The organism is Oceanobacillus sp. B139/18 (genome assembly GCF_055524595.1).
Genome location: NZ_JBVFXI010000002.1, coordinates 403,699 through 461,369, shown reverse-complemented (window position 1 = coordinate 461,369; position 57,671 = coordinate 403,699). Strand labels below are relative to the sequence as shown.

Here is a 57,671-nt window from a genome sequence, read left to right as displayed (position 1 = left end):
AAAATAAAAAGAGGTGAAAGAAAAAAGCTTTACCTTCTTTAACTAAAAATAAAATGAAAAGGCAAAAGGTAAATATTAACTTAACTTGATTGTCATGTTTTCATACTTGCGAGCAATCCCTTCTCTGCAAAATAGGGATTGCAATTCAACGATGATACCATTATTAAAAAGTTATCTATCATTTAAAAAATCTAAGTAGTAGAGAAAGTAACTTGCAGACATACAAAAAGGGTAATGAATACACTACCCCAAAAGTATGGCGTATGAAGTTGGCGAAAAAAAGTATCTAATTGGAATGATTGGAATGTTTGCACCTCCATCATTAATAATTTCTATCCGATTAAGATATGATCCTCTGGATAACCAATTTTAGAGTTTCTTTTTTTCTTTGCTAATGCATACGCTAAAGTCAGTGGACCTAACCGCCCAGCGAACATTGTTATGGTGACAATTATTTTTCCGATTGGTGATAATTCGCTTGTTAATCCCATCGAAAGGCCAGTAGTACTAAATGCTGAAGTAGCTTCAAATAATACCTCTAAAAAATGTTCTTCTAGCATTCCTTCTGTGATGGTTAATAATAAAGCTACAATGAGGACACAGGCAAGCGAACTCACGACAACAGCTAATGCTCGCATGACAGTATCTATCGCAATTCGGCGCTGGAATACATGGATTTGTCCGCCACCACGAAAAGTATTGATAGTAGCTAATATTAGAACGACAAAGGTATTTGTCTTTATACCTCCGCCTGTCCCCCCAGATGATGCTCCTATGAACATGAGTATAATAAGAAGCAGTTGGGAAGAGGATAACATGCTTCCAATATCAATCGTATTAAAGCCGGCACTTCTTGGTGTCGCACTTTGGAAAAAAGCAGCGGATATGCGCTCTCCCAAATTTAATTCTCCAAATGTAGCAGAGTTAAAGCTTTCTAATAAAAAAAGTAAGAAAAACCCGCTTATCATTAATAGTCCGGAGGTCATCAGTACTACTTTTGTATGCAAAGAAAACTTTCGCCAAGAGTGTTTCCTGAAGAGCTCAACAATAACGATATAGCCTAAGCCTCCGGAAACAAACAGCGTAATAATGATTATATTCACTATAGGGTCTTGAATATAGGCACTAAGGCTATCTGAAGATAAAGCAAATCCTGCATTATTGAATGCAGAGACAGAATGAAATAATGCATAATACATTGCTTGCCCCAGTCCCATATCTCCCATCCATCGAAAAGTCAAAATGATAGCTGCTATGATTTCAAACGATAAAGCAATGAGAATAATATATAAACAGAGTTTGACTAAACCTTGATTAGAACTTGAGTGAGTCGTTTGTTGTATCACCAATCGTTGTTTTAAGCCTATCCTTTTACCCAGCAGGATGGCAATAATTACCCCTAAAGTCATAAAACCAAGCCCGCCAATTTGAATCAAAATCATAATGGTAATTTGCCCAAAAGTCGAAAAAGATGAACCCGTATCTATCACAACTAACCCGTTTACGCAAACAGCAGATGTTGCTGTAAAAAGTGCGTCCTTCCAACCGATGGATATACCATTAGCAGAGGATACAGGCAGGGCTAATAGAATAGTTCCGATAGTGATAAGTAATATAAATATTAACATCACCAACTGAGGCGGGCTCACATTCCATTGACGTTTACCGTTTTCGTTCATATTTTTCCTCCATATGTCGAATATCTTCATTATTTCCCATTAATAACAATGTATCCCCTGTTTGAATAGTGTCCTCGGCCTTAGGAGTTATATTAATTTGTTTTCCATGTTTAATAGCCATAATGTTACACCCATAAGTTGCAGGGATGCTTAATTGTTGAAGTGTACGACCATTCATTGCTGGTGGAGCTTTCATTTCTACTAGATTATAATCAGGAGATAACTCAATATAGTCAATCAAATTTTCCGAACTCAGTTGTTTACCTAGTCGTATCCCCATATCTCTTTCCGGATAAATGATTTGGTCGGCTCCAATCTTTGTCAGCATTTTCCCATGTGTCGCGTTTTTTGCTTTTGCTGTTACCTTTGGTACGCCCAATTCTTTTAACAACAGGGTTGCTAAAATACTTGTTTCCAAGTTTTCTCCTACAGCAACAATGGCGTGACTGAAATTCTTCACACCTAACTCTGTTAATACATCTTCATCAGTACAATCTCCCTGAATAGCTTGGGTAGCGATATCAGACATGGCTTCAACTAGGTGCAGGTCTTTATCTACCACGAGTACTTCATGTTTATTTTGGATAAGGGTTCTGGTTAAACTAATTCCAAACCTTCCAAGACCAATGACAATAAATTGCTTTTTCATAAATAAGATCCTTCCCATGCTTATTTTTCTAAAGAAACGATATGCAAATCGATTTCACCGCAATTCTTTAGCAAGCGATTAATAAAATCCCCTTTTTTTATAATTTCCCAACGGCTTAGATGATATTGTCCGACAAGTAATTGAGTGATGTGATATTGTTTTGCAATTTCAAGAATCGTGGTGACTTTGTAAATCTCATCTTTATAGAGTTGCGAAATAAATTGTGCGTCAGAATCTATTCGCTAAACTTCTTATTTCTTGTTCTTCTGCATGATCTCTTTCTCCATCTTTGCATAAATATAAAACAATTAATGAAGCGTTAAATAAATGTGTTAAATAAACACCTTTGTTTATTAACAGGTACATGCCATTACATTTTCTTTTTTCATAAATTTAATCTCTCTAAAAAATAAAAAAAGCCATTGGAAAAGAGAATTATTCCAATGGCATGCAAAGTCTAGGATTTCATTTTCTCTCTCAATGAACATACGAGGTTAGCTGTCGGATTCGGACTTGAGAGTGTCCGTTATTTATAAAAAATAAATAATTCACCCCATGAAACGAGCAGGTTTCGTTGGTTCCCCCGCTTTCCTGAATTAGGAAATTATGTCGTTTTGATTATTAAATTTTTATATTTATAGTTGAATCAGAAGTATAATAACGCTAAACCCAAAGATTGTCAACAACAATTTTTTTCAAATTCTGGTACGCAGATAAATTAAATAGGAAGGAAAAAATTTAATAATGCCAGCTAGGAAATTAATTAATGCAAGACTTGACTAATAGAATAAATTGAAGGTGATAAAAAGCATGAAAACTCAGAAGTACTTCTCTATCTCGTTAAATTACATATTATCCAAAAATTAATGATGGGAAAACCAAATATTATTCCCTGGTTAGTAAACATGCTTGGTGAAGTTCCTCAATCAACATTATATCGTAATATGATTGTTCTACTTGAAGAACCTCTTGTCGAAGTTGTTCATACAAACAAAGTTCAAGGAAGAGAAAAACACTTTTTTATTTAAGGAATATTTAAATAAGAAATCATGAATTTTTTAGTTTTATGATAATCGCAGAAGTAATAAGAAAAAAAGGAGGAATAAAAATGTTTTTAGCATTTAGGGAGATAAAACGATCTAAATTAAAGTACACATTGTTAGCCTTGACGATGGGATGCGATTTATTTTTTGGTATTTTTTATTACAGGCTTGGCTAATGGATTATCTTTGGCGGATAGTTCATCATTACTAAATTTGGAAGCTGACCATGCTGTAATTGATTCAGAAGAAAAAGGACAAATTGTTATTTCAGAATTGACAGAAGATCAAGTGGAAGATATCAGTAATGAACTGAATGGTGGAACCTCACCATTAGATATGACCTTTGCACAATTAGAAATAGATGGAGAACAAAATTTAGATGTTATGTATTTTTCCGTTGACACAGATAAACATCCTAATATGGAGATTTTAGAAGGAAAAAATATAAGAGAGCTAACTGTCAATGAAACCATTGTAAATAACAGCCTTAAAGACCAGATGTACCAGTTAGGGGATAAAATCATTAACGAACATTCTGGAAATACTTTAATGATTGCTTGTTTTATAGAAGGTTCTGAGGAAACAATTGACGGATTTGTCACTTTAAACAGAGATGAACTTGTTCAATCCTTGGAACAATGACATTTAAGAAATATTTAATATTTATCTAATAAATTATTTATTTTTTAATAGTACCCTGAGAATTAACACTAAAGGAGGCTAATACAAATGCAAATTACGGGACGCTGGATTTATGCTGTTTTTTCAATGATTTTTTTAATATGTACATTAGCACAATTTTTTCTGGCAGGTATGGCAATTTTTGGAGGAGGACAGTTCTGGTCTGCTCATAAAATGCTGGTTCACTTGTTTGGATTGAATGTACCAGTAATAATGATGATTGGTGCTTTTATGGGTAATTCCAAAAAGAATGATTATTTTTTCATTCTGGGGTTGTTTATACTTATTGTGACATTGTACGCAAGTGCAAACCTCGGTTTTCTACATTCTTATTTAGGAGCATTGCACCCTGTTTTAGGGGTTTTGATAACGATTTTATCAATTGGAAATTTGTATCGTTCTATAGTTCTTCTAAAAAACAGGACTTGATACATTATCTACTTTAATTATGATAAATATTTTAGGCATTTATCTTTTGTAATAGCAGTGTTTAATCTAAAAAAAGATGGAGGATGACTATCCCTCCACTGTCTTTGATTTAATAATTCCATTAGCACCGCTTTCCATAATAATAAGGTCATTATCTGTTAAATTATCAAGTTTTTTTCTAATTGTCTTCTTTTTGTATTTTTTATCATAACCGAGGCAGGCAGAAAAAACTCCTCAACGGACACATTGAGTAACGATACAAGATTATATAATACCTGTATGCTTGGATGCTGTCCTTTAATTTTTAATACTAAAATGCAAGATTCATGTATATTTCTCTTAATTAAAAAAGATGACAACAAGCATTAAAAATTTGACATCATTTTGATGTACTCCAAACTGTTGTGCCTATAGGCGTCAAGGTATTTTTGGAACTGTTTCCTAATGTTTATCTCCCCCCATGTTAGAAGCAGGGGGGGGGGATTTATTTGTTCATTATCACACTTTTAGAAAAAAGTCATGATTTTAATGTCTTCTCTGATATTTCATTTCCTTGAAGATGCTCTTTAAGAAAGTATTTTCTCATAAAAATTAAAGTAAAAAACAGACGCTCATTTTAGGTGTCTATTTTTTAGAAATTATGGTTTTTGTACAAATTCCACTTGAGCACTGCCTGAAAACGTTGATTTTATAAGGTTTCTTCATGTTTTCTTATGTCAGCAGGCTCGTTGTCCGGTTTTTCTTATTTAAGACCTCACCTCCTCCTGAAATAGGTTGATAAAAGCCGTCAAAGATGCCGGAATATACCTGTCTTTTCTATAAATAAATATGGTTTTCACTTTTTCGTATGGATGAGGGATAGAGTGTTGTTTTAGGCTTCCCTCTTGTATATACTTGGAAACAACACTTAATGGAAGCAGGCTTAGGCCAAGTCCGGCCGATACACACCCAATAATTGCCTCCATTGTTCCGAGCTCCATAATTTTAGCAGGAATCAACCCCTCCTGATGCAGCCAATGTTCAAGCTTTTCCCGGTAAGCACACCCTGAACGGAAGACGAGTATGGTATCGGTTTGAATATCTTCGATGGAAGAGATATCCGGATGCTTCGTATCGGTTATCAGAACCATTTCCTCTTCGAATACTTCCTTTTGGATGAGAGCAGGGTGCTCAACAGGTGCGGCAATAAATGCACCGTCGATCTGATGCTGAAGCACACCCTGGATATTTTGTTCGGTAGGACCTGTTTTTAAGGTTAAATCCACTTTGGGAAAAGTCTGATGATACGTTGAAAGAAAAGGCGGTAAACGCACGGCCGCAGTTGTTTCCATTGACCCGATAATTAACGATCCGTCGGGTGTCTGGTCATCCTTCATCGCCGCTTCTGTCTCTTCTATCAGATGGAATATTTTTTCGCTGTATGCTAAAAGCAAGCTTCCTTTGTCCGTCAATGTCATCCCGCGATTATATCTATAAAAAAGGGGGCTTTGCAGGCTTTTCTCCAATTGCTGAATTTTCATGGTAATGTTTGATTGTGCATATTGGAGCTCTTTTGCAGCCTGTGAAATACTCCCCAGCCTCGCAACCGTACGAAAAATGTTTAATAAATGCAAATCCATATAAGTCCCTCCCCCGGTTTTCTTTGCTATCTAATGTATTGATATCCAATATCATAATTACGTATTATTCAATATACCAAAAAAATTGTATAATTTATATATCATTATTTAATCGAAAACCATATAGTCCACAATGAAATGCTGCATGATAAGAAGAATAGAGGCGTAAAGGAAAAGAATAGGGAGGCGGGAAATGATGCTACGTAATGAAATGACAAAATGTTTAAAGATAGCGTATCCGATTATACAGGCACCAATGGCTGGCGGGGTGACTACTTCAAAATTAGTAGCCGAGACTTCGAATGCAGGCGGTTTGGGGATGATTGGGGCAGGGTACATGGCTCCAACGCAAATACGGGATCAAATCAAGGAAATTCAGAAGCTGACATCCAAGCCGTTTGGAATTAATTTGTTTGTCCCTCAACCATTTGATGTTTCAGAAGATAGTATGAAAGCGGCGAATCAGGCTTTAACCACAATTCGTCAGCAATTACATTTACCTGATAAGGATAACTTTGGAATTGCTGATTATAATGAAGTTTTGGAAGCATTTAAAGAACAGATTCAGGTTGTCATCGAAGAACAGGTTCCTATTTGTTCCTTTACCTTTGGCATTCCATCCCAGGAAGTGATTGCAGAATTAAAACAACATAATATAACGCTGATGGGAACGGCTACAACGGTTATGGAGGCAGTTCAAAATGAAGCGGCAGGAATGGATATGGTCGTGGTCCAGGGAAGTGAAGCTGGAGGTCACCGAGGAGGGTTTCTTAATCAGGAACAGGAAAGCTCTGATTCTGTCGGTTTAATGTCCCTGCTACCACAAGTGACGGATGCGATAACGATACCTGTCGTTGCTGCTGGAGGAATCATGGATGGGAGAGGATTAGCAGCCTCGATGTGTTTAGGTGCACAGGGAGTGCAAATGGGGACGGCCTTCCTGACTTGTGTCGAAAGCGGAGCACATCCGGTCCACAAGGAAGCCGTTCTGAGCATTAGTGAGGATCAAACGGTCTACACCCGGTCATTTTCTGGTAAATGGGCGCGGGGAGTTAAAAATCATTTTATCTTAGAAATGCAAAATCATGAAGTATATTTGCCGGATTTTCCTGTTCAAAATACACTGACGCAGGATATTAGAAAAGCTGCCTCTGCAGAGAATAATCCAGATTTCATGTCTCTTTGGTCCGGGCAAAGTACCAGGTTAGCTAAGAGCCAAACGGTTGAAGCATTAATTGAAAATATGGTTGCAGAAGCTAAAAAATTAAATGTAAATATATAAAAATCGTGTTATTGATTTGTTTTTGTATGATGGGGTCAGCTGAATTATTAGGCTGTCCCTTTTTAATATGCAAGATATGTAAAGCAGGGGCTGTCGATACAATAATATTGCAGCCTTAATATCACTTGACTCAATAGAGGCAAAAATAGATTGCCTTATATATGACCTAGCTCCCCCATAATCCCCGTGTTTTACAGCGTCCATCCAAATGTGTAACATGATTAGGCAAAGGGGGAATAGGATAATGACAAACCAAATGAATCGTTTTGAAGGTAAAGTAGCATTGGTGACAGGGGGGTGTTCGGGAATCGGGCAAGCCATCGCGCGTCGCCTGCATGAAGAGGGGGCGACTGTCATCACTGCGCAGCGCGGCGAGGATAAGATGTTCGACTGGATTCCTGCTGATTTCTCCGATCCACAGACACCTGAGCGCGTTGTAGCGGAGGTCATTGACCGTGCTGGAAAGCTGGATGTTCTGATTAATAATGCTGGCATGATGATGGAAGCAGGAATTGAAGAAATGACCTTAGAGGACTGGCAGCGCAACATCGATTTGAATCTGACTGCACCGTTTCTATTGACTCGTGCCACTTTGCCTTATCTGCGCAAGACACAAGGCAGTATTGTCAATACCAGTTCGGTGGAGGGGCTGGCTGCAAATCCCGGGCATGCAGCCTATGCTGTCACAAAGTCGGGAATTTTAGGGTTAACTCGTTCCATAGCAGTTGATCATGGACATGAAGGAATACGTTGCAATGCTGTTGCGCCTGGATGGATTGACACCGATTTGAACATTAATCTTATCGAAAATTCACCAGATGCCGAAGCATTCAAACGCGATCTCGGAAAAATTCATCCTGTGGGACGGACCGGAAAACCGGAGGAGGTAGCAGCGCTGGTAGCATTTCTCGCTGCTGATGAAGCAGGCTTTATCACAGGACAGGTTTATACAGTAGATGGAGGCAGAACAACCAAGCTGAGTTTGCCTTAATTTTTTCTCTTTTGAAATATATTGTAATGAAGCGATTTTAAACACATTATTTTTACGATTTACTCCCCCTGTAGTAGTTTTCAGGCCTGCTTTAGGGGGAGGTATTCCTCTGCTCCTTTTTCATTTTCCCAATATAAAGATCTGACAAAATTTAAAGTATTATCCCGGAAAAGCTTCCTTTTAATACGTTTTTGCCATGTTGGTTTTTACATAAGAAGGTCGTATCAATTGTTTTTCGATTCTTTTTTGTTTCTTTATATTCTTCAATGAATACTTCACAAGTGATCGTGTCTCCGGTTAAGACAGGGCGTAGAAATTCAAAATTTGCATTACGGGCAAGCACGTTATTATCTCCGCCGATTTTGGTCGGCAGTGTGGCAGTCAACAGGCCTTGAATAACAAGCCTTCCTTGTTCATCAGGAGTTTGATGATGAATGCCTTCATCACCCGAAAGTGCTGTAAATAATTCAACATCCTTTAATGTAAAGGTTCGTTCAAATGTAATGGTGTCTCCAGCTTTTAATGACATGATTTCTATTCCTCCGGTTAGTTGTAAATAGTAATTATTTTAAAAATATATTTTTATTTTATAGTAGTTTACTTCTTTAAGCTATCCATCATGTGTGCTGATATGATATAACTCGCTATTCTTCCTGTCAGCTTATTTATGGCAGGACGTTTTTTAAAAACGACATAAGATGAATCCATTGAAACATGCATTCACCTTGTTGTTAATTAAAACATACCAACATCAACAATAAAAAAGGCCTTCCCTAATTAAGGAAAGACCAGATTATCTAAGTGTATAAAGACTTTCTGCTAAACCTACAGCAGAGATACCAAGCTTTTCATGATTTGTTGTAACAGCAGCTAAACCATTTTTAAATAAACAAATCTAAAATATAATAAATAGCCCCGCCAAGCACAGCGGTTATTGGCAATGTAATCACCCAGGTGACAACCATCCGTTTGGCTACTCCCCAATTAACTCCCTTCGGCCGATGCGAGGCTCCAACCCCGAGGATACCGGATGAAATAACATGGGTGGTACTTACAGGTAAATGAATGAGTGTTGCTCCAAAGATGACACCAGCACCAGTAAGGTCAGCTGCAACCCCATTTATCGGACGGATTTTCATAATTTTTCCGCCAACTGTTTTAATAATTCGCCATCCGCCGACAGAAGTTCCAAGCGCCATTGCTGTAGCACATGAAGCTTGTACCCAAAAGGGGATATCTGTCGTTGGATGCATGCCGCCGACAATTAATGCCATCGTAATAATCCCCATTGATTTTTGAGCGTCATTCGTACCATGGGCAAAGGATTGTACCGATGCTGTTAAAATTTGTACGAGCCGAAATCGTTTATTGGTTTTTGCTAAATTGCTGTTTTTAAAAATAACTTTAATAATACTGTATATAATATATCCGATGATAAAGGCAATCACTGGCGAGGAGAGCAGCCCTTCAAGAATCGAGAGAAATCCTTGAAAATGGATGGCATGAACTCCTGCAGATACAATAACTGCTCCCGTAATAGCTCCGATAATTGCGTGAGAGGAGCTGCTCGGGATTCCTGCATACCATGTCACCAGATTCCAGATGATTGCCGCAATCAAAGCAGCTAAAATAACGACTAACCCATTATCCAATTCAAATGGGTCCGTAATGCCGCTCGTAATCGTTTGAGCAACACCGGTAAAGGTTAATGCTCCGACAAAATTCATTACAGCGGCCAATATAATTGCTCTTCTGGGTGTCAAGGCTTTTGTTGATACCGATGTTGCAATGGCGTTTGCTGTATCATGAAACCCGTTTATAAAGTCGAAGAGAAGAGCAAAAATTACAATCAATACGATAATTACAGTAAGAAAATCCATTTTTTAACCACTCTTTTACGCGTTTTTCATGATGATACTTTGAAGTGTACTTGCTGCATTTTGACAGTAGTCAGCAATCTCTTCCAGAATCTCATAAATTTCTTTATACTGAATGACTTTAATAGCATCCTTTTCGGTTTGGAATAAGTTCCTTAAGGATTCACGGTATAACTCGTCGCAGTTACTTTCATATTCTTTGATCCGTATGGCATGCCCTTCTACATCTTTTAATTGATAGTTAGCAATCAATTCCATGGACGTCAAAATTTCTTCGGCGCATTTCAATATATAATTTGTAAATTGATCAATATAATCATCTGAAGATAAAATATGATAAATATCCATTCTGGAGGAGAACTCTTCAATCCCATCCATAATGTCATCCAGATTATTAACAAGCTGAAGAATATCCTCACGCTCAATCGGCGTAATAAAAGCCTGATTTAACTCTTTAATAATTTCATGAACCTTATCATCCGCGACGGATTCATGTTTTTTTATCGTATCGGAAAATTGTTTCAATGTCTCCGAGTCTTTTACCTTGAAATGAACAAAATAATCTGCCGTTTCATGTAAATGCTTTGCAAAATCAACGAGATAAAGGGAAAATTTATCTGGTTTTTTCTTGAACATATTTCTTAACCTCCATTAAACAAAAAGAAACTTCGTATCCTTGTTTCCCATATATTTTACCAGTGATTTATAGAAAATAAAAAATAACTGTCCGATTTTGTCCATTTTCGTCACGAAGTACATTATACACTTTCATTTGATATTTTGTAGCTTTCTGTTAAAGAATATCCAAATATTTTTCATAATTAATTTCCACAATTTTCTGCTATTATCCTTGGAGGATAGATGAGGAGAGGAAATAACAATGTATTTCTATTCCGGGAAGTGCTGAACGAAGGATATGTAAAGACAGGTTTTATCCAATTATAATAAAAAACGATTGACCTATAGTTAACTATAGGTACTATAATCATTTTCAAAGCGGGTAAGCTATAAAATAAAGTCTATTCGTTTTATAAATACGAGGAGATGTTCAAATGATTTTAAATGAAACGTATCAGCTGTCAAATAAGATTGAAATTCCTAAAATAGGTCTTGGAACGTGGTTTATTGATAATGATGATACCGCTCAGGCAGTGATAGAGGCTGTGAAACTTGGTTATCGCCATATTGATACGGCTCAGGCATATGGAAATGAAAGTGGCATCAGTCAAGGAATTATAAATTGTGGTGTGAATCGAGAAGATTTATTTATTACCACAAAACTTGCTGCAGAAGTAAAATCCTATGAAGAAGCTGTTTCATCGATTAACCAATCCCTGGAGAAGTTAAATCTTGATTATATTGACATGATGATTATCCATAGTCCGCAGCCATGGATGGAGTTTGACGGAGAAGAGCGTTTCTTTGAAGGGAATCGCGAAGCTTGGCGTGCTCTTGAAGAAGCATATGAAGCAGGAAAACTTCGTGCCATCGGGGTATCTAATTTTCAAAAAGAGGATTTGGATAATATTCTTTATCATTGCAATGTCAAACCAATGGTTAACCAGATTTTAGCCCATATCAGCAATACACCATTTGATTTGATTGCATATACGCAGGAACAAGGCATACTTGTCGAGGCATATTCACCAATTGCCCATGGAGAATTATTTAAAAATGAGGAAGTTGCAGCTATTGCTGAAAAATATGATGTTTCCATTCCGCAATTAAGTATCCGCTATACGTTACAGCTTGGCTTGCTGCCATTGCCTAAAACAGCTAACCCGGAGCATATGAAAAATAATGCCGATGTAGACTTTACCATTTCTGATGAGGATATGGAATTCTTGAAAAATGTCGAGCGCATTAAAGATTATGGGGATGCGAGTGACATGCCTGTGTTTGGCGGGAAATTGAAATAAAAGAATATAGCTCCTCACTTAAATAGCTTTTCTTATTCAAATCGTAAATTTATTGATAACGCTTATGCAGGTTTGATGTTACCCGGAAAAGGGAACAAATTATTGGATAAAGCAATCCATAAATAAGTAGATAAACCAGCGTATAGGGGGATTATCAATGTTAAAAAGAAAAGATATTTTTGAATATGTTAAAGAAAGATATGATGTAAAACCGGATTATCCCTGGGAAAAATCTCTAAATTTTGCAGCTTTAAGGCATAAAAATAATGAAAAATGGTTTGGCTTAATTATGGATATCACAGAAGATAAGTTAGGAATAAAAAACGATAGAAAAATTGATGTATTAAATGTAAAAGCCAGAAAAGAATTTATAGGTTCATTAAGAAAAAATGAAAATATATATCCTGCTTATCACATGGATAAAAATAATTGGGTCAGCATTGTTCTAGATTATACAAAGGATTTAGACGATATCCGAGATTTGATTGCAGAAAGCTATGAATTAACTACCTAAATAATACTTTTAGTCACTTTACAATTAATACACGACTAGAGTTGGTATTGGAGGATGTTTAAAAAGTCCGGTGAAAATGACACTTAAGAAAGAGAATCTTCTGCTAAGAACGCCCACACCATGCGGGCAACGTAGAAGTTACCGCCTCCTGTGGAAGTCCGTTGACTTGCTTTTTCGTTTCTCATTTACCATTTATGTATACTTTAGTATTCAAAGCTGCGTCACCTCGAAATTCTAGATCCTTTTTATCCTGCTTTTTGAATAGGTACTATTAAAAATTTTAATTCTTTAAAAAAGGGACTGTTGCACAATGAAGTAACCATTGTGCAACAGTCCCTTTTTCTCATACATCATAATTCATTTAATAGAGCCATTTTTCATTGGCTAGGTTCTAATAACCTGATTGTGAAAAATCATTTCTCTCATCTGCATTACAAAAGGTATCCAAAAGAAAACGCATCATCCCATATAAACACTGTCACAGGTTCCAGGCGCCGGTTCATAAAAGCAATGCTGCATAAATTGACCGGAAAAAGGCTGATCATACCATGTTGGAGGGCATGGGGCATACGGATTAAAGTACCAAAGAGCATACTTCGCCGGGTGTTCCCTCCAAAAATCCAGATTCTGTCTTGCTAATCTTTTTTCAAAATCTCTTGCTCTTTGATAAAACATATTTCCTTTTTGAACGGCTTCAAATGAATAATTTCCTCCTTGAACATGGAAAATGACATCGTCAACAGTTCGCAAGTCAACAAAATCACTGCAATCTGCTGCAACGCGATTCACAATGACATTTCCAACATACAGCATGCCTTGTTTTCCTTCGCCTTCCGCTTCTGCTCTCATCATCCTCGCCATTACGTCAACATCTGCTTCTCGGTAAGCTATTCTTCCCATTATCTCACCTCTAGATATAATATGAAGGAAAGGCTGCATTCATGACCATGTCAGCTATAATTTTGAAGTACATGAATACAGGTGGAAAAACATCTGCTATACGAGTGAAAGTAATTAGAAAGAAGGAAAACAAGCACACCGCAAAATATATCAAAAAGCAAATCGTGGATTTTGATATTCTATATTTAGATAAGGAGGGGAGCTTACGTTGAATAACTATGAATTCGTTGTAAAAAAATCCATTATGTATATCGAGGAGCATCTGCACGAGCCGCTTACAATAGAAGACATCGCGCGGCAATCCAATTTTTCGAAATTCCACTTCCACCGCATATTTCAAAAATCGGCAGGTATGACGATTACGGAGTATATTCGGATGCGCAGGCTGGCAAATGCCTCTGCTGCTTTACTCTACTCAAAGGAACGAATTTTGGATATTGCATTTTACTATCAATTTGAATCACAAGAATCCTTTACAAGAGCTTTTAAAAAAATATATAAGTTGCCCCCTGGCCAATATCGCAGGCTGATGTCTGATGTGATAAAAAACAAGGAGGAATCGTACATGGAAACAAAAATAAAGGGCTGGTTTTTGAGCGGGTCAGATCCGTTTAGTTATGAAATGGGTGTGGATCATGAAATTGTTCACCAAGGCAAAGCTTCTGGTTACTTAACATCCAAGACCGTACTCGATTCAACGCATTTCGCCACGATGATGCAGGCATTTAAAGCAGACCGTTTTATAGGAAAACGCATTCGGTTGTCGAGTTTTATCCGCACGAAAGATGTAGAAACCTACGCTGGGATGTGGATGCGGGTAGATGACACGACGGAGGATGTCGTTCAATTTGATAATATGAGTAATCGCCCTATTAAAGGGACGACAAACTGGAATCGTTATTCGATTGTGTTAGATGTACCGGAAAAAAGTGCGGTTATTTCGTTTGGCATCAATTTAGCCGGTCAGGGAACGGTATGGTCAGATCAATTTACATTTGAAGAAGTAGATGAAAATACGCCCACAACGAATCTGGAGATACAGGGTGAACTGCAGGACGAACCAGTAAATTTATCATTTGAAGAAGAAATATAATGGAAGCGCTGATTTCATTTAGCTTTCGTATAAGAGTTAGTAAGCAAACGGAATCTCAATATATCAAGGGAGGCTGCTTAGCTATAACAAAAGCGGGAGGTGAATCCAATGTTGGGTGAGCTCATAGAGGTTGCCAAATTCTTTCTCGAAATGTTTAAAGGGAACCTGCCAATGGTGCAATTATATGTCATAGCAGGAGGATTATTATTGGGGGTTATTTATGAACTTATATATGAAACCAAACATGAGAGACATAGCTTTTGGTATCTACTGATGGAACGTATTTTTCTGAACATAGCAGGGCTGTTATTTTATATGAGCTTCTATATATTTGGATTAAAAACGCTGCTAAATATATGGCATTCCTTGCTCGCGAATCATTCCATTGAGGCAGTGAGCTGGCTGGCGATAAGCTCTTATCTAAGTATTGTTTTATTGATTCCTTTGGGGATATATACCGTTAAGAGTAAAAACTTCATTTTTCAAGTGTTTGGGGTCAGTTCTTATTTCATTCTTAGTGGAGTGATTATTACATTGGCTCATACCATTTTTGCACCAAATATCGACTTACCGATCTTGTTAGTACTTTTGAATATACTTGTGAATGCAGCATTAACATTTTTTAGCATGAAATATGAATTGAATAAAAATAGACAAAAAAACATTCATAAATCAACAAAGGCGGCTTCCTCTTGATAGAGAGCCGTCTTTGTTTTTACATGACAAAAATAAATAGTCAATATACCTGAGAAAAGTTCTATTTTAAAAATGGGAGGATTATAAATGTAAGAGAGCAGGGGAAAAGGGGGAGAAAATGATGAAACATAAGAAGCTGGGGTTATTAATCTCATTTATTGTACTAGCTGGGCTGCTGCTTGCGGCTTGTGGAAGCAATGGAGATGATGAAGAAAGTGAGAGCGAGAGCTTGGACAGCAATATCGTAACGATTGCTACAGGCGGAGCGTCTGGTCCTTACAATATTATAGCGACTACCTTAGCGGATATTTACACGAATACGTACGATGTAAACTCAAGAACACAGACAACTGGAGCATCGGCTGAGAATTTAAACCTGATGGCAGAGGAAAAAGTGGAAATGGCTTTTGTGATGAGTGATGCGTTGAGTCAGGCGTTAAATGGGGAAGCGAGCTTCTCAGAACCCTTAGAGGGTATTTCCCAGATTGCGAATTTATATCCGAATGTGGTTCAGATTGTTGCCAGGGCAGATGCTGGGATTGAAACAATAGAAGATTTAGCTGGAAAACGCGTTGCTGTCGGTGATCAGGGATCGGGAGTAGAACTGAATGCCCGTGCGTTATTGGAGGGACACGACATTTCTTATGACGATTTGCAGGCAGATTACCTTGGCTATGCTGAGGCAGCGGATGGCTTATCTTCAGGGCGGATTGATGCGGCTTTTTTAACAAGCGGTTTGCCTAATGCTTCTTTATTAGAATTATCGGAAACGACGGATATTAATTTAGTAACCATCGATGCAGATAATATTACAGAAATCGCAGAGGAACATCCCTACTTTATAGACTTTGAAATTCCGGCTGGCACGTATGGTAACGAGGAGGCTGTTCCAACTGCAGCTGTACCCAATGCGCTGGTTGTGCGCAGTGATTTTAGCGAGGAGGATGTGTATAAATTAACGAAAACATTCTTTGAAAGCCTGGATACCTTAAGTAATTCCCATCAAGCAGCAGAGGATATTTCAATAGAAAATGCTCAGGAGGGGCTTATTGCGCCGTTACACCCGGGAGCTGAAAAATATTTTAATGAGCAATAAGAAAAAAAGAATTTGGATAGGGAGCTCGTTGCTTATCTTGCTCCTTTTTCCTCTTTTCTATCGTATTCCTGTCATCGAAGTAGCGGGAGAGGATACTTCTTTTTTTATCAAAGAGGAAGCGTTTGTTTTAGGATGGATTCATTCGATTGAAAAAGAGGAATGGTTTGAAAGATATCAGAGGAAAGATGAGAAAATCATTTTAAGCGATACGTTTTTTAAAACATTTGGTGCCGGAACTCCCTTTCAAGCCAAGAAAACAATGACAGAAAATGGATTTATTCAAATGGAGCTTGATATAGATTATGAGGATTTAAATGTAACTATTTCTGAATTTGTACAAACTACGCTGTTTATTGGCGATCGTGAAATACCTTTATACCACCATTTTGACCAATATGAAAATGTCATGATTACAACACGAAAATTACCTGTCTGGGAATACATAAGGGGTGATTATTTTTGAAAAATGATAAGCTGCACGCTGCCGCAGATTCTGAGATGTCACAGGACAAGGTAAAGAAGGTACTCGAAAAATATGATTTGGAATCCAATGTACGGAAATGGAACAATAAGTCGATTGTCTGGTTTTTCAGCATTCTGGCGATCAGCTATGCAATATTTCATTTGTATATTACATTTAACCCGCTCCCCACGCTCCTGCAGCGTAATTTTCATTTAATGTTTGGCTTAGGAATGGTCTTTCTGCTTTACCCAACATTTAAAGCCCAAGACCGCAGGAAAATTCCTTTTTACGATTGGATGCTTTTTGGATTAACAATCGCTTCCTGTATTTATTTGTTTACCGTCTATCAGGATATTGTAACGGTACGCGGCGGCGTTGCGAACACTGCCGATATTTTGATGGCGATACTGACAGTTGTTTTAGTGTTTGAAGCTGCACGGCGGGTTACCGGCTGGGTTTTACCTATATTGGCTCTGCTATTTCTAGCCTACCCTTTCTTTAGCCATCAGGATTGGCTGCCGAGAATGCTATTAACAAGGCCTTTTGATTTAGCGGATATTTTCGGGCAATTATACACAAAAACTGAAGGGCTATTTTCTACGGCAATCGGTGCGTCTGTGCAATTCATTTTCTTATTCATTTTGTTTGGCGCTTTTTTAGCGAAATCCGGAATGGGGAAATTTTTTAATGATTTGGCTCTGGCACTTGCTGGTCATAAGCAGGGCGGACCGGCAAAGGTAGCTGTTATTTCAAGTGCTTTTATGGGATCAGTCAACGGCTCAGCCGTTGGAAACGTTGTAAGCACTGGTGCCTTTACAATTCCTTTAATGAAACGAATAGGCTATGATAAAAATTTCGCAGGTGCTGTAGAAGCCAGCTCCTCGATTGGCGGCCAAATTTTACCTCCTATTATGGGAGCGAGCGCATTTATTATGGCAGAAACCACAGGAATATCATATGGAACAATCGCTCTTTCCGCAATTATCCCCGCATTTTTATTTTTTTTAAGCAGTATCATGCAGGTTCATTACCGCGCCGGACGTGCAAATCTAAGAGGCTTGCCGAAAGCGGATCTTCCTCAGGTAAAGAAGGTGTTGAAGGAAGGCTGGCATTTATTGATACCGCTCATCAGTTTGATTATGATGCTATTTGCTAATGTGCCTGTTTCTTATGCGGCCTTTTACACCATCATGATTACCGTTGTTGTATCCTGGTTTAGAAAACATACAAGAATGCATTTCAAAGATATTCTGCAGGCATTGGAAACCGGGACCAGACAAGCGTTATCGACAATCGTTGCCTGCGGGGTCGTCGGCATCGTTATCGGAGTAGTTAACTTAACTGGTTTTGGGGCCACATTATCTTCGACTATAACGAGTCTTGGTGCCGGTTCATTGATGTTCACGTTACTCCTGACGATGCTTGCGTCGATTGTTTTAGGGATGGGTCTGCCGTCCATTCCAGCCTATATTATTACGGCTACCATGGCTGCGCCTGCTTTGGCGGAGTTCGGTATTCCGGTTCTTATTGCACATTTGTTTGTATTCTATTTTGGTATCTTTGCCAACATCACGCCGCCCGTTGCGTTGGCTTCTTTTGCGGCATCCGGTCTGGCAGGCGGGAGCCCGATGAAAACAGGCTTTATATCGCTGAGGTTAGCCATAGCGGGATTCATCGTCCCATTCATATTTGTTTATGAACCGGCCATGCTTTTGATTGATCCATCGGGCTTGCCTGCGAATGCCACAGAGTTTCCTTTTGCAGCGATCCCTCAAATTATAATGGTTGCTGTAAGCTCTGCCATAGCAGTAGTAGCTATCAGCGCTGCCGTTGAAGGATTTATTCATACGAATCTAAATGTCTTAACCAGGCTGGTGCTTGGGATTAGTTCGTTGCTTTTGATCGTACCAGAGTTCATGACGGATATCATTGGATACCCCATTATTATTTTGATTTTTGTTTTAAACTATATTAAGAGTAAAAAAGAAACGCCGGCAGCTGTTTCTTAAGGAACAAATAAGATTAGAAGGAGTCGTGATGCAGTTCTTGCTGCTTGTGGAATATTAGAAAACTTGGTTGGCACCAAGCCTTTAGGTGACAACCATAGTTACACTTATGCAGTAAGAAAGTTTATACTTACTTAACTGCCAAAGAAAGAAGAAGGCTGGAGCAGAAACCTCTCTAGCCTTCTTCTTTAAGATCGCTGCTTATTATAAATTAAATACCGCAGATAATTTTCTAAAGGCCCGGCTATTTGACGACGTTCCATCCAATACGTAATCGACAGCGTAACCATCCACATCACGGTACCGATCAATAACGACGTGGTGACAGTTAAGGATGCCCCTAGATTAAAAGCAATGGGGGACAACAGGATCACTATTAAAACCTCGTGCAGCACGAAAAATGTTAAGGAACGTTTGCCCATTGCAGCAATTGCTTTTACGAGGCCGCCACGCTGTTTCATGCGGGCTCCTAACCATCCAAACAGTGCTGCATAACTTAAGCCGCCGGCAAAACCAGTGAGAATATGGATGCCATATACAATCCCGGCGGTGAAAAGACTTGGAAACCAAACATCGTTAATCAGCACAAGCGGGATGGCGCCGGCAAGTGAAATGGTAACCCCGATGACGCTTAATTGTTTTAACAGCTTAAGATGATGCTGCGGTTTAATTAATATATTTATATTCCCCAGCCACATTCCAATTAGGACGGAAGGGATAACAGGGAAGGTAATATGCGTAAATAATGGAATAATCGGGATAGAAACCAGACGCTCCAGTATCGTACCTGCATATGTTTCCTGACCAGTTAGCTCTACCGGTAATCCGTACGACTGGTTTTCTGTCAGGACACCACCCCAAAACAATGGAATGTATATGATACAGATAACCGTAGAGATAAGCACATATTTTTTAATCTTTTTGTTATCCTTTTTCAAGCAGGAGACTAACAAAAGACCTGCAATACCATAGGTCATCAAGATATCCTGACCGCCTGCAACCCCGGCGAGGATAGCGCCAAATAATATCAAATACCAGCAGCGTCTCTTAATCAATCGCTTTGCTTCTGCTGTACCTTTTCTTTCTGATTGCTTACGGTAAATCATGACGAGACCATAGCCGAACAGGATAGCAAATAATGGACGTGCCCGATTATCCACGGTGATTTCCATTAGAAAATTTAAGAAATGATCGAATGCTGTACTGCCGGAAACTTTGGTGATGACGCCTGGTTCGATGGTATATAAAAACAATGGGATATGTGAAAGGATTATCAGAAAAAGCATGAAGCCTCGTGCAAGATCCAAAGAAAGTGCACGCTTTGTTTGAGTTGTTTCTAAATCAGCCATGAATCCTCCTCCTCATTTCTTCAGCCTTTTTTATTCCTTAGCTTATTAATCATCCATATCACTCCAGCTATAAAAAGCACAGCTAATATAACAACATCAAATTTGCTTGGATAATTGTCAATAAACGTGCGGACCGGTTCAGGAAGCCTTCCTTGAAAGATTGCATCGACAGCTGTTCTGACTATCGTCAGCAGAAATATAATAAGCTGCAGTAAAAGCAAGATTGGCAGCAGACCAAAACCGCCAATAAACCATTTCCAAGCCAATGCTCCATTAAAAAAATAAATAATAGCAGCCAGTATAAATACCACACTTATAAGAGAAAAGATAATGAAACGAATCCATTGGGCGAATACCAAGGATTCTAAACTGTATAGGTGCATCACATAGGAAAATGAAAGTATCGATAAAATAATACTTAGCAACGGTATGATACGCTGGAACCAGCGGGGGAGATGATGAAATTCATCAGTTTTATTGTCCATTTTTAAACTCCTTTATTAAGTAATCAACATGTAATTTGGTTGATTGATTATATTTTTGGTTGTTTAATCAAAATTTATCATTTAGGACTTTCTTTGTCAAGTAAGCTATCAATCTATTAGCTGACAAAAAATCCTGCCTTCAAGAGGCAGCAGGATGGATTTCAGGGAATAGGCAGGTCAATTTAAGCGTATGTAGAAGAGAGGTTGCTGGCTTTATATTTTGTATTGGTTATCATCTTTTCATTAACAAAAAGAAACCATTTGATAAGGCTGTCATCAACATGGTTTCTTTGTGAGGGAAATATTCTGTATTTTATTCGTAGAATGCTTTTTAAAACACGATGAAGCATCTGCTTTATTCATCCGCCCAATATGAAAACAGGAGACCACGTTCGCCAAACAATGGATCGGTATCAGGTAATGGAACGTTCTTGATATTCGCCAAGTTTTCGGGGCGCTCTTCAGCCTTTCCATAACAAAAATCATAACTTTTCCCATTCGGATAGGCGCCAATTACAGCAAAATCTGTACTGCCTTCCAGCAGTTTGTGACCAACCCCGGCTGGAAGAATGGCTGTATCGCCTTGTTCAACCTGTATCTGTTCTCCCTGTTCCCCGCCAAGCTGAAGCTGAGCGGATCCGCTGACTACGGCAAGAACTTCATGTGTATTACTATGATAATGATGAAAAGAAGCAACACCTCCACGCCATGCGCCCAGCCAGTTATTTTTTGTTAAAATTGCTTTTACATCGTCCGTTGAATTTATTACATCTCTGTATAAAAGCAGCGGATAGGTCGGATTGTTTGGAATTGAGCCGTCATCTTTGAATTGCAAGGATTTTATCTCCACATCTTCCGGATATTTCATGATTCTTCCCCTCCTTCAAAAAGCTTTTGTTGCTTTCTTTCCCTGCAACGAAGAAATAAAACATGTGAATGTAAAATAATTTCTTCTATAATAATAGATACATGGAAAAGAAGAACAAGCTTGGTGGAAGGGTATTACAAATTAAAATGAGGAAGCTGCTGCATGAAAGGAGACAGTCAAATGCATTTTCGAAAAGCTCAAAAAGAAGACTTACCTGCCATCGTCCGCTTATTAGCTGACGATGAATTAGGTTCCGGACGTGAAAGGTATGAAGATCCTTTGCCTGAGGAATATGATCAAGCTTTTGATGCAATAGAGGCTCAAATCGGAAATCAGGTTATTTTAGCTTTGGAAGAAGAGAAGGTTATCGGCTGTATTCAATTGACCATTATTCCTGGATTAGCAAGATTAGGGATGAAGCGGGCGCAAATTGAGGGCGTGCGGGTGGATAAGAAGTATCGCGGAAAAAGGGTAGGGGAAGCTTTGTTTAAAGAAGCGATTGCTATCGCAAAAGCGGAAAAATGCGGGCTAGTGCAGCTGACAACAGATAAACAGCGCAATGATGCGCATCGTTTTTACGAAAGATTAGGTTTTTCTGCAAGCCATGAAGGAATGAAATTAATTTTTAAAATGGAAAAGTAATCAACACAGAGTAAAATAAGGTGCAATTCTGTTATAACAAGGATTGCACCTTATTTTTTATCGACGGCATAAATGTCTTCCCGAAGTTTAAAGGGCTGTAGTGTTTATTTGGTTGTTGACATTTTGTCAACGTTTGGATATATTGTTTAATAGATTATTAGCTTATCTGATTGGCGATATTTTAAACGATACAGCCGTCACTGATACTTTTGTAATTGTCTTAACTCAAGTGACTCTAACCATCAAACATCACTATAAATGAAGGGATAGCATATATGTCTGCAGATAATTTTGGTAATAAATTAAAAATGCTATTACATGCTAAATCAATGACGGTAAGAAAATGCAGTGAGCAGACCGGTATTGATAAAGGGACCATTTCACGTATTATCAATGGAAAACGAAAAGCAAACATCCAGCACTTAAAAAAGTTTGCTTCTTGTTTTGATATACCGCTTATAGAACTTCTGCACGCTGCCGGTTATTCCATACACGCTGATGAAGCGCGTGAGATTTCAGATATGCATACATCCATAGAAGAAATTCAGCAAATACTAAAGGCATCGGATCTTTACAATAATCATTTAAGTACAACTGCCGTTGAGCAGCAATTAGACAGGTATGAACAAAATGCCCAAACAGAGGAAGGAAAACAAATTATTCATAATCAGTTTAAGAAAAAGCTTGATGAAGTAGGCAGTATTGGTCCATTTATTAATCAACTCAAGGATTTTTATGCACAATTTGCACAAAATAAGGGGACTCCCTTTACTTTAGCTGTCATGGGAGGCGTACTATTATATTTTATTACACCGGTCGATGTAGTTCCTGATTATATTTTCCCTATTGGCTATATGGATGATGCTATCGCAGTACAAATTGCTTTAAAAAAACTTTCTAACTAAAAGAATATACAAGGAGCATTCAATATGAAAAGACGTGAAAGAAAATCTGGTAAGCGAAAATGGATACGGCGTGTCCTGCTGCTTGTTTTCGTCTGCCTCATTGCAGCAGGTGCCTATATCATTACGCAATATTATCAAGGATTATCCGAAGCAAGTGAAGGCAAATACAAGGATGATGGGACAACCTTTATTCCATTTGAAGGCTCAGAGCCGCAATTTGGAGAGATTAATGTTTTAATGTTAGGCAGTGATACTCGCGGGGAAGAGCGCGGGCTCTCGGATACAATTATGATTGCCAACTACAATCAGGATACGAACGATATCAAGCTTGCTTCCATTATGCGTGATACATACGTTGAGATTCCTGGACATGGCATGCAGAAGATTAATGCTGCTTTTGCAATTGATGGTCCGGAACTGCTTAGGCAAACGCTGAAGCAAAATTTTGATATCGATTTACATTACTATGCAGTTGTTGATTTTGAAGGCTTTTCCAAGCTCGCAGACATTATTGCTCCAGACGGTATTGAAGTGGATATCCCACACCAAATGTCAGAGGATATCGGAATGACGCTTGAACCAGGGAAACAAGTCTTACATGGAGAAGAACTGCTTGGTTATGTGCGCTTTCGGAAGGATGCAGATGGAGACTATGGAAGAGTGCAGCGGCAGCAGGAAATAATAGGCAAGCTGAAAGACGAAGCGGTAAGTATCCACGGTCTGATGAAATTGCCAAAGCTTTTAGGCGTTGCTGATCCATACATTGATACGAATGTAGATAGTAAAACCATTCTTACAATAGGAAAAGGACTGATTAGCGGCAGTGAACACCCGATGGAAACATTAAGAATTCCTGTAGATAATTCCTATCAAAACGTCCGGACCGACGTTGGAGCTGTGTTAGAAATCGATGTAGAACAAAATAAACAAGCTCTTGAAGAATTTTTATCAGCAGATAGGGAATAAAAATTTGTACTACTGATTTCTAAGCTTATATTCGCCAGCCTGTTTGTAAATAGAGAAATAAGGGTAAAATTACTATATGTCCATATGATAACTTACAATCAGCAACTTTCTGAGTAAGTGAATTACTCTATACAAAGGAGCGAATAGAAATGGCAGACAGCAGAATCAAATTAAAGAAAAAAGAATTGGTTGCAAAAGATACAATGGCTTTTCATTGGGAAATGCCAGATGGATTTGAATTTAAAGCAGGTCAGCTGACCCATATTAAATTGATTAATCCAAGCGAGATAGATGAGAAAGGAACGGAAAGAGCATTGTCATTCGTTTATGCACCGAGTGAAAAAGAATTAGTTACAACAACCCGGCTGAGAGATTCCGCTTTTAAACGAGAATTAAAAGACCTTCCCGAAGGCAGTGAAGTCGAATTTGACGGAGCAAACGGAAGCTTTACCCTGCATAAAACGGAATCAACGCCGGCAGTATTTCTCATTGGCGGTATCGGTATCACCCCGATTCGAAGCATGATCGCAGAGGCTACCAATCAGAAAACAGACCATGACCTTACATTGCTGTATTCGAATAAAACGCCGGAGGATGCACCGTTTTTATCTGATTTTGAAGATATGGAAAAAAGAAATCGTCATTTCACCTTTGTCCCAGTCATGACAAGGTCGGATGCGGATGAATGGAGCGGAGAAAGAGGGCATATCGATGCCGAGCTGCTTAAGCGGTATGTTTCCGATATTAATAAGCCGATATATTATTTATCCGGACCCGGCGATATGGTAGAAGCCATGCAGAAAATGCTTGTAGATGCCGGTGTCAATGAAGATAATATCCGGTCTGAGGAGTTTGCAGGGTACTAAAAGGTTATATTCTAGAATGAATTTCTTTGAAATAATAAAGAGAAAACACCCCTGAAATTAGATTTTTAATCTGTTTTCAGGGGTGTTTCATGTGATTTCCAAAGTAACGATAGGATAAATGAAGGAAGGCTGGGCTTATTATAACGATGATGAATTGATTAGAAAAACCTATTGCCAGCTAACGCGAAGTCTGTATATGATAATAGCAACTTCTCTCTATGAGAAAAATGAAGGAGCAGATGATGATTACAGATGAAATTCTTTCTACGCTATTTGTAGTTGGCGGCTTTTTGGTTCTTTTACTTATTGTTTATGTTTTTAGCAAAATACCTGGTTCCGGCCTTATCTTTCGTTTTATTCGCAGACTTTTTCTGATTCTGTGGAGTATTGTTATTTTAGGCCTGACTTTCTTTATGTTCTTTATGGTCGGCTATATGGTGATTGTGTTCTTTACGTTTAATGGAAGCGAAGAGGGAATCTTATACCAAGGAGAGCCGATAAACTTTTTGATTGGTGATAATGCGAGAGACGCAGCATTTTTTACGATGCTTTATGCTGGCTTTTGCCTGGTGGCTGTATATATTATTTCGTTTATTTTGGCGATGGGGCGGAAGGTTACGCGTGTCAGCAGAAGGTTCCATGCTGAAATTATTTTAGTTGCTATGATTGGTTTGGTGTTTACTGTATTTCCTGTTGTGGTTGAGTCGGTTTTACCAGATTTTGAAGTGGGGCGTTATGGGAGATATGCACTTGGTGTTCTGCCGCTGATGATGTATATCCAGGCACAAATGAAAAAATCCAGAGAACGCCGGGGGAATGGACGCTACCCTTCTCGTAAGGAGCGGTTCTATCGCGATTTGAATGAGAAGCAGTCCAATCGAGCTGGGAAATTCTAAGGTGTTTTTATACAACTTCTCAAAAAATAATATGTTTGGAACGGAAAATCCTCGTTTGGTAGGTTTGTCGCATTGATGAACCTTTCAAACGAGGTTTTTTATATCGTTGACAGTTATATCGGGTTACGATATACTGAATTATATCGTCAGTCGATATAACGTGAACAAATATAAAAAGATGAGGAGATAATAAGATGCAGAATGAGCAGATAGCTTTAACAGAAGCGGTTTATTACACGCTGCTTTCTCTATATAAGCCGCTTCATGGTTACGGGATTATGCAAAAAGTAGAAATGATGTCAGCGGGAAGAGTGACTCTCGCAGCGGGTACGCTATATGGTGCTTTGAATAACCTGTTAGACAAGGGCTGGATTGAGGCTCTTCCTAAAAATGTTAATAATCGAAAAAAAGAGTATCTCATTACCGCCCAAGGGAAGAAAATGGTGGAGATGGAACTGTTAAGATTGCAAGAGCTGATTAATAACGGAAAGAAAATAGTAGAAATGGAGGAAAAGGACAATGGAGAAAAAAGTTAAAAAGCTTTTCACTGTCTGGAAATTTGCCGAAGAAGAGCAATGGTTAAATGAAATGGCTTCAGATGGTTGGGAGTTGGTAAAAGTAAGTGTACCTAATTATCGTTTTATAAAAAGCACTCCCAATAAATACATTTATCGATTGGAATTACTCGATCCAAAATTAACGAAAAAAGAACGCAAAGATTACATTGATTTTATGGAAGAAACCGGAGCGGAGAAAATTGGAGAATTTTCTAACTGGATTTATTTTCGTAAAAACGCTGAACTAGGAGAATTTAATATCTTTTCTGATTTGGATTCAAGGATTGTACACTTAAAGAGGATGTTTCAGCGTCTTCTTGCTGGATTTATTTCGATTATAACGATTTTAATTTTTTCAACTGTGTTGATGATAAATAATTCTACTCCTTATATTGTATCAATGGTTACAACGGTTATATTCGTTTTAATTCTATGCTTGTTCTTATATGGATTGATCCAAATAAATAAACGAAAAAAAGAACTGGCAGAAGAGCGACAATTTAGAGAATGAAAATAGGATTGATTTAAACCGTCTATTTGTCAGGGATTATTGTCTTTTTATTAGTAGGAAAAAGTGATAAATCAATGACTTTATGTTCTTATAAAAAGTGCCTGAGAGTTTGACTTAGGCACTTTTTTAAACGCTTATAACTTAAATCGCTGCAAATTATAAACTCAACTTCCGCACATTAAAAAGTAACTTCATTTCTATAGAAACAGGGGGGGGATCGTTCCTTCGATAACCCCTTGACAAAGAATAAAAGGTGAAGTGTAAAGCACCGCTGAGGCGGACCATTTTGCTTTCCGACGTACAGGACGTACTAGTGCAGACGTTGCAACAAATGTTTTCGATGGGGTTGCGATTACTCACCCCATCGAAAACATTTGTACGTCGGAAAGCGGCGTGGTTGGCCGGAGCGGAGCTAAGCACCATCACCAATTCCAAAAAGGCCGGATATTTCACCAAAATGCAAGCATGGTAATGGAGAACATGTTCACCCTGAAATAGCAAAATATATTTGCTTATTCTTAGGTGCGAAAGTTGAGTTATAAATAATAACAACTAACTTCTAAAGCCATGCAACTTAAATCCGCTGTCTACTTTACAAATAGTAATACAATAACACCGGCAATAATTAGAAGCAGAATTAAAATACCTGTACCTTTCCATCCTAACCCGCCAACTAAATCGGACAGGCCTCCACCATGAATACTGCTTGATGATTTTTTTAATTCCTCTTGCCGGAGTCTTTCTCTGGTTTCTTCGGGAGTTTCTTTGTCATTACGCATAAACGAACCCCACCTTTGATAATATTTCCTCTAACCATTGAAATAAGTCTCTTATCTGTGACTATAGCATATCCTAAATAAAATTTGTCACCATTTCTACAAACAATCCAATGAAAAGTATGATATACTATTTATAATAATTATAATCTAATATTAATTATAAATAAATGAAAATGATAATCAATATCAGAGATTTGTATGGTGTTAAAAGGGGGAGTGTAAAATGACGGGAACAAATAGCAGTGGTACTTTCTTATTGTATCTCAAAATACATGGAGAAATCATTGCCGCAGCAATAAGCGGAATACTTATTTTGACTGCCTGGATATTATCCGGCCATATTAGTCACGCCTTATGGATTACTTTATTGATTGCTGCTTTTTTAATTGGCGGTTTTGCAAAAGCGAAGGAAGGAATCACAGAGACATATAAAACCAAAAAATTAAATGTAGAGCTGCTGATGATTATTGCAGCTATTGGAGCAGCTTCCATCGGCTACTGGGCAGAAGGAGCTATCTTGATTTTCATCTTTTCTTTATCCGGTGCTTTGGAAAGCTATACGGAAAATAAAAATAAGAATGAATTGAAAAGCCTGATGAAGCTGCAGCCGGAAACTGCTACCCTGCTAAATGGTGAGGTAATAAGCATTAGTGAATTAAAACCGGGTGATTGCATTACTGTAAAATCAGGGGAGAGAATCCCGGCAGATGGAATTATTGTCAAAGGAGATACAACCGTAGATGAGAGTGCATTATCCGGAGAATCGATTCCTATTACTAAAACAGTAAGCGATGAGGCCTATGCTGGCACAGTTAATCTTGGCAGCAGTCTGCAAATTGAAATAAATACGTTACCGACAGAGACCATGTTTCAAAAAATTATCGAGCTGGTTCAAGATGCGCATGAAGAACGATCTCCCTCTCAGCAATTTATTGAGAAATTTGAAGGGGTATATGTCAACGTTGTATTGGTTACTGTTGCTGTGATGATGTTTCTTCCACATTTTTTATTTGGCTGGTCCTGGACTGATACCATCTACCGCGCCATGATTCTATTGGTTGTCGCTTCGCCATGTGCGTTAGTTGCTTCGATTATGCCGGCGACTTTATCCGCAATTTCCAATGGAGCACATCAGGGGATTCTGTTCAAAGGTGGTGTGTATGTAGAAGCTTTAGCTAAATTAGATGCGGTTGCTTTTGATAAGACAGGGACGTTGACCAAAGGAGAACCTGCCGTCGTTGATTATTTTATAAAGCAAGGAGAGAATAGCGAATCCTTGGCAAATGTTATTTATACGATGGAAAGTGAATCCATTCATCCGCTGGCTCAGGCTATGAAACAATGGGCGAGCGTATCCCGGGGAGGGCTAAGAGAGTTATCTGCAGCTGTCAAGCACCATAACGGAAAAGGGCTGTCAGCTGAATTGGATGGAGTGTCTTGGTGGATTGGTAATGCAGAATTGGTTGGAAAGCAGGACGCAGATCAGTTCCTGCAAGTCTTTACTCCACAAGAACAAGCGACGACCAATATATTTGTGCGAAAAGATGCGGAGATTATTGCTGTATTTTTGCTGAAGGATACCCTCCGGCAAGATGCTGTTGAAGCAATACAAGAGCTGGATAAGCTTGGTTTAAGAACGATTATGCTGACAGGTGATAATCAAGCAACTGCAGCAAGCATTGCTCAGGAAGCTGGAATTACAGAATTCCATGCCAATTGCCTGCCGGAGGATAAAGTAAATTATTTAAAGCAGCTGAGAGCGCACAACCAGCAGACAGCAATGATTGGCGATGGTGTAAATGATGCGCCGGCCCTGGCGACAGCTAACATTGGTGTGGCGATGGGCGCAGGAAGCGATATTGCTTTGGAGACAGCAAACGTTGTGCTGATGAAAAATAATTTAGCAAAAATGGTTAATGCGATTCGGATTTCGAAAAAAATGAATGCCATTGTAAAACAGAATATTATCTTTTCTCTTGCTGTCATAGCTATTCTGATTGCCAGCAATTTTCTGCAGATTATCAATATGCCGCTGGGTGTGATTGGGCATGAGGGAAGTACGATTCTTGTTATTCTTAATGGGCTGCGGATGTTAAAGGGTGAATAAAAAGTCAGCGGATACCGTCGTTCACATGCCAAATGAAGATAGCTCTGATTCACCATCATCTCATACACAATCAAGAGAGCCGATTGATGAAGAGTTGATGTTCTTTGATAAAGCAAAACAATAATGCGGAATTAACCGTATAGAAGCTTTTCCTGTCTTATTTCAGAAGGGAAAGCTTCTTTTCTATGCTGCAGCGGCTTTACGCTTCATATCCTGTTCAGCCTTCATTCATTATTTTATCCTGCGTTACTTTTTATTATTAAATATATCGCTGAGCACCTTCTCAAATCCAATTTCCGAGATTTCGTCAAACATCCCATCTACTTCCTCTTTGGATATATTCATGTTATTTTCATTCCAAAGCATCCACGTATGAATGATTCCTGAAAGCAAAAATTCAATGATATATTCCAATTTGATTTGATCTTTTTCATTTAAATCTTTTACTTGCTCCATTACTTTCGTTCGAGCTTCTTTTTTATATTCGTATAAATAATCTGGATCTCCATTTGGTCCAAGCAGCACCATAATCCGTTCATTCATTTTTTCGTTCAATTCGTCGTCATAGGATTGTTCTACTTCAAAGCGGGCTCGTTCTTTCTCTTCCTTTGTAATACTGCCCAGATCATGGTCTTGAAACCACTGTAAAACAGCTGAGATTAATTCTTCTGATGGTACAAGGCCTTGTTTGATTTCATTCAGTATATCGTATACGTCCGTATAATAATTATAAAAGGTTCCTCTGTTATATCCTGCGCGGTCTGTTATTTCCTTAATCGAAATTTTATTGATAGGTTTCTCTTTATAAATATCCCAAAATGCTTCCTGCAAATTAAATTTTGTCTGTTCTTTGACACCCATCATGAATCCCTCCTTTTTTCAACAAATGGACCCTAATTGTTCATTGTTTAATGATACGTATCTCCTTACAATAAATAATACAACATGTTGTTGAAATTTTGAATAGACAACAAAAAATTTAATAGGAGGAATTTTGCAAGTGAAGAATTTATCGAACTTTTCTATCAAGAGACCAAAATTCACGATAGTTGTGATGTTGGTCCTTTTAATTCTGGGCGGCGTATCGCTAACCAGGCTCCCAATTCAAATGATGCCAGAGATTGAACCGCCTGTTGCAGTTGTCGCAACAAGCTACCCTGGAGCAGGGCCTGAGGAAGTCTTAGACAGCGTTACAGAACCTCTGGAAGAGGATCTTTCTACCGTTACAGGGTTACAAAATATTTCCTCACAATCACAGGAAGCTTCCTCACTCGTTATTTTGGAATTTGATTATGATATGACGATAGATGAGGTGGAGAATGAAATAACTCGTACAATATCCTCTACGAATCTGCCGGAACAGGCGGAAGAGCCAAGTTTTATCGAATTTGATATTTCCATGATGCCGAGCATACAAATGGCAGCGACGTCTACGAATGGAGACACAGCAGAATTTGAAAATCAGGTCAATGATTTGGCAAATGAACTGGAATCGATTCAAGGAGTCGCATCAATTAATATTAATGGTTTAATGGAAAGGGAAGTAGCTGTTGAATTAGATACAGAAGCACTAAGTGACTATAATCTCTCTCAATCGGATATTGCCGGAATGATTGAAGCGAATAATATTTCGATGCCTATTAATACAATTGAAGATACAGAGCAGGGTTATAACATTTCTACTCGTACCATGAATGAATTGGATGGATTGGATGAACTGCGGGAACTCGTTTTGCTCGACATGCCTGATGAAGAGGTAACATTGAATGACGTGGCAGATATTTCTATTTCCGAAGATAATGGCGGCGTCATTACCCGCTTTAACGAGGAAGATGCTGTTCAGCTTGAAATGATGTTAGCTGACGGGGCGAATGCATCTTCTGTAAACGCAGAATTTAATGAAGAATTGGATGCTTTGCTTGATGACGAGGAATATGAACAGCTTTCTGTCAGTACACTTTATGACGAAGGCGAGTATATAGATATGGCAATCGACAGTATCTATGTTTCCTTGATCAGCGGTGCGGTATTAGCAATGTTTGTGCTGTTTGCATTTATACGAAATCTGAAAGCTCCATTGATTATTGGATTATCGATTCCATTTTCCGTCATCACTACCTTTGCTTTGCTGTTTTTCACAAATATCAGCATTAACATGATGACATTGGGTGGTTTAGCACTTGGAATTGGGATGCTGCTCGATAACTCAATTGTTGTTATTGAAAATATCTATAGACATCTGTCGATGGGTAAAAATCCGAAACAAGCAGCAAGAGAAGGAACCAGGGAAGTGGTTACAGCAATCCTTGCTTCTACATTAACGACAGCTTCTGTATTTTTACCAGTCGTGTTTGTTACTGGTCTGGTAGGGCAGTTATTTACGCCATTAGCAATTACGGTTGTATTCAGTCTGCTGGCTTCCCTATTTGTAGCGGTCACGGTAGTACCGATGCTGGCAAGCCGTATTTTGACGGTACCGAAAAATATGGATGAAACGAAGCGGAAGCAAAAAGGATATATGAAACGATTGAGAAAGGCTACTGCATGGTCGTTGCGGCACAGGGCCTCTGTACTGTTTGCAGCTGTTATTCTGTTCCTTGCTGGTGCCTTTGGTTTGGCTGTGCAGGGAATGGAGTTTATGCCAGAGCAAGATGAAGGGTTTTTAACCATAGAGGTGGAAAAAGAACAGGGAACCTTACTGGAAGACACCCTGGCAACTGTAGAAGATATTGAAGCAGAACTGGATAATCATGAGGAAGTGGACGCTTATCTAAGTACAGCTGGTTCATCCGGTATGATGTCTTTTGCAGATGAAAGCAATACAGCAACCATAAGCGTGCAATTAACAGATGCAAGTAACCGAAATATGACCACTTCTGAATTTATCAATGAAGTGGAAGATGATATTCAAGATACAGATGCATCCGCAGAAATCAATGTTATCCCGATGTCACAGGCTGGCGCCGGGGAACCAAATACAGTTGTACTGAATGTTTCCGATAATGATGAAGAACGTCTGGATGAAGCAGAAACAGACATCATCAATGAATTGGAGGACGAAGCGGATATTAACAGTGTGACATCCAGCAATTCAGGGACAGTGGAAGAATTGCAAGTAGTTGTGGATAAAGCAGAAGCGCGTGAAAATGGTTTTCAGCCGGCACAGGTAGGAGAGGCTCTATATGAGGCAACCAATGGTGTCGAAGCTTCTACAATAGAAGAATCCGGCGGCTACACCACAATCAATGTGAAATATCCTGCAGATGTCTTAGAAAGTGAAGAGGCATTTGAGAATATCTCTATCCCAAATGATGAAGGAGAGTATATCGATTTAGGCGATATTGCATCGTTAGAAGAGGCTGAATCGCCTACGCTTATAAATAGAGATGAGATGACAGATACAAGGGAATTAACGGTTTCGTTCAGCGACAGCCTTTCTTTAAATGAAGCAAGTCAGCTGATTGATGACGTTATTACAGACCTTGACCTGCATGAAGATACAGAGCATTCTATGGGCGGCGATATGGAAATGCTCAATGATGCCATTCCGCAATTAATCCTTGCAATTGCACTTGGAATCGTATTTATCTACCTTGTCATGGTTGCTCAGTTTGAATCATTTAAAGCACCATTTGCTGTTATTATGACAATTCCATTAGCATTTATTGGGGTTGCTTTGTCTCTGTTAATTACCAATAATCCGCTGAGTGTCATAGCAATGGTAGGTATTATTCTGCTTATCGGAATTGTTGTGAACAATGCAATCTTGATTGTCGATTATATCCAGCAGCAGAAGGAAAAAGGAATGTCTGCTTATGAAGCGATTGAAATCAGCGTTCAAGACAGATTCAGACCGATTCTCATTACAGCTGTTACAACGATTCTGGGTATGCTTCCGCTAACGCTGGAAATCGGTGAAGGCATGGAAGGAATTGCACCAATGGGGATTGTTGTTATCGGCGGCCTGACTGCAAGTACGTTCTTAACCTTGTTTATCATTCCGATTATCTACAGCTTTATTGATCCGGAAACAAGGAAGATGAACAAGAAATATATGACGCCGGATGGAGAAATCATCACGCAGCGTCAAGTTGATGAGAGAAAGGAACAGGAAGCTGCTGCTTCTTATGAGCAGAGTGAACAAGAAGCAGATGATTCTCCAGAGGAAAACACAGGTTCAGAACAAAAATAGTAACCAATGTAATAGAATAAAATAATGTTTAAAGAGTAATCCAAACTTATTCAAGCTAAGAATAGGTTTGGATTTTCTTTTTTAGGATGTTCAAAAGAGACCTAAAAATATTATCCTACCTGGCGGTTATTGTCGAATTATTTTGCCCTTTCTGTCTTACTTTGTAATATTTTAGATAGATTCTACTTCCGGCTGTTGAAAATCGAAAGGTTCAAAAATGCTAATGTGGGAGGGATATTCATGAACAGTCTTAGGCATTTGTCAGACGAGCTCTTGCAGGAGTCCTTGAGAAATGCAGTAAAATTAAAGCTGGAACAGAATTTTTGTGCAACATTAAGAGATGAAATCAGCCAACGGGCAGAAAGGAGCAAAAAAGGCACCAGAAAAGCGATGGACATGACGAACACTTTTGAATGGTAATAACGGCAAGAGGTTCTATTGTCCTTTAATCGGTAATTGCTGAAACCGGAAGTAGAATCCCCCAGTCTGAATTTCAGGCTGGAAAGAGCAGCGTTGGTACTGAATGGTACGCAGCGCTGCCTTTTTTTTTGTTAATAGATATACTTAGTAATCGTTGTCGAATTTTAATATTTTTAGAGATGAAATATTCATTGAGACAAAAGAATAACGTAATGAAAATTGTTGGAAATTTCCCGGGAAATAGTTTGGGAGGGTTATGAAATGAATTTTGCAAGGGAATTTTTTGTTATTAATAGAGAAGTACATCAATAACTAGTAATAAATTACTTTTATGGAATATATAGTTCATTATTTTGAATGGAATAATAGAAGGAGGCAAATTATTACTTATTTATTTTTAACTGACTTCCTTTAGAATCTTTTTTAGTAATACGTATACTATAATAAATTCAAATTAAATTCTCCGCTCTGTTGTAGAGCAACATAGATCTGTTATAGAAATAACGTAATAGATGGAATCATATTTAAAGAAAGGAATGTTATATTTGACGTCATGTTTAACAGTGTAGGAATTTAGGAAAAAGGAATAGCAGGTGGCAAAGCAATATCTCAACAAATGGAAAAGACAGCTGATATCCTGAAAGAACAATAGCCGGATAAAGTCATTATTTTTGGCGGGGGCTGCTCCATGGACCAAGTACCATTTGATTATTTGAGTGGAAAATATGGAGATAAGCTAGGGATTTTATGGTTGGATGCACATCCTGATATTGCAACAACAAATGGTTCGTCAAATGGGCATGAGACGGTTGCAGCGAATTTGCTTGGAAAAGGTGCGGATCAATCTGTTACCAAAGTGAAAAATCCAATTTCTACAAGTCATATGATGTATGCAGGATTAATAGAAAAGAATTTACGTGATAGAGATAAACTAGTAAAGGAATTAAATGTACGCTTTGCCGGTCCGGATGAGCTAAAAGAGAATAGCCAGCTAATCATAGATTGGATAAAGGAAAACAAAATCGAATATTTAGCTGTTCACTTTGATCTGGATGTCTTGTCTCCAAAAAATTTCCGTTCCGTTTATCCGGCAGAACCATATACGGATGAAGAAGATTTTCCTGCTGCAGTGGGAAAAATGAAGCTTGCTGAAGTGGTCCGTGTACTGAACGATGTTTCAGGAAAAGCTGAAATTGTAGGACTTGGGATTGCTGAACATCTGCCTTGGGATGCTATTAATCTTAGAAAAGCACTTTCTGAAATCTCGATTTTTGATGATTAATTTCATTACACTAATATTATACCGCTATAAATCATTGATTTGTTTTGAGCTATCTACGTTCAAATTTGCTTGATTGAAATCTAAATTCCAGCCATCCGCGATTGATTTTCCTGTTTTCTCTATTTAGAAGTGGAAGTCTTGCAGCCAGTTATACTGCGATAAAAGCAATTCTTAAAAGATTTTATATTTGGAATAACTATAAAAGGAGTGTTTTATCACAAATTTTATCGGGAAAATGTAGGAATAAGAGCCACTTATCTAAAATGTAATTAATGAAGTCGCAGCGAACTTTGCTGCTTATGGAATTACAGCGGAATTGGTAATAAAAACAGCATAGAGATCTGGTTCGTTTATTCCAGAACGGTTGGACATATTCTATTATCTGGATTAAAAACGGTGGTTGAGCATAAGCGGTGGGAAAAATGAAAGTAATTATCATTCAAAATCAGGTATGCATAGCAAAAGGGTATTCATGTGTTATACCGAATTTGAAAAAAATCAAGAAGGAGAGAACAACATGGAAAAAAAGATATTCATTCAGACAGGTACAGGAGTAGATCTCCATGGACAGGACGTGAACCAAGCTTCAGAGCGTGCCATTAACAATGCGATACAATCTAATTCAATGCCAGGTATTCAGGACGCTCTTCCTAATCAGGATTTAAATAATATGAAGGTAAATGTGAAATTAGGCATCCCCAGAGATCTGGAGGACTTGGATGAGGAAAGAATCAAAAAGCTAATACCATATAGCGATGTGTCGGTGGAAAAACTGGAAGGAGGCTTGGCCTCGACAAATGGTATCTATCTAAGTGAGCAAAAGGATAAAAATGACCTGATGTATATTGTCAATGCCGTTGTGGAAGTAGGGTATTAATTAAGACAGAAGGGAAGGAACCGGCGCCGGATCCTTCCCTTTTTCAACCGGATAACTGTCTAAAAGCCATTATCAATCCTTCCTCGGGGCAATCCCTTTAATAAGCATCTCTGTCCATTCTTCGGTATAGGGAGCGATTTTCTCATAAATCTGCGGCTTGGAAATGCCTTCTACAATTGCCTGGAAATAAAGAATCAGAAATTCATCGGAATATTTCAAGTCCACTTTTCCCTCTTTACGGCCGCGATGGAATAAATCCAATAGCATGCCGTAATTTACTTCATTAAATTTCTGCATCATTAAAGATAGACCTTCCTCATCCTTTTTCGTGAAAAAATCCATCATTCGCATATAAAATTGGTGATTGATTTTATCTAAATAGCTGATTTTATTTTGGCTTAATGCAATCAGTGTTTCTTCAAAAGAGTGATTTTCAGCTATAATTTCTTTGGCATCGGTAATCAATTGATTAATAAAGTCCTGAAAAACTTCACGAATCAGATTATCCTTGCTGCCAAAATACTTAAAAAGGGTAGCTTTTCCGACATTTGCATGCTTTGCGATTTCCTCCATGGTTACATTGCCGGCATCTGTATCTCCGTTTATCAGCTCAAAAGCTGCTTCTAAAATCTTTCGTTTCTTTTCCTCTGTTCTTTTTTCAAAACCATTCACATATATAACCTGCTTTCCGTTGAACATTCAATAAAATTTCTAAAAATGAATGCATCTCTTCCTATTTATTATATCTGTCTAATTATGAACTGGCAAATAAAAAATAGTATATATTATATTGACTTCATTTATAAAAAGGAATAATATTGAACTGTAAAATAGTTTTGTGGTTTAAAACTTTTTATTTAAAGTATTATTTTGAACTGTGGTGTGGTGAATAGTTTTGTTTAGTTTTTTGAACGATTAAATAGGCAGAACTGGGTAAAACAGCGTATGAAATGAAGGAGAGAAGGAGTGTCAGCCTTATGACAAAAATTGTGAAATTACAAGGCCTGCAAAAGAAGTTTGGTAAGTTTCAAGCGTTAAGTGATGTGACTTTCACTGTAGAAGCGGGAGAAGTTGTTGGTTTTATCGGTCCCAACGGTGCTGGTAAGTCAACGACAATTCGTGCTTTATTAGGAATTATTAAGCGGGATGACGGGCAGGCAGAAATTTTTGGAAAGGACGTTTGGAAGGAAAGCCTGGAAATCCATAAACGTATTTCTTATGTGCCGGGAGATGTCGCGCTCTGGGGAAGTCTGACCGGGGGAGAAATTATTGATTTGTTTATGAAGCTGCATGGGGGCGGAGATAAGCAAAAACGTGATTATTTAATCAAACGTTTTGAACTGGATCCGAAGAAAAAGGCCAAGGGGTACTCCAAAGGAAACCGGCAAAAAGTTGGCTTAATCGCTGCTTTATCTGTGGAATCCGATTTATATATTTTTGATGAGCCGACTTCTGGTCTTGATCCCTTGATGGAAGCGGTCTTTCAGGAAGAAGTAGAAAAAATCAAGGAAGCAGGAAAGTCCATTTTACTGTCTTCTCATATTTTGAGTGAGGTAGAGCGTTTAGCTGACAGGGTCGTTATTATTCGTCAGGGGGAGATTGTAGAGTCCGGGACATTAGATGAATTAAGGCATTTGACTCGCTCTGCTGTCACCTTATCAACCGAAGGAGATGTTTCGCAAATGGAATTTGTAGAGGGTATCCATGATTTTACACAGAAAGATAACGAAGCGACATTTTCTGCTGATAATAAATACATCAATGCTATTTTAACGGAGGCAACGAAGCTTGGTGTGAAAAAGTTTGAAGCGGTACCGCCGACACTTGAGGATTTATTTATGCGGCATTATGAGGGATAAAAGCTGACAGGGAGGTGAAAGGCAATGAAGGAAAAATTTGCACGTTGGGATACCTTGTTTTTACAGTATCTAAAGCGTGATTGGAAAAAGATTATTTTTTGGATTTTGGGAGTAGGTTTATTTTCAGGAGGCTTTGTTCCTGCGTTTGAAGAAATAGCAAAGGGGCAAGGGTTAATAGGAATGTATGAAACACTGCAAAACCCTGCGATGATCTCCATGGTCGGTCCCACACCAATTGAAACGGCAGCGGAATATACATTAGGAGCGATGTATGCACATGAGATGTTATTATTCTGCGGATTATTTGCGATGATTATGTCTGTTCTGCATATTGTAGGTCACACACGTAAAGAGGAAGATCTCGGGCTGACGGAGCTTGTACGCTCTTTTCAAATTGGCAGACAGGCAAATTCGCTTGCAGCAATGGCAGAAGTGATTGTTATTAATGTATTATTGGCGCTTTTTATTAGCGGTCTGTTAATGATTTTTAATGTTGATACGGTTTCTGTCCACGGTTCCATTCTATTTGGAACGTCGATTGGGGTAGCCGGCGTGATTGGAGCAGTCATTGGACTGGTGATGGCGCAAATCATGCCGGCTTCATCCAGTGCCACAGGCTCAAGCTTAGGTTTGGTCGGGCTGCTCTATATTATTCGTGCTGGAACGGATGTATCGAATGTGGATTTATCCATGTTCAATCCGCTCGGCTGGACGTATTTGACTTATCCATTTACAGAGAACAGCTGGCTCCCGATTATTTTTGCCCTGATTTTTAGTGCAGTGATGGTAAGCCTTGCTTTTGCACTGGAAGGCGGGCGTGATATGGGTGCGGGTTACTTGCCTGAAAGAGAAGGCAGAGAGCATGCAAGACGGTCTCTATTATCGGTGCAGGGATTGTTTGCCAAACTGAATAAGGGAGTTATTATTGGCTGGCTGATTGGCTTTGCAGTGATGGGCGCAGCGTACGGCTCCATTTATGGGGATATGCAGACATTTCTGGAAAGTAATGAAATGATGGCGCAAATGTTTGCACAGTCAGGCGTTTCTATTGAAGAATCTTTTACAGGAACAATTATGATGGTCATGATTGTTTTGGTATCTATTCTGCCAATCGTTATTGTGAATAAGCTTTTTGCGGAAGAGAGCCGTTTGCATTTAAGCCAGCTTCACGCTACAAAAGTCACGCGCGGTCAATTTTACTGGACGACAATCGGGTTAGCAATTTTGTCCGGGTTAATTGGAACCTTGCTTGCTGCCGGAGGTCTTGGAGGTACGGCTATCTCCGTTATGGGCGACCATGGTGCGCTCAGCATCGGCGATTTTCTGGCTGCGGGCTATAACTTCTTTCCATCCGTCTTATTCTTTATCGGACTTGCAGCTTTAGCACTTGGATGGGCACCGAAGTTAGGGAAAATAATTTATGCGTATCTTGGTTATTCCTTTATCCTGAATTATTTTGGAGGTATTTTGGATTTACCGGGCTGGTTCTCGAAAACAGCCATCCAAAGCTGGATTCCGCAAATGCCGATGGACCGTTTTGATGCTCCAGTTTTTATGGTTATAACGGGCATTAGTATTGCTTTAATGATAATTGGTTACCTCGGCTATAATAGGCGGGATATGATAGAAGGAGCTTAACCTCTAAAAAATTCATTTAATCTTTGAAAGTCAATTTGTTCCATATGCGGATGGGATAGATTGGCTTTTTCCTGTTTTGTAAAGTTTCTGTAAATTTTTTAGATGATAGATTGAACTGGTTGCGCTTTAATGGTAAATTAATAACGAAATTCGATATCAGGGTTCGATATCAATACTTCAGGGGATGAATCAAATTGGAAGAAAAAATATTAAGAAAGTTATTTTTGGGATTTATTCAAATCCATATACTGCATCATGCAATGGAACACCCGATTTTTGGTGTATGGATGCTGGATGAATTAAGGGAGCATGGATACAAGATAAGTCCAGGAACCTTATATCCGATTCTTCACTCGATGGAAAAGGATGGACTATTGAGTATGGAAGAACGTAATGCAGGCGGGAAAATAAGAAAATATTATACGGCTACCGATAAAGGGCGGACCGTGCTGGAGGAAGCTCGAGAGAAAGCATATGAACTGTTTAAAGAAATTAAAGACTGACAGGGAAGGGTGTACTGGGTGAATCATATTACAACATCAAAAGAGAAATTCAAACTACTATTCGAAATTCTGCTTATTTCTACACGGCTGGGATTGACATCTTTTGGCGGACCGATTGCGCATCTTGGATATTTTCATGAGGCATATGTCCGGAAAAGAAAATGGATGGATGAAAAAAGTTACAGCGACTTAGTTGCACTGTGTCAGTTTTTACCTGGGCCAGCAAGCAGCCAAGTTGGTATTGGTATTGGTGTCATGCGCGGAGGCATCCTCGGGGGGATAATATCTTTTATTGGCTTTACGCTGCCTTCTGTCATAGCGTTGATTATTTTTGCTTTGATCTTACAAGGTTCAGCTATGGAAGAGACTGGGTGGATTCAAGGGTTAAAAATCGTAGCAGTTGTTGTTGTAGCGCATGCGATTTTAGGAATGGCTCAAAAATTGACACCGGATTTAAAGCGCAAATCCATTGCGCTGTTCGCGTTAGTTATCACTTTATTATGGCAAACAGCCTTTACTCAAGTTGGCGTTATTTTATTAGCAGGCCTCATTGGTTATTTGGTATATAAAAATCATGCTGAGAACGAAGAATCGAAATTCGTTTTTCCGATTTCCCGAAAGCTGGGGGGCATTTGTTTATCGCTTTTTTTCGGATTGCTTATTTTGCTTCCGATTTTAAAAGAAGTGACATCTCTGAATTGGATTGCTATGTTTGATAGTTTTTACCGCTCTGGTTCACTTGTTTTCGGCGGCGGACATGTTGTTTTGCCGTTGCTGGAGCGTGAATTTGTACTGACAGGCTGGATGGACGAGACCTCCTTTTTGGCCGGCTATGGGGCGGCACAGGCTGTGCCTGGACCATTATTTACATTTGCTGCATATATTGGCGCTGTTATTAACGGATGGACAGGCGGAGTGTTGGCAACTGCAGCTATCTTTTTGCCGGCATTCTTATTGATTTTAGGTGCGCTGCCATTTTGGAATCAAATCCGTCAAAATCAAAAAATGAAGGGAGCTTTGATGGGAGTAAATGCAGCTGTCGTAGGGATTTTAATTTCGGCTTTTTATCATCCTATTTGGACAAGTGCTATCCTGGGTCCGATTGATTTTGCTTTTGCGGCTATCCTATTTAGTATGCTGGTCTATTGGAAGCTGCCCCCTTGGGTGATTGTTGTGTCCGGGGCGGTTGGAGGCGCACTCCTATCGCATCTATAATGTCCGCAGGAATTTTTAATCCGTATAATTAAAAGTGAAAAAGAAAAAACACATCAAGCATGTCAGCTTGATGTGTTTTGCTGTTTACCTTGACCCCACCAGCCTGCTTTCTTGTAAATCATAATTACAATAGCAGCGCCAAGCAAGAGAACAATTGGAATTACCCAGGTAAACCCAAGTGCGAAAAGAATCGGAGCAAAGGTAACAATAATAATATCAACAGGTGCAACTCCAACATACCCCAGTGCATAGTCTTCCGGTGTCCGGCTTTTCAGTTCCGGATCAACAATTCGTAAAAGGGCAAGTCCCATCGCCACAGTACCTGTACTCCATCCCCAGCCGAAAATAGATTTCTCCAGCCAAAAATCTCTAAATATATTTGGACCGACAAAACGGAAGAGAATATATGCCCACAGTATTCCAAAGGCAAACAATAAAATCAGCGGCAATGCATAATCCATCACGACCGTAATATTGATTGAAGCAATACCAAAAGCAACCAGGAAATCAGTAGCTGTTCCGCCGATACGCTCCATTACTCGCCCGTCAATATATTTATCAGCCTTTAACTGCCGGCTGATGCCCTGAAAGACTAAGCCCAAAATGAAGGCGACGCTGAATAGCGGTATGGACACAGCTGGTATCCATTCTGTCAATAAATTGGTTAACCAGTAAGATATGCCAATTAAAAAAGCGATAATTGCCAGATGGAGAACAAGCGGGTCAATCGAATTGGATGATACCGTTTCTTGTCCCATTGCAGAACGTTTGGAAGCCGGCATTAAACCAGATTTTAGTTCAGAAGGGAGATCCCTAAAGCTTGAAATAAATGTGGTATGTCCGTTTTCCGTACTGCGTTTAATAAGAAAAAGACCTCCTAAAACAGCAACCAGAATTCCTACAGTAGCAGAGGTCATGCCAAGATCCATTGCTTCTTCCCAGCCGGCATGTGCTAACCCTTCTCCTATAGCAGCAGCCGTACCATGTCCGCCTAGAAAACCTGCTCCTAAAATAAGTCCAAACCCATCAGGCAAGTCACTGAAGATAGGGTTTAATAGAAGTAAAGCGAATAGAACGCCTGCGCCCCACATGGATAATGTTAAGATAATGGAGTAGGAGAACATATCACGAACGCGGTGAAATACCTCTGATAATCGCACTTTCGCAGCGCCGATTGGAATCGCTCCAAAAATAACTGCAATCAGCAATGTAGGGTAGCTGCTGAATTGCTCTGAAAAGGGCAGAATACCAACCCCGCTGGGACCAAATGCAAGTCCGAGAAATCCGGCAATCATGCTGGCCGGCAAGAATAGCGATTGAATCCATTTCACTTTTGCCCGTAGGATTGTTCCTGCTAATAGTAATCCTGAAATAATACTAATATCTATCATTAATGACCAAATTGTAAAGTTTTCCATTTCTAATAAAATTCCTCCTTCATTGATGTATATTGAAAAAATAGTTAGGGTTTTGTGCGAAATGTTCGCAAAAAGATGGCTAATTTTTTGGGGGCAGAGAAATAATGTACAGATTTATTATTGTACCATATAAGCAGATTTTTTCCATAGCTAACAGAAAAGAAATAATCTTGATTAAAAGGTAATAAATGGTTTGGATAGGATGTGGTTTTGTCTATGAAGTAAAAAGAAGAGGGTATTATTTAATTAGTGAGTACAGTTAAACAACCGTAACAACGCTTGCTTCAAAGTAGCGGGTGAAATAAATACAATTAGGCGGGTTAACGACTTGAATCACTCAACTGACAGGTCTTTACGATGGGACGAGGAATACCAATAGTTTTCGTCAGGACTGAAATCCCTCGTTCCAACGAAAACTATTGATTTTTTTTGGAACATAACCTTGAACCGCTTATTGGGTATACATTTCATACAACTGATCCAGTTTTTCTTCTAATTGTTCAAAACGGACAAAACGGTCCTCCCGGATATATTCTTTGCCGTCTATAATCAAAAGCATGATTGGGACAGTAAAAATCAAGAACTTTTCTGCTACTTCTTCCACCCTGGAAGCATCAATATGTCCCAGGTGGATAAGAGGGTAGTCATCCAGCATTTCGGTTAGCTTTGGCAAAATGGCATGGCATACACTGCAATCCGGTCTGGAAACGAAAAGGAAGCTTAACGCATGATTATTCAAAAATTCTTCAGCCATTTCTATGGTAGTCAGTTCGTATACCTTTTTCATTCTGCGCCTCCTTTGTAACGCTTTTTAGGACTTATACGTTTTCTAATATAATTCAATCAGGTTGATAAAACAAATGCTTTATTCAGTATATAATAAATTTCAATTTTTACGTTTCTATATTTCAATATTAATGGGCAATTTGGCCGCCATCAATCACATAGGTTTGAGCCATCACAAAGCTCGCTTTATCGGATGACAAGTAAAGCACGGTTTCCGCAATTTCATCTGGTGTTGCTGCCCGGTCTGCAGGAACGTTTCCTATCATTTCCTCACGTATTTCGGAATCTTCCAATTTCTCCTTAGCCAGTGGTGTTGCGGTGACTCCGGGCGCTACAGCATTAACGCGTATGCCTTTGTTCGCATATTCAATTCCAGCCGCCTTTGTTAACCCGACAACACCATGTTTGGCAGCAACATAAGGAGACATATCGGGATCAGCAATCAATCCGGCAACAGAAGCCGTATTGACAATACTTCCCCCGTCTGCTTTAACCATATATTCGAGCTCATACTTCAGGCAAAGGAAAACGCCTTTTAAGTCAACGGCAATCGTTTGGTCAAAATCTTCTTCTGTAGTATCAATAAAAGAAGCAATTTTAGGCAGAATCCCTGCATTGTTAAAGGCACAATCTATTTTCCCAAAGTGACCGGCTGTTTTTTCTACAAGTGATTTTACCTGATCAGCATTGCTCACATCTGTTTTAAAGAAAACCGCATCTCCGCCATTGGCTTTAATTTGTTGAACGACTTTATCGCTATCTTCGTTTATATCGCCAATCGCTATTTTTGCTCCGCGTTCAGCAAATTTTAACGCCGTCGCTTCTCCAATTCCGGAAGCTGCTCCGGTAATTAATACAACCTTGCCTTCAAAATCTTTTTCCAGAGCCATACGTATCCTCCTCCAAAAATTCGTTAATCCTTTATAAATTCCCGTTTTTCTTTAAAGTTATGCATCGTTAAATGAAAGACTGTACATGACATGCAAAACGCTTCCCCTGTAAAGACGGAGGAAGCGTTTTGCAATGCTGATATAGGATTTTTCGCAAAGAATTCATTCTTTATTTTTTAGTAAGTTTTTTAATCTCTTCTTTGCTTAATTTTGTGATCTCTGCGATTTGGTTGATCGGCATTCCTATTGCTATCAATTCTAAAGCTATTTCTTGATTTCGCTTTTTTATCCCTTCCTCTATTCCTTCCTGCTTTCCTTTCTCCAATCCTCTCTCAAAATAAGAATTCGGCAGCTGCAAAACCATGTCTTTTTCCTCCTCCGGTAAGTTCTCCATTTGCTCCATCATTTGTGCTTCCTCCTCTTTGTTTAGTTTTAAATAAGTCTCGAAATAACCATACAGGAATTCCATTTGTGCCGGGTTGATTTTCATCCGGGTGATCATGCGCAGAAACTCCAGCTTTACCTGAACCCGCTCATGCGCTTCATACCCCATTTGACTGAGCAATGCTGCGGCGGCCGGGTTGTCTGATTGAATATATGCTCTCCAGTCTTTCTTGATTAAGTGTAATTGTAAAAAGTTAAATTGAAGTACGTCTTGGGTGGGGGGGTATCGATTCTGAATTGCGTCGGTTCTTCTTTTTCCCTATTATAACTCAAAACAGCGATGGGTTGAATGGGTTTGCGGTGTTTGGCGTAAAGGTAAGAAAAATAGAGAAACATTCTTTCAGGGAAGTCCGCTTCATGCGTTGATTGTGCTTCGGTATGAATATGCAGGATTTTGTCTTCGTGATTCAGCTTTACTTCGGCGAGGACATCTATTTCCTTCTTGCGGCCATTGATATAGTCTAGATATACTTCTTGCTCAAGGAAGGACACGTTGGAGAAGTCAATGTGAGGGTGGAGATTGGGGAAAAAAGCTTCGATAAACTCTTCAAAAAACTCTTGTATCAGCTTTTTCGTCAGCCGATCATGCTTCATGTAGTCTGCTTCTTCTTCGTAAATAACCGGGAATGTAAACAATAGGACACTTCCTTTCTTTGAATTGTCTTTATTTTACCAATCATTTACAAATAAAGCTATATAAATTGAAATTAATAGCTACCGCTACAGAAAAACACTACGCTTTCCGTGGGCTTGAGCTCAGCCTCCTTTAAAGAAGACTTGCTGATTGGCAAGCCATCAGGCGCAGACAGAAGCAAAGTCGCACTTATGCCCCGCGGGTAGAAAAAAAGAAGTTCGCTTTTTTTCTGCGGGGTCTTCCCTCCGCGCTTTCCCACGACGGACAGGACGTCCTAGTGTCGGTCGTTGGTCACAGGACGTGACCGTTCTTAGCCGACCAGGAGTCTCCGTGTTTTTCTTCTGGGACTGGGACTGCGGTTACTCGCCCCACCGAAAACCATTGCGATTACTCGCCCCATCAAAAACCGTCGCTAGTTACTGTTTTCAATCATTATTTCGTGATTTTTATAAGAAAAATAAAGTGTAATTTCTTACTTCAATTTATATAGTCTTATTTTAGATGATTTTCAGCTAAACTGTAATAAACCTTCATTTTATCAGTACTCTCGCAAGTCCCGTAAAATGAAGGTTTTCATTATATAAAACACCTATAGTTTTTATTTTATTATAGATAACGGTTTGGAAAATTACTATGCAAGTTTCATTGCAGGCCATTATATTTTCCGCTCCAACAGCATCGCAGTCAATTCATACAGGGTCTCTTTATAATCCCCGACCGGCAGTTTGTTTAAGGATTTTAATGCCTTGTCTGTATACTTCAGGGCAAGCCGCCTGGATTTTTCTATGCCTTTTGTTTTTTCGACAATAGCTAATATCTCCATTAATTCTTCATCTGTTAAATCAGCTTTCTTATCTAAATAAGGATGTAATTGCTCTGGCTGTTCACGTAATGCGTAAATCAGCGGCAGGGTATACACGCCTTGACGAATATCTGCAAGCGCAGGTTTTCGCATGGTGTTGAAATCACCTTTAAAGTCTAGTATGTCATCGATAATCTGAAAGGCCATGCCAATATAGTGCCCCATATTCCAGGCGAGCATGGTCTGCCTTCGTGTTGCTTGACTGGTCACTGCTCCTGAATAGCAGCTGACAGCAAAGAGCTGCGCGGTTTTTCCGGAAATACGCGTTAAATAATCTTTGATGCTGGTTCCCTTTTGGTAGCGCGCATGGAGCTGATCCAGTTCCCCTGTGAGAATCTTTTCCATACTGCGCGCATTAAACTCAAGATGTGCTAATGTGCGCGCGTACTTAGATAAAATAGTAAAACAGACACAAAATAAATAATCACCGGAATAGATGGCAAATTGATTGCCCTGCTGGGTATGGATGGTTGGATTTCCGTGACGGAAGTCTGCTTCATCAATGACATCATCATGGATCAGAGTGGCCATATGCAAGGTTTCCAGTGCTGCGGCAACGGCTATCGACCTTTCTTTTTCCTGATGTGTTACGTCCCCAATCTGGGAACATAGAAGCGTATAGGCAGGACGCAATAATTTTCCTCCTGAATAGACCAAATCCTTAATTGTAGCTTCGATTTGTTTATCGTGGATTTGCAGGTGAGATTCAATCACCTGTAAAACGGATTGTAAATCAGATTGTAAACGGGGATAAGGTTCCCACATTGGATGAACAGGAATAGCTGGAATCGCCATCATGATAACCTCCATTTAACGAGCATAAGGATTTTTCTGTAGCCAAAGCTATGATACTTGATTGGGTTGCGTATATTTCATTTCTTGCAGGTCCCGGTAATAGTCCAGTTTTTCTACGTGATTTAATAAATAATTAGCTGCCAGACCCATGGCAATGCCTGATAAAATCCCGAATAAAGATAAAACTGGGAGGTAGAGAAGTACCGTCCATGTTTGGGCAATCCAGCTGGCAATCGTTAATTGTCCAATATTATGCAGAATAGCGCCGGCTACGCTGACTCCAATCAAGCTGATTCGGGATGGTCCGAGCTTTTTTACTCCACACATGCCGATAAAGCTTAATATGGCGCCGGCCGCACTATACATAAAAGAGGAGAGTGTACCTCCCAAGAGGGTAGCAAGGATAATCCGTATCATCACAACCTTAGACGCATCTTTTGTAGAGAGCGTGTATAACGCCATGCACGTAATAATATTCGCTAAACCGATTTTTGCACCTGGAGCGATGGCAAAAGGGGAGGGGACGGCTCTTTCTACTAAACTGATAATGACTGCCTGCGCAGCTAATAATGCAATGTATACAAGACGCTGGTTATTTGTCATCGCCAGACCCTCCCAATCTATTTCCGAACGTGTATATAAGCTGCTCAAAATTGATTTAAGAGCTGATAATCATATCTTCTGTTTCCCCGCTGTCTGATTGAATCTCGACGACAAGCTTATGAGGCAGGCAGACAATCGTCTGTCCCGGCCTGGAAATATAGCCGGTTCGCACACAGATTTGGTCAGAGCAGGTAGCACTTTTGATATGAATGCGTTCATTGTCTACTTCAATAATGTTATTGTCATGATCGGATACCTCAATCTCAATTTCTCTGGTTTCGGTATTCCCTGTCAGCTGGATTTCTTCTACAATTTCATTATCTACTGTAATCACCGCAACGTTTACTGAATCTTCTTCAGCATATTGTGACTGCTGTAAAACAAAGATGCCAATAGGGAGAAAAGATAGAAGAACCAACAGGATAACAAGAATAACATCCCAAGGTTTCAGCATATGATAGAAATCCTTCATGCCCATCCCCCCCTTATAGCTCATTCAGTAAATATTGACTCATCTCCCCGGCAAAAGCCGGGCTGCCCGATGTTTTTATTCACGATCTTTATAGATAGCCTGCTCTTTTCCATACCAGAATCTTCCCAGTGTTCTTTGCAGCCATGGAACAGCCCAGTAATCTAAACCAATGGAACGTCCGGAACCATTCATTAAGGCGATAGAAGCAGGGAGTGCCCAGATTTGATCCCAGCCGAGCATTGCGGATAAAGTAAACATCATCAGGAATCCGGCACTTGCAGCACTGGCAAGCCAAGTGAAAAGGCCGAATACAATAGCAAGGCCGATGAATAACTCAATGAAAGCCATAACCTTCTGCATAAAGATAGCTACTTCCGGTGTCGGCAGCATAATCTGCATAAACCATTCAAAAATACCTGGCATATCACTTAAAATAGGAGTGGCCCATTCTGCACCGCCATCTACCGCTTCACTTGCACTGCTGGTGGTTGTTTGCAGCCATTCAAATGGCATGTTCACGCTGTTCCCGGTCAGCCAGGAATCTTCTCCGAGTCCCTGAAATAATCGAGAAATACCTGCAGAGCCTGAGGTGACTTCACCCCAAACAGATTCTCCCCAAATTTTAGAGGCTGCTTCATCGAGCCAAAAACCGCCGACAAATAATCGCAATGGCAAGCTCCACAAAACATTTCCATATCTGGTAATTGTATCTCTGAAAATGTTGCGCTTATCCTTGGTTTGGAAAAATTCATGCATAATATAATGAAACATATAATAGCCGCTTCGTATCCCGAAGAAATAATACAGGTTAACCAAGTGCTTCATCAGATTAGCCAGCCAGCCGCTTAAACGCAGCCCCATTAAATTCGCCACACCATATCTGGCTCCGATGGAAACCATCGTGCCATGGTATTTCCCTTCAAATGCTTCTTTTTGGCCGTTATCGATTTCCGCAATAATGGATTTAGCTGCTGTCACACCTGTCTGTTCGGCCGCTTCGACAATTTGCGGCGTCGGCTTGCCTTCCTCTTCTTCAAAATAGGCTAAGTCGCCGATAACATAGACGTTCTCCAAGTTTTCTGCTTCCATATATTCATTTACTTTCAGACGTCCTGCTCTGGCAGTCGGGATACCGTAATCTTCTGTATCCGAATTTGCCTTGACCCCGGCTGTCCAAATCAATGTGTGTGTGGAAAGGGTTTCCCCTGATTTAAATACGACGCTATCCTCTTTTACTTCAACGATTGGTGAGTTTTTAAGCAAGGTAACGCCTTTTTTATTTAAATACTTTTCTGCTTTATCTGCACTTTTTCGGTCCAGCATATTTAAAATAGAGGAGGCCGCTTCGACTACATACAGCTGAATTTCTTCTTCGTCCAGTTTATTTTCCTTTGCTAAACGGTATTTCCACTCGATAAGCTCTCCAATCATTTCAATACCGGTAAAGCCGGAACCGCAAACTGTAAAGGTGAGCATGGCACGGCGTTTTTCCGGGTCATGTTCTAATGCTGCCCGTTTGACGACCTCCTCTAAATGCTGCCGGATGCGGATCGCATCTTCCCAGGACCAGAGGGTAAAGCCGTTCTCTTTTACACCTGGTGTACCAAAGTCGTTTGCTTCGCCGCCCATCCCGAGAATAAGGTAGTCATAAGCGAATTCACCGTGTTCCGTGGTGACGGTCTTCGTATCATGATCGACGTTGGTAACATTGTCTGTGACGAGTTTCACTTTGGTGCGGTTAAATAATTTTCGTAAATCAAATTGAATAGCAGATGGTTCTACCCGGTGTGCAGCTACTTCATGTAATTCTGTCATCATGGTGTGATAGGAATGTCGATCTATCAGAGTAATAGAAACAGAATCATCACGTTTGTATTTTTTGGCCAGCTTCTTAGCTGCATGCACCCCTGCGTAGCCGGCGCCAATAATAACAATATTTTTCTCCGCCATTGTATTCACTCCTTTGTAATCAAAATAGATAATGTTAAATTTGTGAACTATTGAACAATTTCATTCTAACATATTCATAAAAAAAGTCTATAGATTTGATAAATAGTTCACAAATTAAAAATAAAATATCAAATAATCAGGTGTGTCATTTTCATGACAAAATCCTTGGTAATAATAGATTTGTTTGTGTTTTTTATAGACATGATACGAAATAAATTATACAATAAACATGTAATATTTGTGAAATTATTCACAATTAAAATTATGTAAATAATTGTGAATTAAATCACATGAAAATAATTATTATGGTGTTTATTAACATTCACAAGGGCGAGGGAGGTATGAAAATGAAGAAACAAATTGGTATCTCACTGATGCTGCTGATGCTGATTATTGCAGGCTGTTCTAAAAATGCCGATTCATCAAGCGATGCATCATCATTAATCAGCAATCCATATAGTGAGACAGAATTTTTACTGGGAACAGTTATCACGATAAAGGTGTATGACAAGGATAAAGAGTCGGCGTTAGATAAGGTGTTTGACCGAATTGAAGTATTGGAACAGCAAATGACTGCCAATGAAGCTGGGTCGGAAGTGGCTGAAATCAATGAACAGGCCGGAAAAGGCCCTGTCGAGGTGTCAGAGGATGTATGGCAGGTGATTAAGCAAGGAAAGGATTACAGTGAATTGGCAGAGGGCTCCTTTGATATTGCTGTCGGTCCATTAACCAGCCTTTGGAATATCGGGATGGATGATGCGAGAAAACCGTTGCAGGAGGAAATTGATGACATACTGCCGTTGATTGATTATGAAAAAATAGAACTCGATGAAGCAGAGCAAAGCGTGATGCTGACAGAATCCAGTATGCGGTTAGACCTGGGAGCAATTGCGAAGGGTTATATTGCTGATGAAGTCATAGAACTGTTAGAGGAGGAAGGGGTCACCACTGCTGTGGTTGATTTAGGAGGCAATATATATGTTATGGGGAACCAGACATCAGGTGATCCCTGGGTTGTTGGTGTTCAAAATCCATTCTTGCCAATGGGAGAAACTGTTGGCAGATTGACTGCTTCGAATCAGTCTATCGTTACTTCTGGTATTTATGAACGTTTTTTAGAAGTGGAGGGTGAAATCTATCATCATTTATTAAATCCGCAGACTGGCTATCCGTTTGAAGGAGAGCTTGCCAGTGTTTCGGTTATCAGTGAGCATTCAATTGACGGGGATGCACTTTCGACACTGCTATATTCAAAAGGGTTAGAGGAAGGATTGGACTTTATTCAACAGATGCAGGATGCAGAAGCCATCTTTGTGACAAAGGACAAAAATGTTTATATCACCGATGGATTAGCCGGCAATTTTGAACTGACAGATGAGGAATTTACGTTAATAGAATAGGTGAGGGGAGCGGGCTATGATGACACTGCCTACGTTTTTAAAGCTGGTAGAAATTCGCACCAAATTAGCTAGTTTATTTCCGTTTTTAATTGGACTATTATTTGTTATCTATCGTTATGATATGTTTGAACCGCTAAACACAGCTATTTTCTTTAGTGCCATGCTGCTGTTTGATTTAACTACAACGGCTATCAATAATTACATGGATTATAAGAAGGCATTAAGTGATGACTATCGCAGACAATCCAATATTATCGGACAGGAAAATATCCCTGAAAAGAGAGTGGTGGCCACGATTATTACCATGCTGGCGATAGCTTCACTATTAGGGATTTGGCTGGTATTTCGTACGGATTTATTTGTGCTGGTTATTGGCATGCTTTGTTTTGCGATTGGTATTTTTTATACATTTGGACCGATTCCGCTGTCCCGTATGCCGCTTGGCGAGGTGTTTTCCGGTGTGACGATGGGATTTGGCATTACATTTCTAGCTATCTATGTCAATGCCGCTAATCAGGGAATAGCCCATTTAGGCTGGACTGGACGCATGATTACCTTTGAAATGGATGTCCTGCTGCTGCTGGAGATTTTCCTGGTCTCGCTCCCCTGTATACTGACCATTGCGAATATCATGCTGGCAAATAATATCTGCGATCTGGAAGAGGATATTGCCAATAAGCGTTTTACCCTTCCTTATTATATCGGCAGAAAGCATGCTTTGTTATTATTCCATCTTCTCTATGTACTCACATTTGCAGCGATTGTAACCGCTGTGCTGCTTCAGGTGCTGCCTGTCTATGCCTTGCTTGTATGCCTGGTGCTGATTCCAATCACGAAAAGCATCAGACGGTTTAGACAAAAGCAGAGTAAGCTGGAAACTTTTCCATTATCTTTGAAAAATATGATGCTCGTAAATGGAACGATGGCGATTACCTTGCTTGTATCCGTTATTTTGTAATCTAGAAGAGAGGGGTGGAGAAATGTCAACGCCTTGTGTCAACGTAGAAAATGTCTTTTTTCATTATAATCTGCAAAAGCAGGAGGAAACGATAGCAGACCTTTCCTTTACCGCAGAGCGCGGGGAGTGGCTGGCTGTTGTCGGACATAATGGTTCGGGGAAGTCAACCTTAGCCAGTTTGCTGGTCGGGCTGCGCGCGCCCTCCTCAGGAAGCATTTATATTAATGGAATCGAGCTGACAGAGGAATCCAAGTGGGAGCTTCGCAGTCATATCGGATTAGTATTTCAAAACCCGGAAAATCAATTTATTGGAACAACCGTAAAAGACGACGTGGCATTCGCCTTGGAAAATCAGAACATGCCTTATCATGAAATGAAGCAGCGGGTAAATCGTGCGTTGGAAATGGTTGGAATGAGCCGCTATGCAGATCATGACCCTTCCCGTTTATCTGGGGGACAGAAGCAGCGCGTCGCTATTGCCGGACTTTTAGCGTTACAGCCTGCCATTATTGTATTAGACGAAGCCATGGTGATGCTTGACCCTAAAAGCAGACAGGAATTCATGCATTTTTTACATGATTTGCGAAAACAGCAACAGCTGACCATTATTTCGATAACCCATGATATGAATGAAGCGGAAGCCGCGGATAGAATGCTGGTTTTACAGAAAGGCAGTGTGAAGGAAATAGACAGACCTGCCCAGATTTTTCAAAGAGAGGATTGGCTGGATGTTCCTTTTATAGAAGCATTGAGAAGAAAATTAAAAGAACGGGGCAGTGCCGTACCTGACCAATATATGACAGAGCAGGAAATGATGCGATGGCTATGCAGATAAATTTACAGGAAGTAACCGCAGATTATCAAGCAGGTCCGATTCGCAGCCCGGAGATATTAAAGTCAATTAGTACAACGATAAAGTCAGGCTCCTTTACAGCTGTAGTCGGCCAGACCGGTTCCGGAAAATCAAGCTTATTGAAGCTGATGAATGGATTGCTCCTTCCGAAAAAAGGGGAGGTAGCTGTCGGCGAAGTAACAATTACGCTGGAAAATGCGAAGCAATCCGTAAAAGAAGCACGGCGAAAAGTGGGGATGGTTTTTCAATTCCCAGAATCCCAGCTGTTTGCAGAAACGGTGGAAAAAGATATTATGTTCGGACCGATGAATTTTGGAGTGCCTGAAGCAGAGGCGAAGGAGATTGCCCTAGAGGTTATTGGGCGTGTCGGTTTAGATGCATCTATTTTGTCGAAGTCACCATTCTCTTTGTCCGGCGGTCAAAAACGGTATGTGGCGATGGCGGGAATATTAGCCATGCGTCCAGATATTCTTGTTTTAGATGAACCTGGCGCCGGGCTGGATCCAAAAGGGAAGAAAGAAGTGATGGACCTGATCCATGCCTGGCATAAAGAGCGCGGATTAACAACGTTGCTGGTTACCCATGATATGGATGATGCAGCTTATTATGCAGACGAAGTTGTCGTGATGGAGGAAGGCAGAATAGTTTTTCAGGGAGAGCCTGAGCAATTATTTGCCGATGTATCTGCGGTTCATCAATGGGGACTGGAATTGCCGCAGGCCAGGAAGCTGCAGGTAAAGCTGGAGCAGGAAGCGGGCGTTACCTTGCCACAGGTTTGTCTGACGCTGGATCAGCTGTCAGATGCTTTAGTAGAGGCGGGATTAGCATGAACAAATTAATCTTAGGACGTTATTTCCCTGGCGATTCGCTGCTTCATTGTATTGATCCCAGAGCTAAACTAATCGCAGGGATTTCGTTTATTTTTATCTTATTTATTGCCAACAATTGGCTCACGTATCTGGTGCTGTGGCTTTTTACCTTTACGATGATGAAGATTTCCGGAGTCTCCCTCCGCATCTATATTCGCGGTGTCCGGCCGCTGATATGGCTGATTTTATTTACCGTGCTGTTACAGGTAATGTTTACGGCAGGGGGCGAAATATATATCGATTGGGGACCAATTACCATTTCATCCTTTGGTTTAATCAATGGGGTATACATTTTTAGCCGCTTTGCCATGATTATTTTTGTATCGACAGTCATTACTTTAACCACGAAGCCAATTGATTTGACAGATGCGATTAATTATCTGCTTCAACCTTTGAAACGGCTCAAACTGCCGGTCGACGAAATATCACTCATGCTGTCGGTAGCGCTTCGTTTTATTCCCATTATACTGGACGAAACGCAGAAAGTGCTGGATGCACAGCGTGCCAGAGGGATTGTATTTGGCGAAGGGTCACTGCTTCAGCAGATGAAGAAAATCGTTCCGATGTTTGTTCCATTGTTCGTCAGCTCCCTGGTCAGGGCAGAGGATATGGCGAATGCGATGGAGGTAAGAGGCTACCAGTCCAATCAACCAAGATCCTCCTTTCGACGCTTGCATTGGCGGAAGGGAGATACGTTCACTCTTTTTGCCATGGTGCTGCTGTCGGTTATCCTGATCGTATTACGGACAGAGGGGCATCACTTTCATTGATAGATGGATTGGTGTCATTTTTAGAAAAGAAGGTTACACGAAAACGTCTCTTCTCTGATTTTTGAACAGGGAGGAGACAGTATGATGGAATAAAGAAAAAACGCAATAAGAACGGCCGATTTTTCTACTATTTAAAAAAGCGGACAAGCTTTGACTTGGCCGCTTTTTTAGCGAGGTATCTGTTTATTTAATTTGAATCGGGGAGGGGGAACAGGACGCATCCTGTTAGAGCCTTGCTATTTTTATTCGATTTCGCCTGTTACTTCTCCATCAATGGTTGCGGAGCTTTCTGCTTCTTCATTTGCAAATTGTAAATTTCCGTCAATGGTTGCTGTTTCATCCAGCATAAAGCCGTTTGCTTCGACAATTACGTCACCTTCCAGAGTACCGCCTTGAAAATTCAAGTTTTCACTCTGTACGGTCATGCTGGGAACGGTAATCGTAAATGAGTCTGTAATGTTATGGTCTTCATCTTGTGTATATGGAGCAATTTTACGATAAATATCACTGGATTCGTCGTCTTTATCATAGAATTCGCCGGCAACCACGACATCCTCATCTATGGCGATATCATCCAGTGTAGCGATAATCCAAGTTCCATCCTCGCTGACTGCGTTGACAAAGGCGTCGGGCTGATCAACAAGGGATGCGGTTGTGACGACATCTTCTTCTGTTTCCTCCGTATCGTTTGTTGCATTTTCGTCTGTCTGCTCCTCTTCGTCAGCACCGCATGCGGCCAAAAATCCCACTAACAATAGGGACAAAAAGGACATAAATATAAGCTTGAATCTCATCATAAAACCTCCTAAGTGTTGTCTTGTGATTATCTTCACAATAAGTATATCATAGAATATGGAGGTATTTCGTGAAGTATTTGTGAAATAATGAACATGATGAATAGAAAGTGTGACAAATTTAAATCAATAAAGTAAAAAGGGGTTGTATGTATAAGCTGCCTTCGTATAATGCTTCGTCCAAACGACTAAAAGGAGATGAATTGGAAAAGGAATGGCATCATAAATTTTGAATCTGTTATTTTGCAAAAACCATCCTCCCATGTTATTATACGTTTAAATATAAGTAAATTTATAAGAATTATATAATTAAAGTGAAGGAGTGCATATAATGAGTCATGTTCCATTCATTGTAACAACAGACTGGCTTGCGGAAAGATTGGATGATTCAAAACTGAGATTAGTAGATGCAACGACTTTTTTAAAATTGCCGGCAAGCGGTTATTATGATATTTGGTCAGGGAAAGAGGCGTATGAAAAAGGGCATATTCCAGGTGCTGTTTTTGCTGATTTATTAGAAGATTTATCCGATACGGATGCGGAGTATGCTTTTACCCTTCCGCCAAGAAAGGAGTTTATTAAAAAAATCACTGAATTAGGAGTCGGCGATGAAGACACGTATGTGGTCGTTTATGACCAAGGTGCGCAAGTAGATAGTCCTGTTGTGGCTTCGGATTGGGCATCCCGCTTGGCTTGGCAGCTGCGCTATGAGGGCTTGGAAAATGTCGCGGTGCTTGATGGCGGCTTTCCAAAGTGGAAAAAAGAAGGCAGACCGGTAACCACAGAGTCAGGCTCATATCCAAAAGCAAGCTTTAGCGGCGGGCGAAAACCCGAGCTGTTTGTTAACAAGGAAGAGGTAAAACAAGCGATAGATGATGACAATGTTATTATTATCAACAGCTTAAATGAAGCTGCTCATAAAGGCGAAGTGAATACGTATGGCCGTCCAGGACATATTCCAGGAAGTGTAAACGTCTTTTTCGGAGATCATTCTGACTCCGAAACATTGGAGCTTTACGATGATGAGATAATCCGGGAAACGTTTGAGAAAGCAGGAGCCCTTGATCCGGATAAGAAGGTGATTACCTATTGCGGCAGCGGGATTGCAGCAACTTGGAATTCAACGCTGTTAAACAAGCTTGGTCAGCATAATGTTGCCGTGTATGATGGCTCTCTGACGGAATGGGCAAGTGATCCTGACCTTCCGCTGGAAACAGATAAGTAAATAATGGAGAAAGATCGAAGCGCCCCTGCATAGAAGCTGCAGCAGAGGCGCTTTTTTAAGGTGATTTAATAAAGTTATCATTTCCTATTTAAAA

At 39.6% G+C, this 57,671-nt stretch carries 59 protein-coding genes and 1 riboswitch (1 of these 60 running past the window's edge); of the genes, 35 read left to right on the top strand and 24 right to left on the bottom strand.

Annotation, left to right across the window (positions count from 1 at the left end; genetic code table 11):
* Positions 1-17, top strand: the 3' portion of a protein-coding gene (locus ACZSMY_RS09635; RefSeq protein ID WP_212929590.1) for a hypothetical protein. 184 nt of this gene lie to the left of the window's left edge; the window shows 17 of its 201 coding nt (coding positions 185-201); its start codon lies off the left edge, out of view; it ends in the stop codon at positions 15-17.
* A gap of 315 nt (positions 18-332) precedes the next feature.
* Here the strand turns inward: ACZSMY_RS09635 and ACZSMY_RS09630 are convergent, their stop codons facing one another.
* Together ACZSMY_RS09630 and ACZSMY_RS09625 are read right to left on the bottom strand one after the other, a co-directional pair.
* Entirely contained in the window at positions 333-1,679 is a 1,347-nt protein-coding gene (locus ACZSMY_RS09630; RefSeq protein ID WP_212929589.1) for a TrkH family potassium uptake protein, read from the bottom strand.
* A complete protein-coding gene (locus tag ACZSMY_RS09625; RefSeq protein ID WP_212929588.1) occupies positions 1,663-2,328 on the bottom strand; it encodes a potassium channel family protein in 666 nt (221 codons plus the stop codon). Before ACZSMY_RS09625 ends, ACZSMY_RS09630 begins: the two co-directional genes overlap by 17 nt.
* A 467-nt stretch (positions 2,329-2,795) precedes the next feature.
* Positions 2,796-2,949, bottom strand: a riboswitch (cyclic di-AMP (ydaO/yuaA leader).
* A gap of 569 nt (positions 2,950-3,518) precedes the next feature.
* Here ACZSMY_RS09625 and ACZSMY_RS09620 point away from each other — a divergent pair.
* Positions 3,519-4,013, top strand: coding sequence for a hypothetical protein (locus ACZSMY_RS09620; RefSeq protein WP_256705948.1), 495 nt, complete (start codon positions 3,519-3,521; stop codon positions 4,011-4,013).
* An 87-nt stretch (positions 4,014-4,100) separates the two neighbouring features.
* Positions 4,101-4,481, top strand: coding sequence for a DUF6220 domain-containing protein (locus ACZSMY_RS09615; protein ID WP_455725577.1), 381 nt, complete (start codon positions 4,101-4,103; stop codon positions 4,479-4,481).
* A gap of 87 nt (positions 4,482-4,568) precedes the next feature.
* On the opposite strand, the gene ACZSMY_RS09610 is transcribed toward ACZSMY_RS09615, so the two are convergent.
* Positions 4,569-4,664, bottom strand: a complete 96-nt coding sequence (locus ACZSMY_RS09610; protein ID WP_425313062.1) for a hypothetical protein — start codon at positions 4,662-4,664, stop codon at positions 4,569-4,571.
* 563 nt (positions 4,665-5,227) lie between these two features.
* Positions 5,228-6,100, bottom strand: coding sequence for a LysR family transcriptional regulator (locus tag ACZSMY_RS09605; RefSeq protein WP_212929585.1), 873 nt, complete (start codon positions 6,098-6,100; stop codon positions 5,228-5,230).
* Between the two features lie 196 nt (positions 6,101-6,296).
* Between ACZSMY_RS09605 and ACZSMY_RS09600 the strand changes: the two genes are divergently transcribed.
* Complete coding sequence (locus ACZSMY_RS09600) at positions 6,297-7,382, top strand: NAD(P)H-dependent flavin oxidoreductase (RefSeq protein WP_193063213.1); 1,086 nt, start codon at positions 6,297-6,299, stop codon at positions 7,380-7,382.
* Between the two features lie 217 nt (positions 7,383-7,599).
* A complete protein-coding gene (locus ACZSMY_RS09595; protein WP_465147700.1) occupies positions 7,600-8,373 on the top strand; it encodes an SDR family NAD(P)-dependent oxidoreductase in 774 nt (257 codons plus the stop codon).
* Positions 8,374-8,524: 151 nt separating this feature from the next.
* Here the strand turns inward: ACZSMY_RS09595 and ACZSMY_RS09590 are convergent, their stop codons facing one another.
* From ACZSMY_RS09590 to ACZSMY_RS09580, 3 genes are all read right to left on the bottom strand, one after another.
* Positions 8,525-8,902 (bottom strand): FAS1-like dehydratase domain-containing protein, encoded by a 378-nt coding sequence (locus ACZSMY_RS09590; RefSeq protein WP_193063165.1) that lies wholly within the window; start codon positions 8,900-8,902, stop codon positions 8,525-8,527.
* A 352-nt stretch (positions 8,903-9,254) separates the two neighbouring features.
* On the bottom strand, positions 9,255-10,253 hold the full coding sequence (locus tag ACZSMY_RS09585; RefSeq protein ID WP_465147699.1) for an anion permease: 999 nt from the start codon (positions 10,251-10,253) through the stop codon (positions 9,255-9,257).
* Positions 10,254-10,268: 15 nt separating this feature from the next.
* Positions 10,269-10,886, bottom strand: coding sequence for a DUF47 domain-containing protein (locus tag ACZSMY_RS09580; protein ID WP_193063169.1), 618 nt, complete (start codon positions 10,884-10,886; stop codon positions 10,269-10,271).
* A 416-nt stretch (positions 10,887-11,302) separates the two neighbouring features.
* Here ACZSMY_RS09580 and ACZSMY_RS09575 point away from each other — a divergent pair, with 416 nt between their 5' ends.
* Both ACZSMY_RS09575 and ACZSMY_RS09570 read left to right on the top strand, forming a co-directional pair.
* Positions 11,303-12,169 (top strand): aldo/keto reductase, encoded by an 867-nt coding sequence (locus tag ACZSMY_RS09575; protein WP_465147698.1) that lies wholly within the window; start codon positions 11,303-11,305, stop codon positions 12,167-12,169.
* Positions 12,170-12,326: 157 nt separating this feature from the next.
* A complete protein-coding gene (locus tag ACZSMY_RS09570; RefSeq protein WP_465147697.1) occupies positions 12,327-12,683 on the top strand; it encodes an MmcQ/YjbR family DNA-binding protein in 357 nt (118 codons plus the stop codon).
* Positions 12,684-13,142: 459 nt separating this feature from the next.
* Here ACZSMY_RS09570 and ACZSMY_RS09565 read toward each other — a convergent pair whose 3' ends face one another.
* Positions 13,143-13,583 carry a cell wall hydrolase gene (locus tag ACZSMY_RS09565; protein ID WP_368901839.1) on the bottom strand — a complete coding sequence of 147 codons (441 nt, stop codon included), beginning with the start codon at positions 13,581-13,583 and terminating at the stop codon, positions 13,143-13,145.
* Between the two features lie 244 nt (positions 13,584-13,827).
* On the opposite strand from ACZSMY_RS09565, the gene ACZSMY_RS09560 reads away from it, so the two are divergent.
* From ACZSMY_RS09560 to ACZSMY_RS09540, 5 genes are all read left to right on the top strand, one after another.
* On the top strand, positions 13,828-14,676 hold the full coding sequence (locus ACZSMY_RS09560) for a helix-turn-helix transcriptional regulator (protein WP_368901850.1): 849 nt from the start codon (positions 13,828-13,830) through the stop codon (positions 14,674-14,676).
* A 108-nt stretch (positions 14,677-14,784) separates the two neighbouring features.
* Positions 14,785-15,372, top strand: coding sequence for a hypothetical protein (locus tag ACZSMY_RS09555; protein ID WP_465147696.1), 588 nt, complete (start codon positions 14,785-14,787; stop codon positions 15,370-15,372).
* 121 nt (positions 15,373-15,493) lie between these two features.
* Positions 15,494-16,468 (top strand): TAXI family TRAP transporter solute-binding subunit, encoded by a 975-nt coding sequence (locus tag ACZSMY_RS09550; protein ID WP_042532716.1) that lies wholly within the window; start codon positions 15,494-15,496, stop codon positions 16,466-16,468.
* On the top strand, positions 16,458-16,931 hold the full coding sequence (locus ACZSMY_RS09545; protein WP_042536085.1) for a DUF1850 domain-containing protein: 474 nt from the start codon (positions 16,458-16,460) through the stop codon (positions 16,929-16,931). Before ACZSMY_RS09550 ends, ACZSMY_RS09545 begins: the two co-directional genes overlap by 11 nt.
* Before the next feature lie 35 nt (positions 16,932-16,966).
* Positions 16,967-18,940 carry a TRAP transporter permease gene (locus ACZSMY_RS09540; protein WP_465147768.1) on the top strand — a complete coding sequence of 658 codons (1,974 nt, stop codon included), beginning with the start codon at positions 16,967-16,969 and terminating at the stop codon, positions 18,938-18,940.
* A gap of 185 nt (positions 18,941-19,125) precedes the next feature.
* On the opposite strand, the gene ACZSMY_RS09535 is transcribed toward ACZSMY_RS09540, so the two are convergent.
* The 3 genes from ACZSMY_RS09535 to ACZSMY_RS09525 form a co-directional block, all read right to left on the bottom strand.
* Positions 19,126-20,286 carry a DUF418 domain-containing protein gene (locus tag ACZSMY_RS09535; RefSeq protein ID WP_465147695.1) on the bottom strand — a complete coding sequence of 387 codons (1,161 nt, stop codon included), beginning with the start codon at positions 20,284-20,286 and terminating at the stop codon, positions 19,126-19,128.
* Positions 20,287-20,306: 20 nt separating this feature from the next.
* The gene (locus ACZSMY_RS09530) at positions 20,307-20,771 is read right to left on the bottom strand and encodes a hypothetical protein (RefSeq protein WP_042532720.1); all 465 of its coding nucleotides are present in this window, start codon (positions 20,769-20,771) and stop codon (positions 20,307-20,309) included.
* A gap of 355 nt (positions 20,772-21,126) precedes the next feature.
* Entirely contained in the window at positions 21,127-21,639 is a 513-nt protein-coding gene (locus tag ACZSMY_RS09525) for a cupin domain-containing protein (protein WP_368901835.1), read from the bottom strand.
* Between the two features lie 180 nt (positions 21,640-21,819).
* Between ACZSMY_RS09525 and ACZSMY_RS09520 the strand changes: the two genes are divergently transcribed.
* The 7 genes from ACZSMY_RS09520 to ACZSMY_RS09490 all read left to right on the top strand — a co-directional run bounded on the left by ACZSMY_RS09520 (position 21,820) and on the right by ACZSMY_RS09490 (position 26,982).
* Complete coding sequence (locus ACZSMY_RS09520; protein ID WP_368901834.1) at positions 21,820-22,281, top strand: N-acetyltransferase family protein; 462 nt, start codon at positions 21,820-21,822, stop codon at positions 22,279-22,281.
* A gap of 275 nt (positions 22,282-22,556) precedes the next feature.
* Entirely contained in the window at positions 22,557-23,186 is a 630-nt protein-coding gene (locus tag ACZSMY_RS09515) for a DUF1232 domain-containing protein (RefSeq protein ID WP_332094228.1), read from the top strand.
* Between the two features lie 24 nt (positions 23,187-23,210).
* The gene (locus ACZSMY_RS09510; protein ID WP_332094227.1) at positions 23,211-24,152 is read left to right on the top strand and encodes an LCP family protein; all 942 of its coding nucleotides are present in this window, start codon (positions 23,211-23,213) and stop codon (positions 24,150-24,152) included.
* Between the two features lie 149 nt (positions 24,153-24,301).
* The gene (locus ACZSMY_RS09505; RefSeq protein ID WP_332094226.1) at positions 24,302-25,018 is read left to right on the top strand and encodes an FAD-dependent oxidoreductase; all 717 of its coding nucleotides are present in this window, start codon (positions 24,302-24,304) and stop codon (positions 25,016-25,018) included.
* Between the two features lie 218 nt (positions 25,019-25,236).
* On the top strand, positions 25,237-25,914 hold the full coding sequence (locus tag ACZSMY_RS09500; protein ID WP_455725585.1) for a hypothetical protein: 678 nt from the start codon (positions 25,237-25,239) through the stop codon (positions 25,912-25,914).
* Positions 25,915-26,108: 194 nt separating this feature from the next.
* Positions 26,109-26,450: a PadR family transcriptional regulator gene (locus ACZSMY_RS09495; protein ID WP_042532730.1), complete on the top strand. Its 342-nt coding sequence runs from the start codon at positions 26,109-26,111 to the stop codon at positions 26,448-26,450.
* Positions 26,434-26,982: a DUF2812 domain-containing protein gene (locus ACZSMY_RS09490; protein ID WP_465147694.1), complete on the top strand. Its 549-nt coding sequence runs from the start codon at positions 26,434-26,436 to the stop codon at positions 26,980-26,982. Before ACZSMY_RS09495 ends, ACZSMY_RS09490 begins: the two co-directional genes overlap by 17 nt.
* Before the next feature lie 587 nt (positions 26,983-27,569).
* On the opposite strand, the gene ACZSMY_RS09485 is transcribed toward ACZSMY_RS09490, so the two are convergent.
* Entirely contained in the window at positions 27,570-27,761 is a 192-nt protein-coding gene (locus tag ACZSMY_RS09485; RefSeq protein ID WP_256705959.1) for a DUF6366 family protein, read from the bottom strand.
* A 223-nt stretch (positions 27,762-27,984) separates the two neighbouring features.
* Between ACZSMY_RS09485 and ACZSMY_RS09480 the strand changes: the two genes are divergently transcribed.
* Both ACZSMY_RS09480 and ACZSMY_RS09475 read left to right on the top strand, forming a co-directional pair.
* Positions 27,985-29,868 (top strand): heavy metal translocating P-type ATPase, encoded by a 1,884-nt coding sequence (locus ACZSMY_RS09480; protein WP_332094223.1) that lies wholly within the window; start codon positions 27,985-27,987, stop codon positions 29,866-29,868.
* A complete protein-coding gene (locus tag ACZSMY_RS09475) occupies positions 29,861-29,992 on the top strand; it encodes a hypothetical protein (RefSeq protein ID WP_332094222.1) in 132 nt (43 codons plus the stop codon). The genes ACZSMY_RS09480 and ACZSMY_RS09475 overlap by 8 nt, the downstream gene beginning before the upstream one ends.
* A gap of 122 nt (positions 29,993-30,114) precedes the next feature.
* Here the strand turns inward: ACZSMY_RS09475 and ACZSMY_RS09470 are convergent, their stop codons facing one another.
* A complete protein-coding gene (locus ACZSMY_RS09470) occupies positions 30,115-30,732 on the bottom strand; it encodes a TetR/AcrR family transcriptional regulator (protein ID WP_139089090.1) in 618 nt (205 codons plus the stop codon).
* Between the two features lie 136 nt (positions 30,733-30,868).
* On the opposite strand from ACZSMY_RS09470, the gene ACZSMY_RS09465 reads away from it, so the two are divergent.
* The 4 genes from ACZSMY_RS09465 to ACZSMY_RS09450 all read left to right on the top strand — a co-directional run bounded on the left by ACZSMY_RS09465 (position 30,869) and on the right by ACZSMY_RS09450 (position 36,639).
* Positions 30,869-34,060: an efflux RND transporter permease subunit gene (locus tag ACZSMY_RS09465; protein ID WP_246529042.1), complete on the top strand. Its 3,192-nt coding sequence runs from the start codon at positions 30,869-30,871 to the stop codon at positions 34,058-34,060.
* Between the two features lie 240 nt (positions 34,061-34,300).
* A complete protein-coding gene (gene sda, locus ACZSMY_RS09460; RefSeq protein WP_042532737.1) occupies positions 34,301-34,480 on the top strand; it encodes a sporulation histidine kinase inhibitor Sda in 180 nt (59 codons plus the stop codon).
* A gap of 664 nt (positions 34,481-35,144) precedes the next feature.
* Positions 35,145-35,762, top strand: coding sequence for an arginase family protein (locus ACZSMY_RS09455; RefSeq protein WP_368901848.1), 618 nt, complete (start codon positions 35,145-35,147; stop codon positions 35,760-35,762).
* A 517-nt stretch (positions 35,763-36,279) separates the two neighbouring features.
* Positions 36,280-36,639, top strand: a complete 360-nt coding sequence (locus ACZSMY_RS09450) for a Lin0512 family protein (RefSeq protein ID WP_368901828.1) — start codon at positions 36,280-36,282, stop codon at positions 36,637-36,639.
* Positions 36,640-36,711: 72 nt separating this feature from the next.
* Here ACZSMY_RS09450 and ACZSMY_RS09445 read toward each other — a convergent pair whose 3' ends face one another.
* A complete protein-coding gene (locus tag ACZSMY_RS09445) occupies positions 36,712-37,311 on the bottom strand; it encodes a TetR/AcrR family transcriptional regulator (RefSeq protein WP_042536094.1) in 600 nt (199 codons plus the stop codon).
* 305 nt (positions 37,312-37,616) lie between these two features.
* Here ACZSMY_RS09445 and ACZSMY_RS09440 point away from each other — a divergent pair, with 305 nt between their 5' ends.
* From ACZSMY_RS09440 to ACZSMY_RS09425, 4 genes are all read left to right on the top strand, one after another.
* Positions 37,617-38,498, top strand: coding sequence for an ABC transporter ATP-binding protein (locus ACZSMY_RS09440; RefSeq protein WP_465147693.1), 882 nt, complete (start codon positions 37,617-37,619; stop codon positions 38,496-38,498).
* A 24-nt stretch (positions 38,499-38,522) separates the two neighbouring features.
* Complete coding sequence (locus tag ACZSMY_RS09435; RefSeq protein WP_332094218.1) at positions 38,523-40,136, top strand: ABC transporter permease; 1,614 nt, start codon at positions 38,523-38,525, stop codon at positions 40,134-40,136.
* A 194-nt stretch (positions 40,137-40,330) separates the two neighbouring features.
* Positions 40,331-40,639, top strand: a complete 309-nt coding sequence (locus ACZSMY_RS09430; RefSeq protein WP_042532745.1) for a PadR family transcriptional regulator — start codon at positions 40,331-40,333, stop codon at positions 40,637-40,639.
* An 18-nt stretch (positions 40,640-40,657) separates the two neighbouring features.
* On the top strand, positions 40,658-41,854 hold the full coding sequence (locus ACZSMY_RS09425; RefSeq protein WP_042532747.1) for a chromate transporter: 1,197 nt from the start codon (positions 40,658-40,660) through the stop codon (positions 41,852-41,854).
* A 62-nt stretch (positions 41,855-41,916) separates the two neighbouring features.
* On the opposite strand, the gene ACZSMY_RS09420 is transcribed toward ACZSMY_RS09425, so the two are convergent.
* The 9 genes from ACZSMY_RS09420 to ACZSMY_RS09380 form a co-directional block, all read right to left on the bottom strand.
* Positions 41,917-43,272: a sodium/glutamate symporter gene (locus ACZSMY_RS09420; RefSeq protein WP_465147692.1), complete on the bottom strand. Its 1,356-nt coding sequence runs from the start codon at positions 43,270-43,272 to the stop codon at positions 41,917-41,919.
* A 451-nt stretch (positions 43,273-43,723) separates the two neighbouring features.
* Positions 43,724-44,059, bottom strand: coding sequence for a thioredoxin family protein (locus ACZSMY_RS09415; protein ID WP_465147691.1), 336 nt, complete (start codon positions 44,057-44,059; stop codon positions 43,724-43,726).
* Positions 44,060-44,186: 127 nt separating this feature from the next.
* Complete coding sequence (locus tag ACZSMY_RS09410; RefSeq protein WP_465147690.1) at positions 44,187-44,948, bottom strand: SDR family NAD(P)-dependent oxidoreductase; 762 nt, start codon at positions 44,946-44,948, stop codon at positions 44,187-44,189.
* Between the two features lie 169 nt (positions 44,949-45,117).
* On the bottom strand, positions 45,118-45,450 hold the full coding sequence (locus tag ACZSMY_RS09405; protein ID WP_465147689.1) for a hypothetical protein: 333 nt from the start codon (positions 45,448-45,450) through the stop codon (positions 45,118-45,120).
* 116 nt (positions 45,451-45,566) lie between these two features.
* Positions 45,567-46,028 (bottom strand): RpnC/YadD family protein, encoded by a 462-nt coding sequence (locus ACZSMY_RS09400; RefSeq protein WP_465147688.1) that lies wholly within the window; start codon positions 46,026-46,028, stop codon positions 45,567-45,569.
* A 653-nt stretch (positions 46,029-46,681) separates the two neighbouring features.
* Complete coding sequence (locus ACZSMY_RS09395) at positions 46,682-47,668, bottom strand: polyprenyl synthetase family protein (protein WP_465147767.1); 987 nt, start codon at positions 47,666-47,668, stop codon at positions 46,682-46,684.
* A 63-nt stretch (positions 47,669-47,731) separates the two neighbouring features.
* Entirely contained in the window at positions 47,732-48,286 is a 555-nt protein-coding gene (locus ACZSMY_RS09390; RefSeq protein ID WP_193065351.1) for a Gx transporter family protein, read from the bottom strand.
* 55 nt (positions 48,287-48,341) lie between these two features.
* Positions 48,342-48,758 (bottom strand): NusG domain II-containing protein, encoded by a 417-nt coding sequence (locus ACZSMY_RS09385; RefSeq protein ID WP_042532757.1) that lies wholly within the window; start codon positions 48,756-48,758, stop codon positions 48,342-48,344.
* Between the two features lie 75 nt (positions 48,759-48,833).
* Positions 48,834-50,708, bottom strand: coding sequence for an FAD-dependent oxidoreductase (locus ACZSMY_RS09380; protein ID WP_465147687.1), 1,875 nt, complete (start codon positions 50,706-50,708; stop codon positions 48,834-48,836).
* A gap of 347 nt (positions 50,709-51,055) precedes the next feature.
* Between ACZSMY_RS09380 and ACZSMY_RS09375 the strand changes: the two genes are divergently transcribed.
* Genes ACZSMY_RS09375 through ACZSMY_RS09355 form a run of 5 tightly spaced genes read left to right on the top strand, consistent with a single transcriptional unit; the run spans position 51,056 to position 55,558 of the window.
* The gene (locus tag ACZSMY_RS09375) at positions 51,056-52,108 is read left to right on the top strand and encodes an FAD:protein FMN transferase (protein ID WP_212929326.1); all 1,053 of its coding nucleotides are present in this window, start codon (positions 51,056-51,058) and stop codon (positions 52,106-52,108) included.
* Positions 52,109-52,127: 19 nt separating this feature from the next.
* Positions 52,128-53,066: a 1,4-dihydroxy-2-naphthoate polyprenyltransferase gene (gene menA / locus ACZSMY_RS09370; RefSeq protein ID WP_042536098.1), complete on the top strand. Its 939-nt coding sequence runs from the start codon at positions 52,128-52,130 to the stop codon at positions 53,064-53,066.
* A gap of 22 nt (positions 53,067-53,088) precedes the next feature.
* Positions 53,089-53,901: an energy-coupling factor transporter ATPase gene (locus tag ACZSMY_RS09365; protein WP_042532764.1), complete on the top strand. Its 813-nt coding sequence runs from the start codon at positions 53,089-53,091 to the stop codon at positions 53,899-53,901.
* The gene (locus ACZSMY_RS09360; RefSeq protein ID WP_465147766.1) at positions 53,892-54,749 is read left to right on the top strand and encodes an energy-coupling factor transporter ATPase; all 858 of its coding nucleotides are present in this window, start codon (positions 53,892-53,894) and stop codon (positions 54,747-54,749) included. Before ACZSMY_RS09365 ends, ACZSMY_RS09360 begins: the two co-directional genes overlap by 10 nt.
* Positions 54,746-55,558 carry an energy-coupling factor transporter transmembrane component T family protein gene (locus ACZSMY_RS09355; protein WP_042532766.1) on the top strand — a complete coding sequence of 271 codons (813 nt, stop codon included), beginning with the start codon at positions 54,746-54,748 and terminating at the stop codon, positions 55,556-55,558. The genes ACZSMY_RS09360 and ACZSMY_RS09355 overlap by 4 nt, the downstream gene beginning before the upstream one ends.
* A gap of 242 nt (positions 55,559-55,800) precedes the next feature.
* On the opposite strand, the gene ACZSMY_RS09350 is transcribed toward ACZSMY_RS09355, so the two are convergent.
* On the bottom strand, positions 55,801-56,355 hold the full coding sequence (locus tag ACZSMY_RS09350; RefSeq protein ID WP_042532767.1) for a hypothetical protein: 555 nt from the start codon (positions 56,353-56,355) through the stop codon (positions 55,801-55,803).
* A 328-nt stretch (positions 56,356-56,683) separates the two neighbouring features.
* Between ACZSMY_RS09350 and ACZSMY_RS09345 the strand changes: the two genes are divergently transcribed.
* Complete coding sequence (locus tag ACZSMY_RS09345; RefSeq protein ID WP_042532768.1) at positions 56,684-57,577, top strand: sulfurtransferase; 894 nt, start codon at positions 56,684-56,686, stop codon at positions 57,575-57,577.
* The last annotated feature ends 94 nt before the right edge of the window (positions 57,578-57,671 follow it).

Bases quoted from the DNA above. Each gene is read 5' to 3' on its own strand.
- ACZSMY_RS09535 (WP_465147695.1), bottom strand. From the start codon at position 20,286: ATGGCTGATTTAGAAACAACTCAAACAAAGCGTGCACTTTCTTTGGAT.
- ACZSMY_RS09420 (WP_465147692.1), bottom strand. From the start codon at position 43,272: ATGGAAAACTTTACAATTTGGTCATTAATGATAGATATTAGTATTATT.
- menA (WP_042536098.1), top strand. From the start codon at position 52,128: ATGACACTGCCTACGTTTTTAAAGCTGGTAGAAATTCGCACCAAATTA.
- ACZSMY_RS09490 (WP_465147694.1), top strand. From the start codon at position 26,434: ATGGAGAAAAAAGTTAAAAAGCTTTTCACTGTCTGGAAATTTGCCGAA.
- ACZSMY_RS09605 (WP_212929585.1), bottom strand. From the start codon at position 6,100: ATGGATTTGCATTTATTAAACATTTTTCGTACGGTTGCGAGGCTGGGG.
- ACZSMY_RS09550 (WP_042532716.1), top strand. From the start codon at position 15,494: ATGAAACATAAGAAGCTGGGGTTATTAATCTCATTTATTGTACTAGCT.
- ACZSMY_RS09365 (WP_042532764.1), top strand. From the start codon at position 53,089: ATGTCAACGCCTTGTGTCAACGTAGAAAATGTCTTTTTTCATTATAAT.
- ACZSMY_RS09560 (WP_368901850.1), top strand. From the start codon at position 13,828: ATGTATATCGAGGAGCATCTGCACGAGCCGCTTACAATAGAAGACATC.
- ACZSMY_RS09595 (WP_465147700.1), top strand. From the start codon at position 7,600: ATGATTAGGCAAAGGGGGAATAGGATAATGACAAACCAAATGAATCGT.
- ACZSMY_RS09440 (WP_465147693.1), top strand. From the start codon at position 37,617: ATGACAAAAATTGTGAAATTACAAGGCCTGCAAAAGAAGTTTGGTAAG.
- ACZSMY_RS09530 (WP_042532720.1), bottom strand. From the start codon at position 20,771: ATGGACAATAAAACTGATGAATTTCATCATCTCCCCCGCTGGTTCCAG.
- ACZSMY_RS09615 (WP_455725577.1), top strand. From the start codon at position 4,101: ATGCAAATTACGGGACGCTGGATTTATGCTGTTTTTTCAATGATTTTT.
- ACZSMY_RS09480 (WP_332094223.1), top strand. From the start codon at position 27,985: ATGACGGGAACAAATAGCAGTGGTACTTTCTTATTGTATCTCAAAATA.
- ACZSMY_RS09630 (WP_212929589.1), bottom strand. From the start codon at position 1,679: ATGAACGAAAACGGTAAACGTCAATGGAATGTGAGCCCGCCTCAGTTG.
- ACZSMY_RS09435 (WP_332094218.1), top strand. From the start codon at position 38,523: ATGAAGGAAAAATTTGCACGTTGGGATACCTTGTTTTTACAGTATCTA.
- ACZSMY_RS09380 (WP_465147687.1), bottom strand. From the start codon at position 50,708: ATGGCGGAGAAAAATATTGTTATTATTGGCGCCGGCTACGCAGGGGTG.
- ACZSMY_RS09355 (WP_042532766.1), top strand. From the start codon at position 54,746: ATGAACAAATTAATCTTAGGACGTTATTTCCCTGGCGATTCGCTGCTT.
- ACZSMY_RS09515 (WP_332094228.1), top strand. From the start codon at position 22,557: ATGTCTGCAGATAATTTTGGTAATAAATTAAAAATGCTATTACATGCT.
- ACZSMY_RS09505 (WP_332094226.1), top strand. From the start codon at position 24,302: ATGGCAGACAGCAGAATCAAATTAAAGAAAAAAGAATTGGTTGCAAAA.
- ACZSMY_RS09510 (WP_332094227.1), top strand. From the start codon at position 23,211: ATGAAAAGACGTGAAAGAAAATCTGGTAAGCGAAAATGGATACGGCGT.
- ACZSMY_RS09470 (WP_139089090.1), bottom strand. From the start codon at position 30,732: ATGATGGGTGTCAAAGAACAGACAAAATTTAATTTGCAGGAAGCATTT.
- ACZSMY_RS09450 (WP_368901828.1), top strand. From the start codon at position 36,280: ATGGAAAAAAAGATATTCATTCAGACAGGTACAGGAGTAGATCTCCAT.
- ACZSMY_RS09405 (WP_465147689.1), bottom strand. From the start codon at position 45,450: ATGATCACCCGGATGAAAATCAACCCGGCACAAATGGAATTCCTGTAT.
- sda (WP_042532737.1), top strand. From the start codon at position 34,301: ATGAACAGTCTTAGGCATTTGTCAGACGAGCTCTTGCAGGAGTCCTTG.
- ACZSMY_RS09585 (WP_465147699.1), bottom strand. From the start codon at position 10,253: ATGGATTTTCTTACTGTAATTATCGTATTGATTGTAATTTTTGCTCTT.
- ACZSMY_RS09410 (WP_465147690.1), bottom strand. From the start codon at position 44,948: ATGGCTCTGGAAAAAGATTTTGAAGGCAAGGTTGTATTAATTACCGGA.
- ACZSMY_RS09570 (WP_465147697.1), top strand. From the start codon at position 12,327: ATGTTAAAAAGAAAAGATATTTTTGAATATGTTAAAGAAAGATATGAT.
- ACZSMY_RS09385 (WP_042532757.1), bottom strand. From the start codon at position 48,758: ATGAAGGATTTCTATCATATGCTGAAACCTTGGGATGTTATTCTTGTT.
- ACZSMY_RS09575 (WP_465147698.1), top strand. From the start codon at position 11,303: ATGATTTTAAATGAAACGTATCAGCTGTCAAATAAGATTGAAATTCCT.
- ACZSMY_RS09545 (WP_042536085.1), top strand. From the start codon at position 16,458: ATGAGCAATAAGAAAAAAAGAATTTGGATAGGGAGCTCGTTGCTTATC.
- ACZSMY_RS09345 (WP_042532768.1), top strand. From the start codon at position 56,684: ATGAGTCATGTTCCATTCATTGTAACAACAGACTGGCTTGCGGAAAGA.
- ACZSMY_RS09520 (WP_368901834.1), top strand. From the start codon at position 21,820: ATGCATTTTCGAAAAGCTCAAAAAGAAGACTTACCTGCCATCGTCCGC.
- ACZSMY_RS09390 (WP_193065351.1), bottom strand. From the start codon at position 48,286: ATGACAAATAACCAGCGTCTTGTATACATTGCATTATTAGCTGCGCAG.
- ACZSMY_RS09625 (WP_212929588.1), bottom strand. From the start codon at position 2,328: ATGAAAAAGCAATTTATTGTCATTGGTCTTGGAAGGTTTGGAATTAGT.
- ACZSMY_RS09600 (WP_193063213.1), top strand. From the start codon at position 6,297: ATGCTACGTAATGAAATGACAAAATGTTTAAAGATAGCGTATCCGATT.
- ACZSMY_RS09540 (WP_465147768.1), top strand. From the start codon at position 16,967: ATGTCACAGGACAAGGTAAAGAAGGTACTCGAAAAATATGATTTGGAA.
- ACZSMY_RS09495 (WP_042532730.1), top strand. From the start codon at position 26,109: ATGCAGAATGAGCAGATAGCTTTAACAGAAGCGGTTTATTACACGCTG.
- ACZSMY_RS09565 (WP_368901839.1), bottom strand. From the start codon at position 13,583: ATGGGAAGAATAGCTTACCGAGAAGCAGATGTTGACGTAATGGCGAGG.
- ACZSMY_RS09360 (WP_465147766.1), top strand. From the start codon at position 53,892: ATGCAGATAAATTTACAGGAAGTAACCGCAGATTATCAAGCAGGTCCG.
- ACZSMY_RS09555 (WP_465147696.1), top strand. From the start codon at position 14,785: ATGTTGGGTGAGCTCATAGAGGTTGCCAAATTCTTTCTCGAAATGTTT.
- ACZSMY_RS09500 (WP_455725585.1), top strand. From the start codon at position 25,237: ATGAGAAAAATGAAGGAGCAGATGATGATTACAGATGAAATTCTTTCT.
- ACZSMY_RS09590 (WP_193063165.1), bottom strand. From the start codon at position 8,902: ATGTCATTAAAAGCTGGAGACACCATTACATTTGAACGAACCTTTACA.
- ACZSMY_RS09485 (WP_256705959.1), bottom strand. From the start codon at position 27,761: ATGCGTAATGACAAAGAAACTCCCGAAGAAACCAGAGAAAGACTCCGG.
- ACZSMY_RS09525 (WP_368901835.1), bottom strand. From the start codon at position 21,639: ATGAAATATCCGGAAGATGTGGAGATAAAATCCTTGCAATTCAAAGAT.
- ACZSMY_RS09415 (WP_465147691.1), bottom strand. From the start codon at position 44,059: ATGAAAAAGGTATACGAACTGACTACCATAGAAATGGCTGAAGAATTT.
- ACZSMY_RS09350 (WP_042532767.1), bottom strand. From the start codon at position 56,355: ATGATGAGATTCAAGCTTATATTTATGTCCTTTTTGTCCCTATTGTTA.
- ACZSMY_RS09375 (WP_212929326.1), top strand. From the start codon at position 51,056: ATGAAGAAACAAATTGGTATCTCACTGATGCTGCTGATGCTGATTATT.
- ACZSMY_RS09580 (WP_193063169.1), bottom strand. From the start codon at position 10,886: ATGTTCAAGAAAAAACCAGATAAATTTTCCCTTTATCTCGTTGATTTT.